Here is a 57,671-nt window from a genome sequence, read left to right on the forward strand (position 1 = left end):
AACAACACCAAACTCCCACTTTATATTCTGCATAAAATACAGTAATCGATTGAACCAAAATAGGAACTCAGCTATGGTTTGTTTATCAATAAAAATAAATAAAAAAACGAGTTAATCTACAGGCTTGTTATGTGCCTAGGAGTTACATTGTCAGTTATCGCAGATACACCAAAACCTCCATACTTTGCTGTAATTTTCACTTCCACACGCACGGAAGGTGATAATGGGTACGGGAAGATGGCAAATAGAATGGTTGAATTAGCAGAACAACAGCCAGGTTTTTTGGGAGTGGAATCAGCAAGAGAAGATGTTGGTATAACAGTTTCTTATTGGGCAGATCTCGATTCAATTAAAAATTGGAAAGCTAACTCAGAGCACTTAGAAGCTCAAAAAACTGGACGTAAATTTTGGTACGAATCTTTCAAAGTTCGTATTTCAAAAGTAGAACGAGATTACGGCATATAACAACACGCCCTGAGGTGGACAGCAAGCGCTAAAGCTCACTTTCCACCGCAAATTTTAACAGCGGTGATCCCTTACTTTTCAAGAATTAGAATGACACCCATCCTAATTGTTACAAAAAAAGTCAACAAAAACAGTATGAAGAGTGCGTTGTTATAAATAATGAATCACGTAAAAAGCTGAGTAATGTAGACAAGGTGAAAGTAAAAATAGACAGCACAATAGGGCGGCGACAGCTGTTTATTAAAGAATGGCAAACGACTCGACTGTTTTGAGCCTGCTTTCCTTTAAATAAAAAGCGGAATATTACAGTGAATAAAGGCATGAATAAATTGACCTTACGGGGTCAAATGAAAGTGAATGCCTTTAGTTTACGCTGCGGCAACTGTATTGCCTTGTTCATAATATAGAAAAGCTGCAAAACACGATGCATTAAGAAGGATAAGCCATTTTACCCTAAATAAAAGCCACTCAAACACCCGTAATCCCTTCCAAAACGCCAATCAAAACAACACCAAACTCTCACTTTATATTCTGGATAAAATACAGTAATAGATTGAACCAAAATAGGAACTCAGCTATGGTTAATTCATCAATAAAAATAAATAAAAAACGAGTTAATCTACAGGCTCGTTAGTGTTCTTAAAATGAAGAGTTTAGATTTCGCGTTTTTGTGCTCATTCATACGAGCTAAGCATTATACACCAGAAGAAAATCCATATCGCTTGGCGTTGAAGCAGTTGAATTTCCCTTTGGCATTTTTCTTTTGTTTCATTACATGGCTTACTTTGATGCATTTTGGTGTTATGGATAAAGTAAATAGTTACTGGCCACAAGAGTATGTTGAGCCAAGTAAATTTAACTTTTTCTCACCAGTTACTTTTATTCTTATTCCTTTATGGTACGGAGTTTATAGATTTACAAAGGCCTATTTTTTAAGAGAATCTAAACAGAAAGAGATCGGGCTTTATTTCAAAGTGAAAAGTATTGAACAGGTTCCCAAATTTATGAACGTATTTTGGTTCTTATATTTGTTTTCATCTCCTGCTGTAATATTTTCTAAAGATCCAGTGATTATTGGTAGTGTTTTTTTTGTCATCGCAATAGTAGAGTTGTTTGTTCGTTTTAAATTCGGAACATCAGAACACTAACAAGTCAATAATGGCAAGGACGCAAAGTGCATAGCTTGCGCTCCTTCGTCGCTAAGTTCTGCCATGCATTTGTGCGCCCCATATTGCGGCGTTAGGTGTTTCTCAGGTTTGGAGTTCAAATGGGATTTAAGTTTTGGTTCGTTAGAGCATTAAAAGTATTTCTTGGAGTAGCAGCCTTACTTTTTATAGTTGAGTTGCTTAAACAGCATTCAGTTCAAGAAGCATTAATTTTTGCTTGTACTTGGTCTTTGATTACAACAACAGTGTTTATATGTTCAAGATTATATCAATCACGTAAAGGTGTAGAGTGTGCTTTGTGCAATGATATTCCAGACAAAAGTGATAAAAACACCTAACAACACGCCCTGAGGTGGACAGCAAAATAATTAGAATGATACCCATCCTAATTGTTACGAAAAAAGTCAACAAAAACAGTATGAAGAGTGCGTTGTTATAAATAATGCATCACGTAAAGAGCTGAGTAATGTAGACAAGATGGAAATTAAAATAGACGTCCAAATAGGACGACAACAGCTGTTTATTAAAGAATGGCAAACAACTTGGCTGTATAGAGCTTGCTTTCCTTTAAATAAAAAGCGCAATATTACCGGCAACAAGGGCATGAATAAATTGACCTTACGAGGTCAAACGAAAGTGAATACGCAATGGCAACTGTATTGCGTAGTTCATAATATAGAAAAACTGTAAAACGCGATGCATTAAAGAGAAGCAATCCCTTTTAAGCCAAAATAAAGCCACTGAAACACCCGTAACTCCTTCCAAAACGCGACTAAAACCCACACTAAACACTTTTTAATATTCTGCGTAAAAACACAGTAATCAATTGAACCAAAATAGGAACTCAGCTATGGTTTGTTTATCAATAAAAACAAATAAAAAAACGAGTTAATCTACAGGCTCGTTAGTAGCACCGGGAGTTTATGCTGTTTTGAAATTTCTAATAATGTTTTCACCGTGCTTCGTATATTGGTTTTACTATGCTTATGAAGCAGAACTACCTTTCAAGATTCCTTTTAAATCTTTTTTTAGTAGTGATGAACGTTACGATGCAGAAAAAAATATTTATAAAGATGTACCTTTTAACGTCATAAAAGAAAATGAACTGAAAAGACTGAAAGCAACCTTAATTGCACTAATAACACCTATTGTTCTATGTGTAGTAGCATGGTTTTATGATGCGAAAAACTCAGAATCATTAGTTAGCTTTTTATTATTTACCTGTTCAGCTCCATTCATTATTTTTTTAAAGGGAGTTTCGGAGTTTTATTATACATGTACATATTTTAAGGAGCAGTGAGTGTGCTACTAACAAATAATATAAGCCTTACTAGATTTACCTCTTTAGGAGAAATACATTTCAGCAATCAAACTATTCTTTACTTTATTGCTTATACTGCTAGTTTTCGCTTTAAGTGTTATTGGTAATAACTCATCAAACTTATCTCATATCCCAGATGAATTTATTGATGATTTCAAACTATTAAATGCTGATTTATCTCAAAATAGATATAATGAGGCATTAATTAAATTAGAAGCTTTAATTAAGCAAAATGAAAAATTGAACCAGCAAACTTTAATATGGATATATGAAACACAAGCACAAATACATACTGATCAATATCACTTTCATTTCGCTATAGACTCATTAAAAAAAGCAAAAGTAATAAATCAACAAAATAACAAATATCAACAAAAGATAATTTATCTAACAAATTTAATTGAAAAGAATCAAGCAGAGCGAAAACTCCGTAAAACTTATCGAGATGCACGTAATACAGGTATTGCTAAATCCCTAAACAACAAAGTGACAATTGCTTATTTTTACCTTGATGATAATCGTTGGAGTAAGTGGTCAAATAAAGCCAGAATAACGAATTCTAATAATTTAAAACAAGTTATTACTTGGTATAAACAACAAGCTAAAAATTATGACATTGATGGATTAACCTTTAATACACGTTATTTTTTTTTACGGAGTCCTAAAGGTCTTGGCAGAGAATGGATCAGAAAAAGAGAGTTTTTTGATTATGCGTCGAAATTATTAGCTAACCAATTGGGTTATCGTTCTCTCCATGATTTTGTTGATAGTATGCGACGTGAAAACCCAGATGACGCAGTAGCAATGGTATTTCATAGTAATGCTCAAGCACGTTCATATGCTGCTTCTTGTCCTAAAACTACAAACAGTAATTGTAAATTTGAATATGTGATGCTAACTGAAAAAATGAATAATTCTGCAAGCAGTTGGGCAACAACACAAACACAGTCGCATGAAATACTTCACTTATTTGGAGCTGCTGATTTATATAACATTGAAGGTGCGAAGAACTATGCAGTAACAGATGTTATGAATTATTACAGTAAAGAATTGAAATATGCTTCTATTTCACCATTAACAGCTTGGTCAATAGGCTGGAATGAACTACCCGAAACACCATTTGTTGTAAATAAAATAAAGGATTAATAATGGAAATAACGTCAATAGAACAAAACACCATATTTATGCTAATTAACTTAGGTTACGCCGTGATCAGTTTATTTGTTAGTGTAATTGCATTGGTTATTATTGATAAAGTGATTTTTAAACAAATTGATTTTATTGAAGAAATCAGAAAAGGGAACATCGCAGTAGCAATTTTTCAATCAATGATTTTATTGTTTATCGGCATAGTTGTTTCTGCCGCGATGACATAAAATATCTGCCGAACTTAATATAAGCTAGCATAAATCTGAAATTACTAACACTTATGCTTACTATATTGTCTATCACTTTACAGGGATAGTTAATTCCGGCAATTACGAAAATAGTGAAATAGTTTGCATGATATGAATTACATCTAAGCTATTCAGCAGGACTTTGAATAGTTATCTAGGCTCCGCTTACTTCACATTTAGCCAATTATTAAAACCCCATTAATGGGACATTGAGGCTGTAGAATTACTCTTTTCAGGAACATATCTTACTGTTTCGAATTGATTGCTTTTCAACCTTGAATCCATCCGTTCGCTGTGATCTAATTGCAATTAAACTAGACACCCACTCTAACTCGTTTACGTGTAGCACTTGCTCATTTAGGTCTTTCTAAAAAACAGGATAAAAATATAGAGCGCGCATACCGCGAATACCCAAATGTATAATATTTAATAATAACGGCTCAATAGTCAGTTTTTAAAGGTATTAAAAGCCGAGCTTAGTAAAATAAGCTCGGCTTTTTTGTGTCAGGTTGTTTGTGATTAGGGTTTGTTTATCTATATTTTTTCTATTTTTATCAGTGTTTAGGTTTTTCATAAGATTTATTTTACTTATTTTTTCATGATGGCACTTTCATTAAGAAGGAAAGGTAAATGAAACTAAACAAACTAATAATCCCCCTATTTTTATCAGTAAATAGCGCTGTGCTTTATGCTAATCAAAATGCCAGTGAGCTAATTGAACCCATTATGGTAACTATTCCTGCTGGTAGTTTTCAAATGGGTAACACCGAAGAAGAAGATGCTCAACCTATTCATAAAGTGACACTAACTGAGTTTAGTTTAGGGAAATATGAAGTAACCGTAAGAGAGTTTCGACAGTTTGTTGAAGAAACTGATTATGAAATGCCAACCAAGTGCATTCATCAGTTAAATGGTTGGTTTAATTATGGAGAAACCAATGGTTCATGGGAGAACAACTCCCTCAATACCAGTGATTTTCAACCAGTAAATTGCATTGGTTGGCTCGCAGCCAACGCGTATACTCAGTGGTTAGCAAAAAAAACTGGCCGTCCTTATCGTTTGCCGAGTGAAGCAGAGTGGGAATATGCGGCGAAGGCTGGTACAACTAGTAAGTATTACTTTGGTGACGATCTTGAACAAGCCTTAGTTTGTGAATACGAAAACACCGCCGACTTAACCGGTGAGAATATTTTACAACGGGACTCGAGTACGAGTTATGTCAATTTTTTTAATGGCAAATCGAACTGTGTTGATCACGCGGCTTATGCAAGTATCGTTGGAATGTACAAACCTAATCCCTTTGGATTACACGATATCGTTAGTAATGTGGTTGAGTTCATTACTGATTGTTATAAAGATAATTATAAAAACGCGCACAATGGTGGTCAGGCTTGGATAGATAATGATTGTAAACACAGGGTAGCACGAGGAGGTAGTTGGCATTGGAATACTTTTCCCGTAAGCCAGAGGGGCGTCGTGGGTGAGGACTTTGTAGGGGCAGTAGAGGGGTTTCGAATTGCACTAGATGGAGCTGCTCCAGCTATATCTAGCAATACTGTAAAATTTATCAAAGCACTCAAAACAGCTCAACGCAGCGAACAATTAAGACGTGATGCTGTTTTACCTTACCCTGCCACTGTAACAAACTTAAAACTAGATAAAGAAGCGGGTATTATTACCTTAAAGTGGGATAAAAGTTCCCAAAGTGATATTGAAAGTTATCGAATCTATAGAAATGCAGCTACTGGCGGCGTGTTTAAACTATTAGCTGCAAATATAATTGAAACTACATTTAAAGATGCCAATATAGATAACCATCAATATGAATATACTGTTGTTGCGGTAAGGCATAATCAACAAGGTGATTACAGTAATGTCGTAAAAACGCCGACATCATGGGTGCATGCACCTGGCAGAGTGGAAGCAGAATCTGCCATTAAGTTTAGTAACGCTAGCATCGGAAGAACCTCTGATATTGATGGCAAATTTAATTTAACTGGAGGGGAGGGAATTAGTGATAATGCGATAATAAGCTATCAGCTTAAAGTCGCACACTCAGGAAATTATAACCTTAGCTACCGTGTAGCGGCTCCTAGAGATACAAAAGGTTTTGCAGTTGTAATCAATGGTAAGGAATTAGCAGTAGAAAAAATAACGAGTACAGGTGGTTATAAAAAATGGCAAACACAAAGAGGATCCACTTATTTTTATCTGAAACAAGGTGAAAATAAGCTGACCCTAAAATCACTTGATAAAAACTGGAAATTAAATTGGGTAAGCTTTAACCCAAATTAGTTTCTGTAAAGTACAAAATAAGAGGCAGTGATATTGCTGTCTCTTACTATTTTAAATCCAGTTTTGGATAACATTATAAATTTAATGCTAACAGTTTTTTTTCATTATTACGTCGCCAGTAGTCAGTCCCTTTTTTATCAATATATTGAGAATAAAAATCATAATTATCTTGCATACTTTGGGAGCTACAAACTAGTAACGCCATATCTAAGCTGAGATAAAGATCACCCGCCAACTCAGCTTGCTCAAAAGTACGCTGTGCATGAGTTGTAAATGCATCATCATTTTTCAGTGCTTGAGCTAACAATGTTTTTAAGTAGGAGTTCTTGGCATTATCCGTAGTAATATCATTAATAAGATTTTGTGCTTCTGCCAGATTATTTTGATTTATATAATATTCCATCAATTGCTGACGACTGCTTTGTGCAGCCCAAAAATCAGGTGTTAACGTTGCAAGCTCTAGTACTTGTTTTAAATGAGGCTCTTTATCTTGTAGGCTTTTAGCAAAAATGGCATAGTGATACGGCACTATAGCAAAGTGATAGTTAGGTATTTGATAGGCCTTCATTTTATTTTCTGCTTGTTGTAAATAAAGGTATTTATCATCCTCTTGCTGATGCTTATGGGCTAATACAGATAGGTAAGTTAAGGCGCTTAGCTCTCGTCGTTTATCTTGTGCATCAAAAGCTAATTGCACTGAATTAAGTAGGCTTTGTTTAATTGCTTGGTAATTGTCTTGGTTATGGTCTATCCAAGATTGCGTAAACCACGCGTCTGCTTGTCTGTGTAAATCATTAATACTTTGAAACTGCTTAATAGCATTACTGAGCTTATATTTACTTAAATCAAATAGCTCTTTACGGATTAATACCTCACTTTGAAAGAGCAAAGCATTGCCTACATGGTGTGTCTTATTTTGTGAAATAGCTATTTTTTCTAGTTTATTTGCCATCACCATCGCTTTATCAAGTTCCCCCATCATTATATAAGTATTAGCTAGATGACCAAGGATAATGAGATCATGTGGCGCTTGCTGATGAGCAATGGATAAATTTGCTTGCTTGAGTTCGAGTGTTTGGGCTTTATTAAGCAATTTTAAAATAACTGGCTGCTGTAAATGTTGTTGTAACTGATTTAAAGCGGCTTGTTGACTTACTCCAGATAATTGCCCTTGCCAATCTGCAAATGGGCCTTTTAATATAAAATCAATATATGTCAAATTATGATGTGTGCGAATAGTGCCAGATAAAATCAATGGGTGTTCTTTTGCTAAAAGTGGGTATTCAAACTCCGCTGAAACCTGAAAATGCGCCGTATTTAGCTGAGGTAATTCGGTAAAGCTAAAGAGTTCAGTATCATTGAGCTTAAAGGTTTCCGTCCCTCGTTGATTGCTTATTGCTATATAAGAAATATTAATAACTGAGCTCTCATCTGTTTGAGGTTGGTCAGTATTGTTATTAATGATAGTAAATACAAGAAGGGCAATACCGGTAAGTGCAATGGTTATCCAATGGTTTCGGCTTTTTGGTTTTGATAAAGTATTTGCATGCTGCAGTGGTTTATTTTGACTGATGTTGCAGTGTGCCTCAACATCAGAATGTTTAGAATCAATTTGGAGTTGCCACTGATAACCTCGTTTTGAAAAGGTTTTAATTGCGTGGTTACCCAACAGCCTCCTTAGATTGCTAATACTTTGAAAAACGGCTTGTTCCGATACAACTTTATTTTTCCAGACATGAGATAAAATATCTTCTTTACTAAAGACATGATTCGAATGCTCTAATAATAGTTTTAGTACTTTGGCTTCATTGTGTCGAATGGCTAAGTCATTACCATTTTTTTTTAGTACACAGCTTGTACTATCAAATTCAAAATTATTAAATTTATAACGCATTGTTTTTATAAAAATGGATCATTTGGTTATTTATTTCACTCATCTTAACTTATTAGCTGATAAAGAGTATAAGTTTGTTAATCATATATTAAAAATACTATGGCCCTGTATCCTGTGCAGCTAAAGGGGGCAATCTATGCTTGTCGCAAATAATTATGAGTCCAGTGGGCGAGGGCAACGCAATCCCCGATTGAGGATTGGTTGCTATGAAACTATAAACTCCCCCTCACTTTTGTGCTTTTTGAAGTAATATCTAAAACCAAAATGTCTGCCGATTTATGTTTGCTTTTGAGTAAGATTATATTGTCACTTACTGCGGTTATTTGATCACAAAATTTCGCACAAAACTCTTCGGTTTTACTACTTAAATTTTGTACACCTAACTCGTAATCGTAATAGTTTATTAATGGCTTGCCATTTTGTGTGTATTGATAATAAAAACCATTTTTTTCGGGATATATTTGAGTAAATAAATAGGGGCTTTTGAGTAAAGTGTTATCTGAATCATGGCGTATAACTTGACCTTTTACAAAGCTCAGTAGTTCGTCTTTATGGTTTAAAAAGAATGTATCATGCGCTCGTTTTATTTTTAATGTCGTTCTTTCATCAGTTGTAAGATTAAACTTTACTAGTTCATCATTGTGAGTTTTTTTATCAACATACAATATAGCGTCAGATTTGTTGTACCAAACTATAGGCTCACCAATAATCATGTTTAACCATTTTATCGAGAATCGGTTTGACTCCAACTCAATAATAAACGGTTTGTTATTTACACTGCTCGCCATACGCTTTCCTGACCAGTGCCAAACTGGTTTGGTTAAAGCAAATTCTTGCTTTGAATTTTCGAATAATATTCGTTCTTTGCCTGTCTCAATATGTTTGGCAAAAACCTGAGGATAGCCATTTTTTATTGATACATAGGCTATGTGTTTTTCATCCGGTGAAAGCGCTGCAGCTTTATCAATTGTATTTGAGTTTATTATTTTTTGGGGAGGTGAAAGCTGTTTTAATTTACTTAGTAAAATGTCTTGATCTGACTTGGCTTCAATAAAGTACATTTTATCTTTAATAATTTGCGGATAAACTAAAAAGTTATAGCTTTTGTAGTTAAGCGTTGTGAGGTCACCATTTAATGAGAGTTGCTTTAATTCACTGCCATTACTAAGTAATAAAGATTTATTGTTTTCAAACCAAGTTAAGAAGTACCAGTTATGATCTATTTGTCCGATTGAGACAACATCATTACTATCTAAGTTTAACAACTTTACTTCTGATAATGCTTGTTTATTAAAACCGACTAACGCTAATTGTGTTTGAGTCGGAGACAAAGCAAGTTTATAAGGTTTAAAGTAGTCATTTGGTTTAAGTAATTTTTCAGTTTGTCCTGACTCCAAATTATGCCGATATAAACTAACGTTTCGGCTATGCTCCGAACTATTTTGATTAGCCAAATAATAAAGTTGTTGGCGCTTATCTATAAAAAATAAACTATTCCAAGTTATATCGCTACGCGAAAAAAGTAGCTCTTCACTTACTACTTTTAATTGTGCGTCGAGTAGCAAGCGATTAAATGAAATACCTTTCTCATCTTGGCATGAATACACCAAGGCATTTTTGTGAGAATCCCATGCAAGGTAGGTATATGCGTTTAAAGTATCCTTTAAGGGCCAGCTTGAGCCAGTTACTAGATCTTTAATTAATATTTTTCTCTTGTTTGGTTGATTGGTATTTTGAATATACGCCATAAATCGTCCATCAGGACTGATTTGCATATAGCGCTCTTGTTCATTGCTTGCAGTTATTGGTTTTAGGTTTAACAAAGAAACCTGTTTACTTGTATCTGATAAACTAAAAAACACGCTAATTAGGATGAAAACAGGAATGAGGAGTAAAGATAATTTTAAATACTTTATAAGGGGGCTTTTTTTTGATAATGCATTTGCTTTTTTTTCTGGAAAGCGAACTTCGGAGTCTAGGCTGTAGCCTCGTTTAGGATGTGTTTTGATAATGCGTTTGTCATCATCAGATAACGCTTGCCTTAACAAGGCTATATTTCTACGAACTGAGTTTGGACTGTAAATTGCTTGAGGCCAAACAATTTCAAAAAGCGTTTCAGCTGCAATAACTCTTTTGGGGTTTTGTGCCAACGCCTTCAAAAGCGCCATTACTTTTGGTTCAATTACCTGAGATTTTTCTTCATATATAACCTCACCGGTTTTGATATTAATTAAAAAATCATCAATATAAAATTTATTTGGTAGTTCGTTTACGCTCAAACCTTTCCCATCCCACTGTTATTAATAGATATATATCCCTTAAGCTTTTCTTAACGTTTTCTTAATTACTAATTCATCGCTTTCTCTTGGTAACAACCGTTAAAAAGGAATCGAAAGGTCAGCGCCATATTAATAAATAAATTACAAAAGGAATACATAATGAAGCGATATTTAGTAACACTATTATTTTTAATAACAATTATCTGCAATCAAGCGCTTGCAGCAGATAAGCTAAACTACAATAAGCTAGCTAATGAGTTTATATCTGTTTTAAACAGCAAAGATTTAAAACAGGTCGAAGATTTTATTGTAAAAAACTTCTCGCCTGATGCACTTTCTCGTTGGGATAATACAGGAAAAGATCGTTATGTTGGTTATTCGATGAACGTAGCACTTTTTCATGGATCATTAAGCCTACTTTCAACAGAGCTTGATACTTCCAATAACCGTATACAGCACATTAGTAAAGTGCATTCAAAAAATACCGACATGCAGTACGAAATGGTTATCGATTTTAACGAAGAACAAGCCGTTACGGGCTGGTTTGTTGGAGAAACCCCCAAAAGCCTTGATATGATTTCTTTAACTGAGCCACAATTAGTTAATGAGGTAAAAAATTATAGCAATCTACTTGCTAAAAATGGCATTTTTTCAGGAACAATACTGCTTGCCAAAGGTAACAAAGTTTTATTTACTAAAGCGCATGGCTTAGCCTCTCGACGCTATGACGTTAAAAATAATTTAGATACTAAATTTCAAATAGGTTCGATGAATAAGATGTTTACTAGCGTCGCTATTTTGCAACTTGTTGAAGCAGGAAAAGTATTGCTTGATGATCCGATTACTAAGTTCATTGATAAAACGCTGTTAGGTAACGGAGACTTTGATAAAATCCATATTCACCACTTACTGAGTCATACATCAGGTATTAGTAATATAGCTGGGTTTGACGAAATACAGCATAAAGTACGTTCACTTGAAGATATTCAACACTTATACAGCTCCATTAAAACAACGTTTAAACCAGGCTCTCAATGGCGATATAGTAATACAGGTATGTTATTACTTGGTCAGGTGATTGAATCTGTTACTAAGGAAAGTTATTTTACATACATTGATAAAAACATCTATCAGAAAGCTAATATGCAACATAGTGGTAGTTTTGATTTGGATGTGCCTATTAGGAACACTGCGCGTAACTATTGGTTTTCAGTTGAAACTGGAGAAATTACTGAAAACTTAATGTTTCAATCAGTTAAAGGGGGTCCCGCTGGAGGTGGGTATTCTACTGTAGGCGATTTACATAAGTTCGCTTTAGCAATGCAAAATGGAACTTTAATTAGTCGTAAACTTTCCCAAGAAGCTCTTACTTCGAAGCCCGAACTTGGTGCAGAAAACTGGGGATATGGGTTTTCAGTGAGAGGCGCTGATAATAACAAAATAGTGGGTCATAATGGTGCTCATTTAGGTATGACAGCCAGACTAAATATGTATCAAGACAAAGGCTACATTTTAGTGGTATTAGGTAACTTTCAATCTTCAGCATGGCCTGTTGTGGCAAAAGTAGATCAATTGATAGAGCGTTTGTAATAAATACGTTCTAAGGAAATAAGTTGGCGGGATTGGTCTTTTCTCCAATCCCTTTTTAAATATTAGCAGGTGCCTATTTTTATATTTTTCGCACAATCGTTAGGCATTACTCGATTGACCCTGATTGATAGCAAGGCGATTATCAAATTAATTGAATAGTAATTGAGCCCGGTTGGTCTAGTTAATGTTTATTCAAATAGGCAACAAATCACTAAAAGTGATCTATTAAACGCAGTGTTTTAAAAGTTGAATATAGCTAGGGTTATTAACTAATACCAAACTGCATAAATTTTTGATCAATTTAACGAATTAAATTGCACTATAACGTCGTTAAACATTTTTTATTTAGAACAACTAGATACAAAAATTTTTGCCTAGTTCTAGCGTAATTTTCTTAACGTTAAATAGACCCCATATATAAGCAGATTGGTATAATTGAACAGATTCGACCTCTCAATATTTTTTTTCTGGTAGTATGGGCAGGTTATAAGCAGTTTAAGCAGTGAACACACTATGTTAAGTCCTTTTTTTCAGCAGCACGCTGATTACGTTTCTATCTCTCGTGAGCAGGGTTGTCGATTCGCTAAATGCGTAGCTGATGATTTTAATCCACTTCATGACAAAGATGCCAAAAAGTTTTGCGCGCCAGGAGACTTACTTTTTTCATTGGTACTAGATCGCTATGGTATTAGTGAACAAATGGAATTTACCTTTGCCGGTATGGTTGATGAAAACACCAAACTACATTTTCCTGAGGGAGCAGATGAGTTTGATGTAACCAATGGCGAAAAAGTTATTTTAAAGGTAAAGCGCAAAGGTAAAACCAGCCAATGCCCAACATTGACTAATAGCCTAATAAAAAACTATGTTGAGTTTTCGGGTACTACCTTTCCGCATGTGATTATTCCGTTAATGGGCAAGCAAGAGGTAATGATTAACCCTGCACGTCCGATGATCATTTACGAATCAATGCTTATTAATCTTGATAATCTTGATATTACAGCGCCAGTACTTGAGTTTGCAGAGCCAAGTTTTGAGTACGCAGGTAAGCGCGGAAAAATTACACTACGTTTTAACCTGTTAGAAAACGGCGTTAAAGTAGGGTGTGGTGAAAAGCATATGGTGGTTTCGGGTATACGCGAATACTGCCAAGCAACGGTTGACGATTTAATTGCATTTTACAACGAACGAAAAACAACGCTAAAACCAGCTTAAAATTAAAGCAAATTATAGTAGGCGTTAAATACAGCTGTATTTAACGCCTTTTTTATTGGTTAATTTACGCAGTGCGTTAATATGCGTACAATAGCGCTCTTTGTTATTTTAAAGCTAAGCCTATGTCTGTCACTACATTCTCATCACTTAATCTCGACCCGTTATTATTAACAGCGATTGAGCAAAATAATTACACTCAACCTACCGCAATTCAGATTAAAACTATTCCGCCTATTTTAGCGGGAAGTGATGTAATGGGCAGTGCGCAAACAGGCACAGGTAAAACCGCCGCGTTTGTTTTACCCTTGCTACATAAGCTTTTAAATTCCCCCAAAAAAGATGAGTTAGGACTTGCCCGCGTTGTAATTTTAACGCCAACGCGAGAGCTTGCTCAGCAAGTATTTGCCAGCTTTGAAAAGTACGCACAAGGCACTAACATTAATGGTGCTTTGGCGTATGGTGGCGTAAGTATTGGCCCACAAATAAAAGCGCTTAAAGCAGCGCAAGTTATTGTGGCCACACCAGGGCGTCTGCTCGATCATATAGTTAAAGGTAGCGTCGTACTTTCAAGTGTAGATTCGCTCGTATTTGATGAAGCAGACCGTATGCTTGATATGGGCTTTATTGATGAAATTAGACGTATATTGCGTCATATTCCGGGCGATCGCCAAACTTTACTTTTTTCAGCTACGTTTGATGACAGCGTGTTTGAACTGAGTAAAAAATTACTTAAAAATCCAGAACTAATTGAAGTTGATAAGCGCAACTCAGCCGCAGTTGAAGTAGAGCAAGTTATTTACGCTGTAGATGAAGACCGTAAGCGCGAACTTGTATCGCACATGATTGGCATGAAAAACTGGCGCCAAGTGCTTATTTTTACTCGCACAAAACAAATGGCCGACCAACTCGCTAAGGAAATGTGTAAAGACGGTTTAAAAACCGAATCAATACATGGTGACAAGTCGCAAGGCGCACGTGACCGCGCACTACAAAACTTTAAAGAAGGCGCTACTCGTGTACTTGTTGCTACTGATGTAGCGGCACGTGGTTTAGATATTTCTACACTTAGATACGTCATTAACTTTGAGCTACCATACATAGCAGAAGACTACGTGCATCGTATTGGTCGTACCGGTCGAGCGGGCGAACAAGGCCTTGCTATGTCACTGGTAAGTCTTGATGAGCAATGGTTGCTAGAAGAAATTGAAGTGCTACTCGATACGCGTTTAACTCCACAGTGGTTAGAAGGCTATGAGCCTGATCCAAATAAAAAGCCAAAAGATAATCGTAAAAATACCAATAAGTCGCGAAAAGATCGCGATAAAAAACGTATTACAGGAAAAAGAGAGCCAAGTAGACGCCGTAAATAATAGCTTTTCCTTTACTTTTTTGCCTATACTGGAGCTAATACATAGCCGAGGTAACGTAATGTTTGAAACTGATCAATGGGCATTTTCAGGTGTTGATGGCAAAATATCATTACACAAATGGCAAAAAATAATCGATCTTATCACGGGGCTTTTTTCAGCCCCGTCTGGTTATATAGTTCAGGCAACAAGTAAAGGCTATCGTGTTGTAATAAAAAGTAATGAAGGCGGCTCTCATTTTGAGACTAACCCTATACTTTCTCCTCATACCCCTCTTTTTTGTAAATACGTAGTCCAAAGTAATAATATTGTTTACGTCAACGCTGCAAGTCAAAACGAAGCGTGGAACACTCTACCAGAAGTTGCTGAAGACGGTGTTGAATCCTACTTAGGTCTACCTATTCATTGGCCACAAGGTGAAGTATTTGGCACGTTATGTTTAAAAGATACTAAAAAAACAAGCTATACCGATAAATATTTTGAACTGATAGAGCAGCTACGTGACTTAATTGAAGACGATTTAGCACTTATAAATAGCTTTGAACAAATGCGCGAAGTAGCCATGCTGGATGACTTAACTAATATCTATAACCGCCGTGCTCTTAATTTGTTAGCTCAACAAAAGCTAAGCTTAGCTTTTCGGCTAGGTTTTGATGTATGTTGTTTATTTATTGATATAAACGATTTTAAAAAATTAAACGACGCATGCGGACATGAAGTGGGTGACAAAGCATTAATTATATTGGCAGCTACATTAAAGGCACATTTACGAGATGCCGATATAGTTGGTCGTTTAGGTGGCGATGAATTTGTTGCTGTAATGCAGGTAAATGATAAAAATAAACTCAACGGTATTACTAATAAAATTTCGATTGAATATTCAAAAGCATTGGTTAAAAGCGGCATTTGTGATTTATCGCTAAGCATTGGTTATAGTTTTACCGAATCCAAAAAACAATCGTTTGAAACCTTACTTAATAGTGCTGATCAAGCAATGTATAAAAATAAACTTAGCAAAAAACGAGATAAGTAATGAAAAACGAAGGCAGTTGGAGTGTGTTTTTTATTAAAAGCAGACTCTTTGTTGATTGAGTAAATGTAAGTATATAGCATAAGTAGTTACTTAACTCTTTAGCTTGCATAGCTCGCCCCTCGACTAATACGCCTTAGTAGTAGGACTTATAAACGTGAACTTTTACAGTTTAAAACTATACTTAATTCATCGCTAATAAAAAGGTAGTTTGATGAAAGGTATTATTTTCACTGAATTTTTAGAAATGGTTGAAAGTCACTTTTCTGTAGAAGTGGCCGACCAAATAATAGAGCAAAATGATCTCGACTCTAAAGGTGCTTATACGAGTGTTGGTAATTACGATAAACAAGAGCTTATAAAGCTAATCACATCACTTAGTGAATGCGTGAACCTGCCAGTTGGCGTACTGCTTAAAGAATATGGAAAATACCTTTTAAGCCATTTTTTAATTTACTACCCCCAGTTTTTTCAAGACCTAACTACAACATTTGATTTTTTAGATACCATCGACAGGCATGTGCATGTTGAGGTTAAAAAGTTATATCGTGATGCCGATTTACCAAGCTTTCAAACTAAGCGTTTGAGCAGTACTAAAATGCAAATGTTTTATCACTCAAGTAATCCATTTGCGCTTTTAGCTGAGGGATTAATTGAAGGGGCTGCTAATCATTTTGGTGAAAATATACACGTAAACAGTGATATCAGTGAAAATCATCAAGTAGCTACTTTTAATTTAACGTTGGTAGATTAAGTATGGATGTAGCACTTTTACAAAGACGGTTTGAGAGAGAGCGGCTTGCACGCAAAGAAGCTGAAAAATTATTAGAGCAAAAATCGCTACAACTCTATGAAGCAAACGAAGTACTTAAAAATGCTGCTGAAAATTTAGAACGAGAGGTAGCCAGTAGAACACATGATCTCATACTAGCAAAGCAAGAAGCTGACTCTGCAAATCAAGCTAAATCTGGCTTTTTAGCGAACATGAGCCACGAAATTCGTACTCCTATGAATGCAATTATTGGTATGGCTTACCTTGCCCTTGATACGCAATTATCTGAAAAACAGCGAGACTACGTTGAGAAAATCCATTATTCGGCTCAGTCTTTACTGGGGATCATTAACGATATTTTGGATTTTTCAAAGGTAGAAGCGGGCAAGTTAGAACTTGAAAATAAACAATTTAACTTTAATCATTTTCTAGAAAACCTTGTTAATTTAATTAGCGGCTTAGCCTGTGAAAGAAACATTGAAGTGATATTTGATGTTGATCCTAAGTTGCCAGATTATTTTACTGGTGACGCCTTAAGATTAAATCAGGTCATTTTAAATTTACTCAACAATGCGCTTAAATTCTCAATGCGCGGGACTGTTACATTAGCTATTAATTTAATTAGTAAAAGTAGCAAATGCACTCACGTTGTTTTTTCGGTAACCGACAACGGCATAGGGATGACCCCGCCACAAGTTGAATCATTATTTACACCTTTTACCCAAGCTGATGTATCAACAACGCGTAAATTTGGAGGTACAGGTTTAGGTTTAGTTATTAGTAAAACGCTCGTTGAACTAATGCAAGGTGAAATTACTGTAAAAAGTGAAATTAAAAAAGGGAGCTGTTTTACTTTTCAAATACCATTAGGTAACGCAACTAAACAGGCAAGTTTTGATTTAGCGTTATTACAAAATAAATGTGCACTCATTATTGAGAGTACGGATAGTAAATTATGTTCATTGCAGAGGTTACTGAACAGTTTTAAAGTTAATATAAGTGTAGTTAACAATGCAGGTGAAGCTTTAGATACGCTGACTAACTCATCAACTTATGACTTTATTTTTATAGATTGGCGAATTTTAAAGCTTAAACACGTAGATACCGCTGAGTCACTACGAAATAAGCTAAAAATAAATGCAAAAAAACTCATTATTATTGCGCCATACGAAAACCAGGATCTTAATGAAAGCTTGCATGGGTTTACTGAAAATACCTATAGAATTCTTATAAAGCCGATTATAAAAAGTAATGTTTATAACTTACTTTTACAGGTTTTGCATAAACAACCGCTAAAAAAATCGACAGTACAAACCAAACCTGCAACGAATGCGTCACTAAAAAAATTACAAGGCGCACATATTTTATTAGTCGAAGATAATCCACTTAACCAGCAAGTTGCGTCACAAATTCTTCGTTCAAATGGCTTGTTAGTTGATATAGCCGCTGATGGTATTGAAGCACTCGAAGCGCTAAAGCATAAAGCTTACCATGGTGTGTTAATGGATTGCCAAATGCCTAGAATGGATGGATATACGGCAGCTATAGAAATAAAAAAACAGTCGAAATTTAAAGATTTACCTATTATTGCGATGACTGCAAATACTATGGAAGCAGATCTTTTAAAAGCACAAACTAGTGGCATGAATGGTTATATTTCAAAACCTATTGCAGTCGAAAGTATGTTTGAAGTGATTGCAAAATGGGTACGTGTATAAGCTGAGCTCAGGATCATAAATCTATCTCAAGCAGTTATATGTTTGTTTTAGAAAAAACATAGCCTGTGTCGAATGGTTGTTCCCCATAAGCAGGCGATAACGATGCATAACTGCCAAGCGCGCTACCTTTTTAGCCCCTTCTAGATTGAACTGATTCTAATCCTGAAAAATCAACAGCCCTAAGCTATTTGCTTTTCGGCTAGGTTTAATTCCATTATTGCCTTTAATAAACGATATAAGTTAATTGACGCGTCAATTTCTTCTTTACGGTTTGTTAAGCTTTCAATATTTAAGCCCAGCGGTACATCTAAATGCGCACAGCTTTTAAGTATTAAGTCGAGATTTTCGCGGCAAATACGGACTGATTCGCTTAATGTATTGTCTGCATCAAGCATGCGCCATTTAGTTGCCTCTGGCACTGAGATACCCAACCATTGCATAAACTCTAAGGTTTTTTCGCCGCCGCACGGGGTAAACGTTAATATAATACGTTGAGGTATAATACCCTGTGCTTTACACGTACGTGCGTAGCTAGTAATTAGCTCTATAGTGGCTTGTGCGTCGTAAACAGCTTGCGATATAAAAAACTGACAACCTTGTGCTGTTTTTTCTATTAATCGTTCGTGCTCATTTCGTTTACTTGAATGGCGTTCAGCAATAGTAACGCCACCTAAAAAGAAATCATCTGATTGCTCAGCCATCGCTTTATACGCATCTGGCAAGCTTAGCTTTATATCGCCTATCGATGATGGGCTACCTACTAAAACAACATTTTGTAAATCGTAGTCGTTTTTAGTTTCACTTAGCCAATCCTTAAATTCGCCTACGCCACGCTGTGCCACACTTTTATAAGTAATCACATCTTGTGCAGATAAATTACGTAGTAAATGGCTGTATTCACGCGGATCAACAGTTTGTTTAAACGCAAATGGACGGGCTTGATTAGTTCGGCTGCTTTCGTCTTGAATGTCGTAAATTATTACGCCGTCGTATTCAATTTCGTGTAAGCGACCTAATAGCTTTTCTGCAATGATTTTCAATTGCGCTTTATCGGTGTCAATTTTAGGCGGGGTAGTACCAATAAGATAAACACCTTGGTTGGTGTCTTCTATTTTCTCTTTTAGTGATAAAGCCATAATCCTCATTCCAGCTAAGTTTATTCTGATGGATTCAATATAGCAGCCATTTAGACGTCTAGATAGATTTATTTAGTGAAAGTTTTTCAACTAACATGATGTTTATTCATAGTGCTTGTTCCCATAATTTATAATTGACACAGTTGTTTACATAATAAATCCCCTTGGGACTCTTATATTTATTGGCTTTGGGGCATAATTAAAGAGTTAAATCTGACAACAAATTTGCTCAATTTAAAAAGGGACAACAATGAAATTTAAATTATTAGCAACCAGCTTAGCGGTATCGCTGGCGTTAACGGGTTGCGCCATGCAACAAAACCAAAGCACGCAAACAACAGCACAACAAGAACAAGTAAATAAAGCTGATGACCGTGTTTTTTCGCAAGACTATTTAATTGAAGAGCTAGAGAACGGCTTACGTGTCATGGTTGTTAAAACCGATTACCCTGATGTCGTGTCGCTGCAAATTCCGGTATCGGTTGGATCGCGTAACGAAGTTGAAGAAGGCAAAACAGGCTTTGCTCACTTTTTTGAACACATGATGTTTAAAGGCTCACAAAAATACCCAGAAGATGTGTACTCAGACATATTAAAAAATTCAGGTGTTGATAACCGCGCATATACAACGAACGATTTTACAAACTACCATTTAAATTTTTCAAAGCAGCACCTTGATAAAGTACTTGAGCTTGAAGCTGATATTTTTCAAAACTTAACCTACACCGAAGAGCAATTTAGAACCGAAGCACAAACGGTAAAAGGTGAGTACTTAAAAAACAATGCGAGCCCAATTCGTAAATTATTAAGCGCTGTACGCGAAGAAGCGTTTGATAAGCACACGTATAAACACACCACTATGGGCTTTTTTAAAGACATAGAAGCCATGCCAGATCAAATGGCGTACGGGAAAGAATTTTTTGCTAAGTTTTATAAGCCTGAGTATGTGTCACTTGTTATTGTGGGCGATGTAGACCCACAAGCTACAATGGCAATGGTTAAAAAGCATTGGGGAAGCTGGAAAAAAGGTAACTATGTTGCTGACATTAAAGCAGAGCCTGTTCAACAAGCACCAAAATATTTGCACCAGCAAGATAAAGCGCTACCAGGGCATTGGTTGCTTGTATCGTACAAAGGCGCTGCGTGGGAGCCTGCTAAAAAAGACAGAGCGGCGCTTGATTTAATCTCACAGCTTTATTTTTCTAGTAATTCAGATTTATATCAAGAGTTAGTAGTCGACAAACAAATTGCCAGCCAAATGTTTACCTATAACCCAGAAACTAAAGATCCGGGTTTATTACACGTATTTGTTAAAGTAGAAAACGCAGATGATTTAGCCACTGCACGCGATGCAATTAACCGAACTTATGCAAAAGCACGCACTGAGCTTGTAGATAGCCAAAAGCTGAGCGATTTAAAATCAAACCTTAAATACAGCTTTATTAATGGTTTAGACTCATCGCAAGCAATTGCATCAACCCTTGCCAGTTACATGCATTTTGAGCGCGATCCAGAGGTTATAAACCAGCTGTATAAATCATCAGATAACATTACCAGCGCAGATATTAAAGCCGTTGCTAATAAATACTTTACCGATAACGCCCGTACCACATTAACGATGTCGGCACTTGATAAAGCCCCAGGGTTTGAGCAAGAAGTTGATTTAAATGCGCTTACTGCAAAGCTTGAACAAACACCTGCGGCGCCTGTATTTAAAGTGCTTGATAAAACCAATAGCTCGCCATTAATTGATGTTAACTTTTTATTCAATACCGGTGCTGCTGCCGACCCACAAGGCAAAAAAGGTGTTGCTGCGCTCACTGCGGCTATGCTTGCACAAGGTGGCTCGCAGGCGACAAGCTATAAAGATATCCAAAAAGCACTTTATCCGCTTGCGGGTAGCTTTGGTTATCAAATAGATAAAGAAATGTTGTCGTTCCAAGGGCGTATCCATAAAGATAATGCACCGCAGTGGTATTCACTTGTGAGCGATCAATTACTAAACCCAGGCTTTAGAGATGATGACTTTAAGCGCCTTAAAAAAGAAATGATCGACGGTATTAAGTCAGGTTTAAAAGCCTCTAACGATGAAGAGCTAGGTAAAGAAGTGCTATACAGTGCGATTTACAAAAATCACCCTTACGAAAGCTACAACTATGGTGATATTTCGGATTTAGAAGCGTTGACGCTGAATGATGTTAAAGCGTTTTATAACAGCGAGCTTACGCAATCTAAACTCACGGTTGGTTTAATTGGGGCTGTGCCTGCAAACCTTAAAGCTAAAATGATGAGCGACTTTGCAACGCTACCAAAGGGTGAGCAAAGCCGTTTAAGTATTCCTGATGCACCAGCGCTCAAAGGTCATCATGCAACAATAGTAGAAAAGTCGGCGCAATCGACTGCGGTATCGTTTGGTTTCCCTATTGATACGATTAGAAGCAGTGAAGACTGGACTGCATTATGGCTTGTGCGTTCGTACTTTGGTGAGCACCGTAGTTCTAACAGCTTTTTATATGAGCGCATTCGTGAAACTCGCGGCATGAACTACGGCGATTACGCATACATTGAATACTTTCCACGTGGTATGTTTCAAACCAAGCCTGATGCAAACCTAGGGCGCTCTGAGCAAATATTTCAAGTGTGGTTACGCCCACTTCGCTCTAATAACGATGCGCACTTTGCAACACGTACCGCCTTGTTTGAGCTAGATAAGCTAATTAAAAATGGTATGAGCGAAGAGGACTTTGAAGCAACGCGTAACTTTTTAATTAACTTTGTGCCGCAAATGGTGGCAAGTCAAAACCGCCAATTAGGTTACGCACTTGATAGCGAATTTTACAATACAGATAGCTTTGTAAGTTACGTAACTAACAAACTTAAAACGCTAAGCGTTGCTGATGTAAACCGCGTTATTAAAGACAACTTACAAACAGACAATGTTCAATATGTGTTTATTACTGGTGACGGCGCTGATATGCAAAAACGTTTAGCGTCTGAGCAAACCTCACCAATGGTCTACAATACCAATAAACCGGCTGAGCTAGTTGCTGAGGATGAAGTAATTGCTGATTACAAATTAGCAATTCCTGCAAAAAATATTGAAGTGATGAAAGTCGATAAAGTATTTCAATAATCTAAGCGGTTTTTAAATGTTAGAAAAAAGCCTCAATGCTTAAAGTATTGGGGCTTTTTATTATTTAACCTGAACTCTGGTTGAGAGATTTTCAGTGAAAACAAGGCGAATTTACGCGTCAATAGCGGGCTATCACAAGTAAATTCAACGCAGTTAGCGCTGAAAATAGCTGCTTGAAATAGATTTATTATCCACAGTTCAGGTTATCTAATAATGAAACTTAATAAACGGTTATACCTAATAACTAGAACAAATAACTAAGGGATTAACACCTTAGGCTTTAAATCCGTTAGACTTGGGAAAAGGCTATTTTATATCAACTTAAGGCAGTGCAGTATTATGCGTCATGCAATTTGGCAACAGCTTCGCGGTGAAGCGAACGATGTAGTAAAACGAGAACCACTATTAGCGAGTCATGTGTATTCATGCATTTTGAATCATGATTGCTTAGGTTCGGCATTAAGCTTTATTGTTGCTAATAAATTGGCCGATGCGGTGGTATCTGCATTTACTATTCGCGAGTTGTTTGATCAATCGTTTGTAAAGTGTGACCGAATGCTCTCGTTTGTTGCAGAGGATATTAAGGCGGTGAAAGACAGGGATCCCGCTGCCGAAACCTACCTTACGGTTATATTAAATCTTAAGGGTTTTCATGCTATTCAAGCGCACCGCTTAGCTAACTGCTTATGGCAACAAAACCGTAAAGAGTTAGCGCGTTTTATTCAAAGCCGTACATCTGAAGTATTTGGGGTCGACATTCACCCAGCATGTAAAGTAGGTAAAGGCATTATGTTTGACCATGCAACTGGGATTGTTATTGGTGAAACAGCGGTAATTGAAGATAACGTATCAATACTTCAATCAGTAACGCTTGGCGGTACGGGTAATGAGCAGGGCGATCGTCACCCTAAAATTAGAGCGGGTGTATTAATTGGCGCCGGCGCTAAAGTGCTTGGTAATATTGAAGTAGGTGAGGGCGCACGAATTGGTGCAGGCTCTGTTGTGCTAAGCAATGTTCCACCACATACCACGGCTGTTGGCGTACCCGCTAAAATTATTGGTCGACCGGATTGTGAGTGCCCAGCGCAAAGTATGAATCAAAACTTTTTAGCAAATCCAGAACCTGAAAATGAATCACACACTAGCTCAATGTTATAAGCAAAAGTAAAAATAAAAGGAATTAAAATGAACAACAATAGCTTGTTGGTGCTAGGAATTGGCTTTATTGCGGGTGTAGGTTTAACTTGGGGCTACTTTAATTTAGCTTCAAGTGATTCAGAGCCAACTAAGTTATAGCAAAGTAATGCAAAGCAGCAAAAACCTTATGCTCTGCATCCAAAAAGTAAAGAAGTAACACCAGCAATTAAGTGAACGTTTTACGACGCTGTTGATTTTATTACGCCATCCGCCAGCTCTGTAATTAAAACATCGCCTGTTTTAATTTGACCCACAGATTTAACCACTTTGCCTTGTTGTGTTTTAGTGATGCTATAACCGCGAGCTAAAACATTAAGCGGACTTACCGAATCTAACCTGCTTGCTTGCAGTGCTAAGCTATTATTCGCCTGCTGTAACTGATGCTGTATAGCTTGGTTTAGCCTAGCTTGTAATTGCGAAAGTTGATGACCTGCTGAAGCGAGTTTTTTATCAGGTGATTGGCGCATTAAACGTGGCGTTAAGTTATTGAGTGTGCGTTCTTGCTGGTATAAACGATGTTGCATAGCTTGTTGCAGTGCAATGCTTAGCTCATCCAAACGTTGTGATTTTTGATTAAGCTGATTACGTGGGTGGCATAGGTTGAGGCGATGCTGTAGATGTGTAGCAAGCGCGCGCTTATCAGCAATATCGTGTTTAAAGGCATTGTTTAAACGGTTAATGAGTTGCGTAACTTTGTTGTGTAGCTCTTGCGTGTTAGGACTTACCAACTCAGCAGCAGCCGATGGAGTAGCCGCACGCATATCGGCCACGTAGTCACTAATAGTAGTGTCAATTTCATGACCCACGGCGCTTATAATTGGTAAATCGCTTTGATAAATAGCACGGGCAAGTTGTTCGTGGTTAAAACACCATAAATCTTCAAGTGATCCGCCGCCGCGTCCTAAAATAAGTACGTCTACTTCATCACGGGCATTGGCTAATTCTATTTGCTTAATTAAATGCAGGTGTGCTTCCTTGCCTTGCACCATCGCAGGGTAAATAATGACTTCTAATTGCGGCGCGCGGCGTTTAAGTACCGTTAAAATATCTTTTATCGCAGCGCCGGTTGCTGAGGTAATAACACCAATACGATTAATATTTTGCGGTAATGGCTGCTTGTGAGCAGAGCTAAATAACCCTTCGGCGGCTAAGCGCATTTTAAGCGCATCAAATTCTTGTTTTAGCTGACCTTCGCCTGCGGGTTCCATGTGCTCAACAATAAGCTGGTAGTCACCGCGAGGTTCATAAAGCGATACACGCGCTTTTACTGTAACTTGTGCGCCATTTGCAGGGCGGTAGCTTTGGTTGCGGTTGTTCCCGCGCCACATTGCGGCTTTAATTTGCGCTTTGTCGTCTTTTAACGAAAAATACCAATGGCCGGATGCTGGGGTAATGAAATTAGAAATTTCACCTGTTAATACTAATGAGGCAAAGCCTTGCTCAAGTAATGTGCGAATTTCTCTATTAAGGCGTGAAACGGTGTAAACCGTCTGCGAAGGCTTCGAAAACATAAAAAACAACCTAAAATTATTTATGAGGCAAGTTATAAGATAAGTTTATCATAAATATTTGCGAAATATTATTTACTCATGCCAACAACGCTGTTAAAATTTGGCCGCAATTCCTTATCTTAGATCCACATGTGAGAAGTTGCCAAAATGCTTAGAATCGCTAAAGAAGCTCTTACCTTTGATGACGTACTTTTAGTACCTGGTCATTCTACTGTTTTGCCACACACGGCAAATATTTCAACTCGCTTAACGCGTGGTATCAAACTTAACTTGCCGCTTATTTCAGCATCTATGGATACTGTTACAGAAGCTCGTTTAGCTATTGCCCTTGCGCAAGAAGGTGGTCTTGGTTTTATTCATAAAAACATGACTATTGAAGAACAAGCGAAAAACGTACGTAAAGTTAAAACCTACGAAGCAGGTATTGTTTCTTACCCTGTAACGGTGACTGCCGATTTAACAATTGCTGATGCAGTTGAGCTTTCGCACGAAAAAGGTTTTTCAGGCTTTCCGGTTACCGATAGCAATAATGTGCTTGTAGGCATTGTTACTAGCCGTGATATGCGTTTTGAAACTAAGCTTGAGCAGCCTGTTTCTACCGTTATGACTAAAAAAGAAAAGCTTGTTACCGTTAAAGAAGGTGCTGCCCGCGAAGAAATTTTAGGCTTAATGCACGAACACCGTATTGAAAAAATCTTAGTTGTTGATGATGAATTTAAACTCAAAGGCATGATCACAGTAAAAGATTACCAAAAAGCCCAAGATAAGCCAGATGCATGTAAAGATGACCAAGGTCGTTTACGTGTAGGTGCAGCTGTAAGTGTTGGTGCAGGTACTGATGAGCGTATTGCTGCACTAGTAGAAGCGGGTATTGATGTTTTACTTATCGATACATCACACGGCCATTCTCAAGGTGTTATTGACCGTGTTGCTAAAACACGCAAAGAGTACCCAGACTTACAAATTATTGCGGGTAATGTAGCTACAGCTGAAGGTGCGGTTGCACTTGCTGATGCGGGAGCGGATGCAGTTAAAGTAGGTATAGGCCCAGGTTCTATTTGTACTACACGTATTGTTACCGGTTGTGGCGTTCCACAAATTACGGCTATTTCAGATGCTGTTGAAGGCTTAAAAGGTCGCGACATTCCTGTTATTGCTGACGGCGGTATTCGTTTTTCTGGCGATATTGTTAAAGCACTTGTTGCTGGTGCGTCGTGTGTAATGGTGGGTTCTCTTCTTGCTGGTACCGAAGAAGCACCAGGTGAAGTTGAGCTATACCAAGGCCGTTACTACAAATCTTACCGTGGTATGGGCTCATTGGGCGCGATGGATCAAAAAGAAGGTTCATCAGATCGTTACTTTCAAAAATCAAACGAAGCAGACAAGCTAGTACCAGAAGGTATTGAAGGTCGCGTAGCGTACAAAGGTCCAATTGCAACGATTATTCATCAGCAAGTGGGTGGCCTACGAAGTGCTATGGGTTTAACTGGTTGTGCAACAATTGAAGAGCTAAATACAAAACCACAGTTTGTACGTGTTACATCTGCAGGTATGGGTGAGTCGCATGTTCATGATGTGCAAATCACTAAAGAAGCACCAAATTACCGCTTAGGTTAAGCAGCGTAATTAATTTAATATACTGGGCTTGCTTTGCAAGCCCTCTTTTTAGTCGTTTATATAAATACCAATTGCATTAATAAAGTGGTCAATTATTGCGACAGATAAATGGCTCAATAACGAGGCAAAAATTTCGATTTTTAGTTTCTTCTAAATAAGAAATTTTTAACGTGGTTAGAGAGTTATTTAGCCTGCAAGAATTAGTAATGTTTAATAAAATTGGTATTCAAAGCGGCATTTAGCATTAGCATCTACTTTACGAGATACTCCATGAGCAAAGATATTCACGATTCACGAATTCTCATTTTAGACTTTGGTTCACAATACACGCAACTAATCGCGCGCCGTATACGCGAAATTGGTGTTTACTGTGAACTGTGGGCATGGGATGTGACTGAAGAGCAAATCCGCGAGTTTAACCCACAAGGTATCATTCTTTCTGGTGGCCCAGAATCAACAACACTTGAAAACAGCCCGCGCGCTCCTGAGTATGTATTTAATGCAGGCGTGCCTGTACTAGGTATTTGCTACGGTATGCAAACAATGGCAGCTCAGCTTGGCGGAAGTGTACACAGCTCTGATAAAAAAGAGTTTGGTTACGCACAAGTTGAAAAAGCAGGCAGTTGTGCATTGTTTGATGCAATTGAAGACCACATTACTGATGGCGGCAACGGCATACTTGACGTTTGGATGAGCCATGGCGACAAAGTAATAGATATTCCCGCTGATTTTACAACAACAGCTAAAACATCTACTTGCCCACATGCAGCAATGTCTAACGAAGCTAAACGTTTCTACGGCGTACAGTTTCACCCAGAAGTAACGCACACACATCAAGGTCAGCGTTTATTAGAGCGTTTTGCTATTGATATTTGTGGCTGTGAAAAATTGTGGACTGCGGCAAAAATTATCGATGATGCTATCGAACGAATTAAAGAAACAGTTGGCGATGACGAAGTTATTTTAGGCTTATCTGGCGGTGTTGATTCATCGGTTGTGGCTATGCTTATTCACCGTGCAATTGGCGAAAGGCTAACATGTGTATTTGTTGATAATGGGTTACTTCGTTTAAACGAAGGCCAACAAGTAATGGACATGTTTGGTAATAAATTTGGCTTAAATATTGTTAAAGTTGAAGCTGAAGAGCAGTTTTTAAATGACCTTGCTGGTAAGTCTGACCCAGAAGATAAACGTAAAGCCATTGGCCATACATTTATTAATGTGTTTGATGAGCAAGCCAAAAAGCTTAAAAATGCGAAATGGTTAGCGCAAGGTACAATCTACCCAGACGTTATTGAATCAGCGGCATCTGCAACCGGTAAAGCGCATGTTATTAAATCTCACCATAATGTGGGCGGATTACCAGATGACATGAAAATGGGGCTTGTTGAGCCATTACGTGAATTATTTAAAGATGAAGTACGTAAAATTGGCCTAGAGCTTGGTTTACCGTACGACATGTTATACCGCCACCCATTTCCAGGGCCTGGTTTAGGTGTGCGTGTACTTGGCGAGATCAAAAAAGAATACTGTGATTTATTACGCCGCGCTGATGCGATTTTCATCGAAGAGCTACACAAAGCTGAGCTTTATCATAAAGTAAGCCAAGCGTTTACGGTATTCTTACCTGTTAAATCGGTAGGGGTTATGGGCGATGCACGTAAGTACGATTGGGTTGTATCACTTCGTTGTGTAGAAACAATCGACTTTATGACAGCGCGTTGGTCACATTTACCGTATGAGTTTTTAGGTGTGGTATCAAACCGTATCATTAACGAAATTGATGGTATTTCTCGTGTTGTTTACGATATTTCAGGTAAACCACCTGCAACTATCGAATGGGAATAATTAATTTTAGTTTTAATTAACTAATGTTAAGTGATTAAAAAACGGCGAATTAGCATGCTAATCCGCCGTTTTGTTTATTTAAAAAGCAGTTGAACTAAAAGTGTGATTTTTCTCTTTACCTTTGGCGAAACTTCTCTATAATTCGTCGTCATTGCAGGGGCGTAGTTCCAATTGGTAGAACAGCGGTCTCCAAAACCGATGGTTGGGAGTTCGAGTCTCTCCGCCCCTGCCATTTCTTCTTTACATCGTATTTATTAATTCTTATATTACCTTACTTACTAATTTCATCGAGTCGTTATGCATTCACGGTACGCAGCTGTTTTTGGTATTGAAAACCTCGAGTTAAATAAACACTTTAAACCAGCCGATACATTTCCAGCAGATAGCCTTCCTGCAGATAATCTTTTAATCGATAGTGTTGCGGCAAGTAGTCATGCACCTGACACAGCACCACAAAATAATGTGCTTGAGTCGATAGAGCTTTCTAGTCAGTTACTTGCAGATATTAAACGTGCAGCAGTCCCTATTGCTATTAATAGCGTTGTGCAAAGCGCTGAGATGCAATTAAAAGGCGATCAGCTAGTACTTACAACACCACAGCTCAGCACGGCCGATAAGCGCGCTTTATGGGCTTTAATGAGTGAATACCTTGATAAACTTTAAATCAGTAGACAAAACCGCAATATCTCAGTTAATGACTATCGAAACTGCGTGTCATAGCCACCCGTGGACATTAAATACAATGAGTTCATGCATAGGCGGGCGCTATTTTAATGTTGCCGCATTTGATGATGCGAGCATGATTGGTTTTTATATTGGCGAAAAAGCAGGACCCGATTTTACGCTTATGGATATTTGTGTAATGCCAAGCCAACAAGGTAAGGGTATTGCTAAGCAGTTGTTAGCTCAGTTTATTGAATACGGTGAGCAACAAAACGCTGAAAACTTATTTTTAGAGGTACGCGAATCTAACACGCGCGCAATTGCCCTGTATGAACGCGCAGGCTTTATTGAAATGTCAGTGCGTAAAAACTATTACCCAAGCGACAACCCTGCAAAAAATGGCTTTGAAGACGCTATTTTAATGGGTATGGCATTAAGTTTAGGTTTTCAATAATACTATTTTTTGGCTTACAGCAGTTTGTTATTTGTATCTATTGAATGCTCTATTGCGGCGATTAAATTATTAACTAACTCATTTCTAGGGACCTTGTTATTGCTTTTTAGGTTATCCTCGAGCGCCCCTGCAGTTTGATAGATGTCGTCAAAATTAAAACACCCCGCACTGCCTTTTATACTATGCGCAACGCTGCGTAGTGCTTCCCAATCATCAGAGTGTTGCAGTGCTTTTACTTCATTTAAATAGGTTGGCAAGTTAGCTAAATAGTTATCTGCAATTTGTTGAAATTTTTCACTTTTTAATAAACTATCCCATTTGTTTTGGTTATCTTTTTCAAGATGCAGGTAGCTCACCAATACGCTCTCTAGTGCGTCTTTGTCTATGGGTTTACCAAGGGCTTTATCGCAGCCTGCATTTAAATAAGTGTCTATATCATGGTTCATTACATTTGCAGTTAACGCGATGATAGGGCCATCATAAGCGGCATGGCGCAGCATTTTAGTGGCTTCTAATCCGCCCATAACTGGCATCTGCATGTCCATAATAATGAGCTGATAGTCGTTAACTAATGCCATTTCAACTGCTTGGGCACCATTGCTGGCAATATCAGGTTCAAGACCCCACGTTTGTAAGAGTAGTTTTATTAATAGTTGGTTATCTGGGTTGTCTTCGGCAACTAAAATATTGGCATCAAAATGATTGGTGGCAAATGATAGCAGCGGGTCTTTTTCAGGAGTAAGTTGGCTATGCTCTGTTAGTAATTCAAGTTCAGGCTTTTTCCCGCTTAAATGGCATGCCACGCTAATTGCAAATCGACTCCCTACACCAACTTCACTTTTTAAAACGACATCGCCACCAAGTAATTGCGCTAAGTTTTTAGAAATACACAATCCAAGTCCTGTGCCACCAAAGCGACGTGTTGTGGTTGCATCAGCTTGTTCAAAAGGCTTAAAAACGCGCTCTATTTGATGCTCCGACATGCCTATACCCGTATCTGTTACTACAAATTCGAGTGCTTTCTTTCGTGGATGATAGTGCACACAAATGGAGACGTTACCTTGTTCGGTAAATTTCACTGCGTTATTAGCTATATTTATGAGTATTTGTTTTAAACGAGTAATATCGCTGTATATAGTGCAAGGTAAGGGGAGGTTATAATTTATGGTTAGGGTGAGTTGTTTTTCTTGTGCTAATGGTTCAATAATCGATTTAATATCGTGCACTAGTTGCACGACGTTTATAGGCGCTTGATCTACAGCGAGCTTTTCTGCTTCTATTTTTGATAAATCTAAAATGTTATTAATTAGCTCTAATAAGTGCTTAGAGTTACGTAAAATAGTGCTTAAGTATTGCTTGTCGTTGGTTATTTTATCGTTATGCAATAGTTGCTCTGTAAAGCCCATAATAGCAGTCAATGGTGTGCGTATTTCATGGCTCATATTTGCCAAAAAGCGGCTTTTAAGTTGATTTGCTTGCTCTGCTTGTGTAATTGCAACTTCAAGTTGACTATTCATTGCCTCAAGTGCTTTAGTTCGGCTTTCTACTTTATCTTCTAGGTGATGTTTGTATTCTTCTACTTGTTCTTGATAGTGCCTTATTTGACTAACCATGTGATTAAAATCGTTAAATAACACACCCACTTCATCGTTCGTATGCGCGGGTAAAACGACTGCTAAATCACCGTCACCGACGCGATGACTGGCCGCACCTAAAAGCTCAATAGGATTTAACAGTAAATTTCGAACAACCACAAAAATTAATATAGGTAAGGTGATCACCGAAATAATAACAATTAAACCGGTAATTAAACTAATGGCTTTACCCGATTGATAAAGTAGGGCTTTTGGAATGGTTGAAACATAATAATATCCTCCACTCATTTGCACCGCAAAAATCATACGTTCTATTTTATCAATGCTGGATAGCTCGATAGTCGAAAGTGTGCCTATATCAGCTAAATCATGAATTTTATTTAACTCATATTCACTAATGTATTGGCCACGCATACTGTAATCAGAACTAAATAATATTTTACCGTCTTTGGTGAGCAGTAAATTAAGCGTATTGTTATAAGGTGCTTCTAAAATACTGGTGTTAAGGATTGAAGGCTCAACATGTAAAACAATAAAACCTAGCTGTTGTGGGCGTTTTAAGTAGTAATCAACGCTGTAAATGCGCTGAATAAAGTACAGGTTGGTGGTACCGTCGGATTCTTGTTCCATAAATTGTTGCTGGCTTAAATTACTCTGCAACACTTTATCCATAAAGGGATAGCTTTTAGGCGCTGTGGTTAAATTATTAGAATAGTAGGCGTCACTTTTTCCGCTGGCCGAAACCAAATTAATACTTATTATATCGGGATAGGCTTCACTGTAACTGGCAAATACATCCATTAATGCGCCTAGCCTACGCGTATAATTTCCATTGACATGCACATCATTTGCTAAAAAATCACTCAGTACAGGGGAGGTTGAAAGTAATTTGGTAGTGGAGTGAAAAGAATCAATGTAATTAAATACTTTTTGCTGTTGCTGCTCAACAAAGCGGCTCATAATAAGATCAGCTTGCTTTTGTGTTGAGTTAGTCACATTAGTAAGTGTAAAGCCACCTAAAAATAATAAAGGCAATATAACAAGTGGCGTTATATACCATAATAATCGAATGCTTAACTTACTGGTTTTCATGACCAAACTACTTATCCTCCATGCAATTTATCAATAATATGCGTAACCGCTATATTACACAAGTCTGTAGGTGTCTTGATGGCTAATTTCTATAACAAATTAAAGAAGCTTGTGTATAAATAATAGGGAGCTGTGAGGTGAACTTTGGCATTTTATTTTAGAACTCAGAGGCCTTGAATAAAAAGATCAGCTAATAACTAACCATTGATTGTTTATAAGGCCAAGATCAGCGAAAATAGTCTTCAATTACGATTAACATAACGGATCGCATGTGAAGAGCCAATTTGGGGCTTTTCTGATGGTATGTTGAGCTTTCGTGGTTGCAATTTAGCAATTTTATTAAAAACATGATTATTTTAGGGTATTAAATAACTCACTAACTACGTTAAAAATTATTCATAGAGAACAACTCTATGTGTAATTTCGCCGTGTTATTGTGCTATTTTTTATCGCTATAATAGAACACTGATTTAATGCAATTGGTATTAGTTAAGCCTTGAAAGCTCAGCATACTTAAAGTGGATAATATCCGTATACAAACTAAAAGAACTTTTTAATGGCAGATCAAAATCTCCTTAGTGAAATTAATAAACGACGCACCTTTGCTATCATCTCTCACCCAGATGCGGGTAAAACAACCATTACCGAAAAAGTATTGTTATTTGGGCAAGCTATTCAACGAGCCGGTACTGTAAAAGGCCGTGGTTCTAACCAGCATGCAAAATCTGACTGGATGGAAATGGAAAAAGAGCGTGGTATATCGGTTACTACTTCTGTAATGCAGTTTCCATATAACAACGCTTTGGTTAATTTACTTGATACGCCAGGGCATGAAGACTTTTCTGAAGATACATACCGCACACTCACTGCGGTTGATTCATGTTTAATGGTTATTGATGCGGCAAAGGGTGTAGAAGACCGTACTCGTAAGTTAATGGAAGTAACACGCCTACGTACAACACCAATTGTTACGTTTATGAATAAATGTGACCGTGAAATTCGCGACCCGATGGAAGTGCTAGACGAAGTTGAAACGGAGCTAAATATTGCCTGTGCTCCAATTACTTGGCCAATAGGCTGTGGTAAGGACTTTAAAGGTGTTTATCACATCCATAACGATGAAGCGATTTTATACAAATCAGGCCAAGGTCATAAAATACAAGAAGTACGTACCATTAAGGGCCTTGATAACCCTGAGCTAGATATTGCTATTGGCGAAGATTTGGCTGTGCAATTGCGTGATGAGCTAGAACTTGTGATTGGCGCATCAAACGAATTTGATTTAGAGCTGTTTTTAGCGGGTGAACTTTCACCTGTTTATTACGGTACTGCACTAGGTAACTTTGGCGTTGACCACGTGTTAGATGGTTTAACTAAATGGGCACCAACGCCACTGCCTCGCGAAACAGAAGACAGACTTATTGTTGCAACCGAAGAAAACTTTACTGGTTTTGTATTTAAAATTCAGGCCAACATGGACCCTAAACACCGTGACCGTATTGCATTTATGCGTATTGTATCGGGTAAGTACAGCCAAGGCATGAAAATGAATCATGTGCGAATTGGCAAGCAAGTGAGTATTTCTGATGCGGTAACCTTTATGGCGGGCGACCGTGAACGCGCAGCAGATGCTTACGCGGGCGACATTATTGGTTTGCATAACCACGGTACCATTCAAATTGGTGATACGTTCACGCAAGGCGAAAAACTTAAGTTTAGTGGTATTCCTAACTTCGCGCCTGAATTGTTTCGTCGTATTCGTCTTCGCGATCCACTTAAGCAAAAGCAATTATTAAAAGGCTTAGTACAGCTTTCTGAAGAAGGGGCTGTGCAGGTATTTAGACCGCTTATAAACAACGATTTAATTGTAGGCGCGGTAGGTGTACTTCAGTTTGATGTAGTTGTAGCGCGCTTAAAAGCCGAATATAACGTAGATGCTATTTACGAAGGTGTAAACGTAAATACAGCGCGTTGGGTAAGCTGTGACGATGTTAAAAAGTTTGAAGACTTTAAGCGTAAGTGCGAAAGTAATTTAGCGCTCGATGGTGGCGATAACTTAACTTACATTGCGCCGAGCCGTGTAAATCTTAACTTATCAGTGGAGCGTTACCCTGAGGTAACATTTAACCACACTCGCGAAAACTAGAATTAACTTATCAGAATTAAAGAAAGCCTGCTTTGGCGGGCTTAAAAAGGTAAAAATATGAATATTCGTACTATTTTAATCGAAAAAGCCATTGCTGCTATGGCGGGTGCAGGCTTACCCGAAGATACAAACCCAGCAGTAACGCAAAGCACACGTCCACAATTTGGTGATTACCAAATTAATGCAGCTATGGGCGCGGCTAAAAAAATGAAAAGCAACCCACGTGAACTTGCACAAAAAATTATAGATAACCTTGATGTAAGCGATATTGCTCAAAAGACTGAAATAGCGGGCCCTGGTTTTATTAATATTCATTTAAAGCCTGAGTTTTTAGCACAAAGCGTTAAAGCAGCTAACAGTGATGCAAAGCTTGCTGTAAATGAGCACGCTAACCCACAAAAAGTGGTTGTTGATTACTCATCTCCAAACCTTGCTAAAGAAATGCACGTAGGTCATTTACGTTCAACCATTATTGGTGACTCAATTGTACGTGCGCTTGAATTTAGAGGCGACACGGTTGTACGTCAAAATCACATGGGTGATTGGGGCACACAATTTGGTATGTTAATCGCGCATTTAGAAGATCAAATTAGCCAAGGCGTTGATTTAGATTCTGTAGCACTTGCTGATTTAGAAACGTTTTACCGCGACGCTAAAAAACGCTTTGACGACGAAGAAGGCTTTGCAGATAAAGCACGTGACTACGTTGTTAAATTACAAGGTGGCGATGCGCATTGTGAAAAACTGTGGAAACTATTTATAGCAACCTCAGTTAAGCACTCTGAAGAAGTATACAAACGTTTAAATGTAACGCTTACTCAAGCCGATATTATGGCTGAAAGCGCATACAACGCAGAACTTAACGATATTATTAGCCTACTTAAAGATAAAAACATTGCTGTAGAGTCACAAGGCGCGCAAGTTGTATTTTTAGAAGAGCTAGCTAACAAAGATGGCGAGCCATCAGCGTTTATCGTACAAAAATCTGGCGGAGGTTTTTTATATGCAACTACCGATTTAGCAGCATGTGATTATCGTTCAAATAAATTAGGTGCTGATCGCATCTTAATTTTTGTAGATGCACGTCAAAATCTACACTTTAATCAAGTAGAGCTAACAGCGCGTAAAGCGGGTTTATTACGAGACGAAACAAGTTACGAGTTTTGCCCGTTTGGCACCATGATGGGCGCCGATAATAAACCATTTAAAACACGTACTGGCGGCACAGTAAAACTTGCTGACTTATTAGAAGAATCAATTAACCGTGCCGCAACAAAACTAGCTGAACGTGAGTCTGATTTAAGTGATTCTGAGCGCAGCGAAATTGCCCGTAAAGTAGGTATTGGCGCAGTTAAATACGCTGACCTTTCTAAGCACCGTACCAGCGATTACATTTTTAACTGGGACAGCATGCTAAGCTTTGAAGGCGCAACCGCTCCTTACTTACAATATGCTTATACACGTATACGCAGTATTTTCCGTAAGTCAGGCGTTGATGCAGCTACATTAAATTCAGACGTTACAATTGTTGAGCCTCAAGAAAAAGCGCTAGCACTTAAGCTACTACAGCTTGAAGAAGTACTTGATTTAATGATCAGTGAAGCAACACCGCACGTACTATGTGGTTACTTATATGAGCTAGCAAGCTTATACATGACATTTTATGAAGCCTGCCCAGTACTAAAAGAGGGTGTAGAGCCAAATGTACGTGATAGCCGCTTAGTGCTGTGTAATTTGGTTTCTAAAACACTAGAAACGGGATTAGACTTACTAGGCATCGAAGTCATGGATCAAATGTAATCACCTTCTGCAGCGTGTAGTTCGCTTTGACTGCGTTGTCGTGCTTTTTTAGCCTAAGTCACATACTAAATGTATGCTCCTTGGCATAAAAAAGCACTCCGTCTTGTCAGCACTTCTACACTTGCAGATATCTGAGTTGTGTAGTTCGCTTTGACTGCGTTGGTAAAACTATTTAGCCTAAGTCACATACTAAATGTATACTCCTTGGCATAAAAAAGCACTCCGTCTTGTCAGCACTTCTACACTTGCAGATATCTGAGTTGTGTAGTTCGCTTTAGCTGCGTTGGTAAAACTATTTAGCCTAAGTCACATACTAAATGTATACTCCTTGGCATAAAAAAGCACTCTGTCTTGTCAGCACTTCTACACTTGCAGATATCTGAGCTGTGTAGTTTACGTTGTAGGTTGGGTTGAGTGAAACGAAACCCAACGATACATCTGAGACTCGATATTTGTTATTACTCAACATCTAATGTTTTAAGCTCGCTACTCTAAGCTCTTCTCTAAGGCTTTATTTAAAGGACTTGTTATGAAACTCGAAGATATCCGTCGTGAATACCTGCAAGACGCGTTAAGCGAAGATAACTTGCAAGATGATCCGTTTAAGCAGTTTGAAACGTGGCTTGAGCATGCGGTAGCAAGCAAACTACCCGATCCTACTGCAATGGTTGTAGCAACCGTTGATGAAACTGGTCAACCTTCACAGCGTATTGTGCTTTTAAAACATTTAGATGATAACGGGTTTGTGTTTTTTACTAATACCGGCTCGCGTAAAGCGCAAGAGCTTAAAGGTAATAATAAAATTTCCTTGCACTTTCCGTGGCATCACATGGAACGCCAAGTTATTGTCTATGGCGAGGCTAAACCATTACCAACTTCTGCTGTGGCTAAGTACTTCTTATCACGCCCTAAAGAAAGCCAATTAGCCGCGTGGGCTTCAGCGCAAAGTCGTCCGGTGTCATCACGTAAAGTACTCATGGAAACGTTTGCTAACATGAAAAACAAATTTGCTAAGGGTGAAATTCCATTACCTGATTTTTGGGGGGGATATTGTGTAGTACCTACTAAAATCGAGTTTTGGCAAGGCGGAGCGCATCGTTTGCACGACCGCTTTATATATCAGCGCCAAGCAGATAACAGCTGGCAAATTACACGCTTAAATCCTTAATAAATCGATGAGTAAATAACCGTGCAATTTATTGACTCTCATTGCCATCTCGATTTTAGTGAATTTGACTCAAACCGTGAGTCACTTATAAACGAGTGTGTAGCAAAGGGAGTTAATCAGTTTATTGTGCCAGGTATTACGCTTGCTCAATCGCGTACTCTCATAAAGCTCAAAGCAACCTATCCAAGTATAAAAATAGCCGCAGGGTTACATCCTTATTTTTTAGAACAACATCAAGAATCGCACATTGAAGCGCTATATGAGTTTGCGACTGCAAATAAGCATCAGCTTGTGGCTATTGGAGAATGTGGGCTTGATAGAAGTATTGAAAACCTGTCTAAACAAACTTTTTTGTTTGAGCAGCAAATAGCGTTGTCAAACGAGCTAAGCTTGCCAATCATTGTGCACCATAGACAAAGCCATGATTTAATTGCGCAATCGTTTAAACGTTGTAAGCCAAAAAATGGGGGAGTGATCCATGCATTTTCGGGGTCAATTCAACATGCGCAGTATTATATTAAGCAGGGCTTTAAGCTAGGAGTAGGCGGTGTTATTACCTATGGGCGCGCAGTTAAAACACGGGCTGTTATTGCTGCTATCGAGCCAGAGAATTTAGTGCTAGAAACAGATTCTCCCTCAATGCCCTTAAGCGGCTATCAAGGTGAAGTTAACACGCCATTGCATATACCCGATGTGTTTAATGCATTGTGTGATTTAAAGCCACACAGTAAGAGAGATACGCTTGCAAAATGCCTTTATGATTCTTGCTCAGATGTTTTTCGGATATAACGACTTACCTGCCAACTTTTTAATCCACGCCCTAATTGCCACGTAAAAATACAGGCAATCACTAGCATTAATAGTACTTGGCGACCTAAGTCATGAAAATGGCTATGACTTTGCGCTATGGCTGAGCGGGTTAAATAAGTGACTGACACAAATCCTAGTGGACGGTCGTCATCGCTAACTACGGGCTCTACAAAAGGGGTTTTTAATTTACTAATGCCAGGGGTTGAATCAGGAAGTTGGCCAAAAATATGGTGCGATTGCCAATTATCGCTACTGGCTATTAAAATGCCTTGCTGATCGTAAATAGTGGCTGAAAGTACAAACTCGTCTTTGCTTATATCGTTACAAATAGCATTAAGCTGTGGTTTGTTTTTTTCGATAAGGGGTGTTTTAACATTTAAGGCCATAAATTGAGTCAGGCTTTTTGCTGTGCTATCGGCGCTATCGTAAAGTAACTGATGGCTTTGAAAACTACTGTTTACACCCACCCAGCTTAGTAATACAAAACAGGCAGCCGCAAGAAATAAACGCACAAGTCGCTTTTTTTGAGATGCCGAGATTGGATTTTTAAGATGGTTATTTTTCATAGTCACCGTATATGCTACTGACAGGATTTTAATTTGATGTTACAACTACTACTATAACCTTAAATCCTACCTGATGGCGAATTTAGCGCTAATAATACCTAACATCAATTAGTTTTATATCAGGATAATAAAAATAAACACGGAGATCCCATGTCGAAAACAAGCATGGCACAGCCCAATGCTGAGCAATCACTATCAACGCTCACATTAAATCAATGGTTTAGTTATCAAGGCACCACTTTTTTGCCACTCAATGGTACTCCAAATAGGCAGCGTGGGCTATTTAGTATTGCATTCGCAGGGGATTTTAATAGTGAAAAAATCCAATTAATTGCAGCGTTTTTAGCTAAGCATAATCAAGGCGTTACGGCATTATGCCAATATCAGCCTGATTTAGAGTTAGCACCCGCAATGTGTTTTTATAGCCAAGATGCAAATCAAGCTATAAACCCATTAGTGCTACAAGCGCTCTCAAAAACCTTAGAGTGTCAGCTTGTACAAGTTAATACACCGCCTAACTTATATGAGCCTGGCTTATTGGTTATGGATATGGATTCAACAGCGATTACGATTGAGTGCATTGATGAAATAGCACGCTTAGCAAATGTATACGATGACGTTGCGTCAGTTACTGCGCTTGCAATGGCGGGTAAGCTTGATTTTAGCGAAAGCTTAAATCAACGAGTGGCTAAGCTTGAGGGTATTGAAAAAAGCTTAATTGAAGAATTAAAATATTCACTCCCTTTAATGCCCGGTATTAAAGCATTATGCCAAATTTTAAAGCAGCACAACTGGTATTTAGCAATTGCATCGGGTGGTTTTGTACCGTTTGCAGAGCGAGTGCAAGAGTTGATTAGCTTAGATGAAGTACATGCAAATATACTTGAGTTTAAGAATAATAAATTAACGGGTAAAGTGCTTGGCACAATTGTGGATGCGCAGCAAAAAGCGGTGGTTTTAGAGTCATTGCAGCAAAAGCTAGGGCTTATAAAAACGCAAACAGTGGCTATTGGTGACGGCGCGAACGATTTAGTGATGATGGCTAAAGCAGGTTTGGGTGTTGCAGTGCATGGCAAGGCTAAAGTAGTTGAACAAGCTCAAGCGGCTATTTGCCAAGGATCGTTACTACAACTGTTGTATATGTTGGCTATTCCCTTAGATAAAGAGCCCGCTCTTTAGAGTTGTTTAAATTAAACCGCTTAGCGTAAGCGGTTTAACCACATGAGTTTACGACGTCCCATTTGTTCAACTTCTTGCTGATTAAGGTCTAAATGGCCAAGCGCTTCCTCCGTAATATCTACTATGTCACCTACACCAGTCACAGACCATAATGCATCCTCTAATTCCTTTGCTTTGTGAATAGCGTAATGAGTTACATACTTCAGCTCATTAGATAAATAATCAGTATCGGGGCGGCCGGTGCGAGATATAAATAAACGCATAACGAAAATGAGTTCAGATTTAATGCCACTTTTTATCTGCTTTAAGCTTTTTTGATAATCATCGCCGAGTATACATTGGCTTGTAATTGCATCTTCAATGTTGCTTACGCGAGGATTAAAATTAATAACAAGGGTAAATGGTAAAGGCGGATCTTTTCGGCTGCGATCTTTTATATTGGGGGTAATAACATTAAAAAGATCTTCTTTACTTAATATGCTCGAAAAGTCTGTTTTATTATTTAATAGACCAAAATTTTGCAAAATTGTATGTAGTGGGCTTGCGTATAAGCCAAAACCTACAGCGCCAATTTTAAAGTGGGCTGCTTCTTTATTTAGATATAACGGGAATTGGCAAATACTTTTTGTCACCATATTTCTTAAGGCGGTAGAAATACCTTCAACTTCAGGCTCTTCTTCGGATATTTTTAACTTATCTTTATTTTTTTCAATTAGCTGGGTGAAAAAGCCAACCCCAGTATGCTCTGCATCAGCCTCCTCATTTGCTTTTAAATTTAATGTGACGAGTGTTTTTCCAACGGCCATAACTTCATATTTTAATTCTTTTAGATTATAGTTTTTCGTTATTTTTTGTAGATCAGGGAATGAGAGTAGCGCAATATCACCTTTACTAAATGTGGTCGATTGTTTGCATTCTAGCTGCAAACCCATCACTGAAAAATCCCGAGTATGGCCATCAATAGTCACACCATTAATATTTACTTCTACAGACGTTTTGTATAAATAGCGTTTTTGTGAGCGCAAATTTATATATTCCAGGGCGACGGTATCTAAATGTGGAGGAACTTTGTGCTTAGTATGCCCAAATAACTTTAGTTGATTAACAAGAGACTTATCGTAATCCGTTCTTTGGTAATTATGTTTTTCAATAGAATTACCAACACTTGTTAACACAACTAAATATTTAACGTTTTTTATAAGGCCTTCAACACGTGGGATCGGTGGGCGATTTAGTTTTGCAATGTTTGCGCTTACGCTATTTGGCAGTGATAAAGGGATATATGAGTCGCTTGGATGACTTGGCATTATTTGAATTTTAAAGCATTGCCAATTTTCTTTTTGGCTACCTAGGCCTAAAAATAATTTTTTTAGTTCAGAATTAGTATTAAGTTCGCTGCGGGTGGCTGAGTAATAATAAATCTTCCCAGATACGATATGCGTAAAAGTGTAAAGATAATCTTCTTTTATAGCCGTAGGTTGAGTAAGCAGTTTTTTAATGCGCTTGTGGTTAAGCACGCTATACAAACATGACGCTTTTCTTTCGTCAGTAAAGTATCGTTGAATAAAAATGTTGTTTTCAGTGGTTAAACTCAGGCTTGGGTAATACTGTTCATCTTTTTTACTTAAAAATACATATAACGACGTTACACGTGGAATATAAAACTGCTCATAGCCTTTAGAAACTACCGCATCAAGTGTGTTATCTAGATTAACTTTATAGCGACGTTTATTCCCGTTGATAAAGCTGTTTAAAAAGTTATCGAAGGTATCGTTTTTTTCTATATAGGTACGCTTTAGTCGAACATGATTAAATTCAGGAGAGGTATTTTCAATAGCAACAACTTCATATTGGATGCCATTTTTTAAACCTAGCTCAAAATCTTGTTCAAGGCCAACCAGACGCATTGCTATTAGCTGACCTTTTCTTATAATATTTTCAGTGGCAAGCTTTACCTTACAGCCACTTAAGGAAATATCAGAGGTACTAGCAGAAATGTTTTTCTTATCATTATATTCAATCGTTACTTTAATTGAATAATTCATCCGCTCTTCGCAACGGCTTTCGTAAGAGGCAAATTTAACTACATCGGTGCTTAATAGGCTATCTAGTACTTGCTGTTGCTCCTGATCTTTATCTTGTATATCCCGATTGTGGTTTCTTGTGCTCAGTACCGCCTCGTAAACAGCCAAGGTATATTCACCGTATTGTTTTAAGGCTTTTTCAAACGCTTCAATAGCAGCATCATCCATGAAGTGCTGTTTACCATTATGCTCGTAAGGTTTTACTAACCCGCTAACTGAACCTCGTAAGTCAATAAAGCGGGCAACAGGCTGAGATAAACGCGACATTTCCATTTTAATTAAAAACTGTTCAGGTTTGGTTAGCCCTGTTGTTTTCGATTTGAAAATTAGGTCGAACTTAGTATTACCTAAATATTGTTTCAGCTCATTCACAAGGTCTTCGTGCTTGAGTAATATGTCATCAGCCATTTATAAAACCATCACCGTCTAATTTAAAAGTAGGTATACTGAGAAGCTAATTTATTAGAAAATTAATTAACGTAAATCGCACCGTTATTAATACAGGTATGATTATTTGAGTAATTGTAATTTAGCTCTTGTTATTATGTGTTATGCGCCATTTTATTGGCAAGTTACTTTAAACCATTTCTAAAGCAATAAGTATGCCCTAAATTAGAGAAAAAAAGAAAACAGCATTTGCATGCAATAATTGTTGTGTTAAGTCTTGTAACAACAAGAGTATGTTACTAAGCAAGAGTTTGAAATGCTAAAGTAGGTATTTAATAGTAAATATTTAAAAAATAGTAGGTAAGGTTATTAATGGCAAAAGCGGCAAAAGTAGAGTTTGTTTGTACTGAATGTGGTATGAATTACCAGCGGTGGCAAGGGCAATGCCGTTGTGGTGCATGGAATACATTAGCAGAATTTAAACCCTCAGCAGGGCAAAGTAAAAAATCATCAGTAAGAGCCAGTGTTGCAGGTTACGCTGGTGGAATTGGTGGCGGCTCTAAAAAAATTAATGATATTACGACATCTGAAGCTGAAAAACAGCTAACTGAAATAGGTGAACTCGATCGTGTTTTAAGCGGAGGCGTAACAACGGGATCGGTTAATATTATATCGGGCGATCCTGGTGCAGGTAAAACAACCTTACTATCAGATTTAGTTGCCAGAATGTCACAACGTATGCCCTCACTTTACTGTACGGCTGAGGAGTCTTTATCGCAGTTTAAAAACAGAGTAAATCGTTTAAAACTAAATTATAACGCTGATGAACTTTATTTACTTTCAGAAACTAGCGTTGAAACGATAATTGAAGAGCTTGATAAAAATAAAATTAAATTTGCAGTTATTGACTCTATTCAAGCAGTTGTAACGGATACTGCAAATGGTAGCCCAGGCTCGCCTTCACAAGTAAAAAGCGCCGCTCAGGCATTAACTCAATACTGTAAGCAAAATGATGTCACTATGTTCATCATTGCTCATGTAAATAAAAATAATGAAATAGCCGGCCCGCAAACGCTGGTGCACATAGTAGATGCGCTTTTACATATTGACACCAATGATGGGCAAATTCGAACGCTTCGTGCAAATAAAAACCGCTTTGGTGATATTGATACGGTGGGCATTTTTAAAATGTGTGAGCGCGGTATGTTAAGCGTTGATAACCCAAGTGAAATTTTCTTATCAGGATCAACGACCGACTCACCAGGCTCCACAATTACCTGCATTCGTAAAGGTAATCGTAATTTATTGCTCGAAATTCAATGTTTAACCACCGAAATCGAGGCGGAATTTCCACAGCGTGTGTGCGTTGGTTTAAATATGAACCGCATAAAAATGCTGACTGGTATATTACGCAAGCACACTAAAACTAAAATATTTCATGATACATTTTTTAATATTGTGGGTGGTTTAAGAATTGATGAAACAGAAACTTGTATTGATTTAGCGCTAGTTACCGCACTGCTTAGTAGCTTGAATGAATTTGTTGTGCCTCGTACTACGTGTATTATGGGCGAGCTTAGCTTAAATGGCGATGTACGCCCAATTGACAGCGGTGTACCGCGAGTTAAGGAAGCGGCGCAGCATGGGTTTACTGAAATATTTATTCCATTTCGTAATTATCATAAATCGATGGAAGGACTGGGCGCTAAAATCACCCCAGTAAAAACAGTGCATGAGCTACTTAGCCTAATTAATTAACACTTAACCGATAATGTTCTCAATGTTATTCTTGAGCTGAGTTGGTTTATATAAAGAATAGAATAAGGAAATAAAATGAAAAAATTAGTTATAGCTGTCGCTATTATTGCAGCCGGTATTGGTGGCGTAAGTTACGCAAATTACGTGGCAACGCAAGAAGTTCGCACAGAAGTAGATAAACAACTAGCTTTAGTTACTGAGCAAACAGGTGCTACGTTTAAGTATACAGAGCTGTCGGCCAGTGTCATTTCTAAAAGTGTGGAAATTATTAATATGGAAGTTACGAGCCCAGAGGGTGATAACGTGGCGCATATTCAAAGCATTGAATTGACTGGTTATGAAACAGATAAAATTTCACCGTATACATCACTGGATGTAAAAAGCTTTCAATTTAATAAAGACTTCGTAGCGAAGCTACCAGCAGATACAAATACAATGTTAGCATCGGCAAGTTACGATTTACACTCGTCATTAGATTATGATGAAAACTCAGGCGACAGTGATATCGTTATTAAGCTTGATGCAAAAGATATTGTTAGTTTTAATATGGATGTTGGATTGGCGAATTCTAAAGCGCTAATGGATGCATCTCTTGCGATCAATAAAACACAGCAAGAAGCAGATAATGAATCGTTTTCTTATGAGCAGCAGTTACAAGAACAAACGCTAATTATGCAAGCTATCAGTAAGCTAGAGCCTCGCAGTATGAATTTCGTCTTAAATGATCAAGGTGATCTTAAAGCTCTATTAGAAAGCGAACTTAAAAAGCAGGGCATGACGTTAGAGCAAATGCAGATGATGGTTGAACAGCAGCTACAACAGGCCCCTGTAACCCCAGAAATAGCACAAGCAATCAGTGGTTTTGTGAAAGGATTAAACTCATTTTCTATGTCAGCAAAATTACCTGAAGGTAAAACGATGATAGAAGTGAATCAACAAATAATGATGTTAATGGGCCAACCTGAAGAGCTGGTTAAGTTTATTAACTTAGAAGTTAAAGGTAGTTAACCAAGCTAATTAAAGATAAATATTTAATTATGTACCTATAACAAAGGCGTCAATTGGCGCCTTTGTTATTTTAAGTTATTAACCAGAGTTCAGGCTAATTAGTAATTTTGATCGCCAAAACAACTTACTTTAATAATATCGGTGATTATTTGTTGTGATGGTTTTATTTTTTCCATTGCTAAAAATTCGTCAGGTTGATGTGCTTGGTTAATTGAGCCTGGCCCCATTACAATAGTTTCACACCCTAGTTGCTGAATAAAAGGTGCTTCGGTACAGTAATTTACTGCAATGGCTTTTTGCCCTGCTATTTTTTCAGCTAATATCACCAAAGCACTGTCGGTGCTGCCAGTAAAAGCGGGGATCGGCTCGTGTAGATCAATGACGCTGACCGCATTAGGGTATTGCTGATTAATCTCTTTAGTTGCGTCAAGTACTAATGCTTGCAACTCTTTCACACTTAGCCCTGGAAGCGGTCGCATATCTATATGCATTTCGCAGCAACCACAAATTCTATTCGCGTTGTCACCACCATGAATATTACCAAAATTCAATGTAGGGTAAGGTATTTTAAAGTGGCTTAATGAATATTTATGCTTTAACTGCTCTTTTAAGATCAATAATTTTGAAGTCACTTTATGCATGATTTCTATGGCGTTGAGACCACGTTCGGGATCGGAGCTATGCCCTGAACGTCCAATTACTCTAATTGCTGTACTCATATGTCCTTTATGTGTAAATACTGGAGTCATATCAGTCGGTTCGCCAATGATACAGCGCGCAGGTTTTAAATTTGGGTGCCTACAAATTTGTTGTGCACCGGCCATTGTAGTTTCTTCGTCGGCAGTGGCGAGTATTAAAATAGGTTGAGTTTGCTGTTTTTCATCAAGTTCACTAACAGCTTGTAGCACAAAAGCAAAAAAACCTTTCATATCAATGCTTCCCAGCCCGTATAATTTATTATCGAGTTCGGTAAGTTTAAATGGGTTGTGATTCCAGCGGCTATCATCAAACGGTACTGTATCGGTGTGACCCGCAAGCATTAACCCACCATCACCTTCTCCGCGTCTGGCTAATAAATTATAGCGCCCTTTGCCTCCTTCTAATTCAATGATTTCACATGTAAAGCCAAGTGTTTCACACCACCTCGCAAGAAGTTCGATTACGTTTTTATTGCTCATACACAGGTTGTCTTCAATAGCACTGATAGACGGGGCTGCAATCAATTGTTGATACATAGAAATAAACGATGGCAAAGGCATAAAAAATCCAAAATAAGTATTCAATTTAATTGCATAACAATATAAAAGTATTTATGATGAATATCAATTCACTTTTTAAGCATAAATATATTGAAAGTAACGTTATGAAAACAGTGCGACGATAATCAAAATTCATTAATAAAAGGCTGAATTAGCGCCAAGGCTAGTTTAAGCGAACATTATAGGTAAGTAATAACTAATTTTAAGATAACGAGTAACAAATGAATGTAGTGATTATTGGCGCAAGTGGATACAGCGGCGCAGAGTTAGCAAGTTTAGTTGCTAAACACCCAAACTTAACGTTAACAGGCTGTTATGTATCTGAGGGTAGCTTAGATAAAAAAAAATTGCTGAGTGATTTATACCCAGAGCATCTCGGCTTGCTTGACCTACCATTACTTCCTCTTAGTGAATCAGCTTTTGATGACATCCAAATTGGTGCTGATTATGTGTGTTTATGTACTGATCATAAAGTGAGTGTTGATTTAGCACCGCGTTTTTTAGCAATGAGTAAAAAGGTCTTTGATTTATCTGGCGGTTATCGCCTTGCGAGCAATGATGATTACGTTACCTACTATGGTTTTGAGCACAAACATCCTGAGTTATTAAATAAAGCTGCTTATGGTTTAGCTGAATGGAATGGCGATGCAATTGCTGAAGCTCAATTAGTTGCTGTGGCAGGGTGTTACCCTACAGCTGCACTTAATGCATTGAAACCCCTACAACAAGCAGGTTTGTTAAGCGAGCAACGTATTATCATTAATGCGGTGTCGGGTGTAACTGGTGCTGGGCGTAAAGCCAGTGTAGGTACTCATTTTTGTGAGGTATCACTTGCTCCTTATGGTTTATTTAACCACCGTCACGGTCCTGAAATTGAGCAACACCTTGGTCACCAAGTCTTATTTACGCCGCACTTAGGCAATTTTCCTCGTGGTATTTTAGAAACTATTTATGTGCAGTTAAAGCCTGAGGTAACAAGTGAGCAAGTAACACAAGCGTATCAGGTACTTGCCGATGAGCCACTTATTCGTTTATTAGGCGATAAAATCCCATCAATAAAAGGTGTAGCTAAGCAACCTTATGTTGATATTGGTTGGCAGCAGCAAGGATCGCAATTAATTGTTATTGCAGCAATAGATAATTTATTAAAAGGTGCTGCAGGTCAAGCTTTACAGTGTATTAATCTATCAATGAATTTAGAGCATACCACGGGCTTAAAAGGAGCGTTTTAAATGAGTAAAGAAACGTGGGTTATTAAACTAGGTGGTGCTGTACTTAATACAGAAAACGCGGCTAAAGCATTGTTTGATGTACTTAATGAGCAACAAAATGCTCAGTTTGTAATTGTTCATGGCGGTGGTTCTTTAGTAGACACGTGGCTAAAAGGGGCTGGTTTTGCTAGTGCTAAACACCAAGGTTTACGTATTAGTCCAGCAGAGCAAATGCCTTATATAGTGGGTGCACTCGCAGGTTGTGCAAATAAACAATTAATGGCTCAAGCTATTCGTACTGGTCATAAGCCTGTTGGTTTGAGTCTTTTCGAGGCGGGTGTTAGCGCTACACAAAAGTTAAAAGCACTTTGTTTAGTAGGTAAATGCACAAGTAACGATGATTCTATTATTAACGATTTACTTAAACTTGGCCGCTTACCGATCGTTAGCTCTATCGGTTTTGATGAGCAAGGCCTTTGGTATAACGTAAATGCTGATGAAGCTGCAGCGGCTATTGCTAGTAATTTAAACGCAGAACTCATTTTTATGACGGATGTAGAAGCGGTACTTGACGTAAATAAACAACCGCTACATCAACTTGACACAAAACACATTGATACTTTAATAGATGAAGGAGTAATTGTGGGCGGGATGGAGGTCAAAGTTAAGACCAGCCTTCACGCTGCCCAACATTTACGACGCGGTGTGTATATTTCCAGCTGGCAAAAGCCAGAAAATTTAACTGACTTGCTTGAAGGCAAGCATGTCGGAACGAAGATTACACCATAGGTTTATTATGTTTAAGAATTTTTTAACCGGTTTAGAGTTAGACCAACAAAGCGCACTTAATTTATTAAAGTTAGCGCGCGATATAAAAGCAAAGCCAGAAAAATACAGCCAAGTATTATCGGGTAAATCAATCGTAACATTGTTTGAAAAACAAAGTTTACGTACTCGTTTATCATTTGATATTGGTATAAATCGTTTAGGTGGTCATGCAGTTTATTTAGATCAGCAAAATGGTGCTATGGGCGCACGTGAATCAATTAAAGATTTCGCACTTAATATTTCTACTTGGGCCGACGGTCTTGTGGCGCGTGTAAATCAGCACAGTACATTAGCTACGTTAGGTGAGTTCTCATCGGTACCTGTAGTAAATAGTTTGTGTGATTTGTATCACCCATGCCAAGCACTGGCTGATTTTTTAACGCTTCAAGAAGTACATGGCGATGTGAGTCAGCTTAAAGTTGCTTACTTAGGTGAAGGTAATAACGTGACTCATTCATTGATGTTACTTGCTGCTACTTTAGGTACTGACTTTGTTGCTGTAACACCAAAAGGGTGTTCGCCTGATTCACAAATACTTAAAAAAGCAGAGCAAATTGCAGCAATGAATGGTGCATCAGTTATGGTAAGTGACCGTGTTGAAGCTGCTGTTGGTGCAAACGTTGTATACGCAGATACATGGGTATCAATGGGTGATACAACACCGCTTGAGCAAGTTAAAGAAAAATATATGCCTTATCAATTAAATCAGGCATTACTAAATCAAACCGGTGCAACTACGGTTTTACATTGCCAACCGGCACACCGTGAATTTGAAATTACCTCTGAGGTAATGGATGGTCCAGCATCAAAAATTATTCAACAAGCAGAGAACCGCATGCATGCGCAAAATGCTCTGCTAGTGACGTTACTAAATCCAAATTTTGTTAAGGAACACCTATGAGTTCAATTAAAAAAGTCGTTTTAGCCTATTCAGGTGGTCTTGATACATCGGCTATTGTGCCATGGTTAAAAGAAAACTACGGCTGCGAAGTAATCGCGTTTGTAGCTGATGTAGGCCAAGGCGCAGAAGAACTTGAAGGCGTAGAAGCTAAAGCAATCGCCTCTGGTGCTTCAGAATGTTATGTAGTTGACTTAAAAGATGAAATGGTAAGTGATTACATTTACCCAACACTTAAAACCGGTTCAATTTACGAAGGTACTTATTTATTAGGTACTTCTATGGCGCGCCCTATTATTGCTAAAGCACAGGTTGAAATTGCACGTAAAGTAGGTGCTGATGCACTTTCTCATGGTTGTACAGGTAAAGGTAATGATCAAGTTCGTTTTGAATCATGTTTTGCGGCCCTTGCCCCTGATTTAAAAGTAATTGCGCCATGGCGTGAGTGGGATTTATCCAGTCGTGAATCATTACTTGATTACTTAGCAGAGCGTGATATTCCCTGTTCAGCGTCAGCTACAAAAATTTATAGTCGTGATGCCAATGCATGGCATATTTCGCACGAAGGTGGCGAGCTTGAAGACCCTTGGTGTCAACCCACAGAGCAAGTATGGACTTGGACTAACTCTCCAGAGCAAGCACCAGACAAATCAGAATTAGTAACATTAAAAGTTGTTGAAGGCGAAGTGGTTGCTGTAAATGGCGTCGAGCTTAAACCATACGATTGTTTGGTTAAATTAAACGATATTGCATCGCCTCATGGTGTTGGACGTGTTGATATTGTAGAAAACCGTTTAGTCGGTATGAAATCACGCGGTTGTTATGAAACCCCTGGCGGCACTGTAATTATGGCTGCACTTCAAGCAATTGACGAGCTAGTACTTGATAAAGCAAGCCGTAAATGGAAAGAAGTATTGGGTGGTGAATTTTCGCATTTAGTATATGACGGCCGTTGGTTTACGCCACTTAAAGACTCTATTTTAGCCGGTGCTGAAGCACTTTCTAAAGTGGCAACAGGTGAAGTGGTACTTAAGCTATATAAAGGCCAAGTAACGGCGGTTCAAAAGCAGTCACCAAATAGCTTATACAGTGAAGCATTTGCTACATTTGGCGAAGACGATGTATACGACCAATCGCACGCTGAAGGCTTTATCCGTTTATTCTCGCTTTCAAGCAGAATTTCAGCGCTAGCTAAAAAATAATTATTACGCCCCAGTAAAAGGGGCAATACAGGGTTTGGAGATATTTCATGGCATTATGGGGCGGACGTTTTTCTACGGGTCCAGATGAGGCGTTTAAGCAATTTAACGACTCTCTTCCCTTCGATTATCAGTTAGCAGAGCAAGATATTATCGGCTCTGTGGCATGGGCTGGCGCACTTGAGCAAGTCAATGTGTTATCAAACGATGAACACAAAAAACTCGTTGCGGCATTGTATGAGTTACTTGAAGAAGTAAAAGGTGATCCACTTGCTGTAGTAACATCAGGCGCAGAGGATATTCATTCACATGTTGAGGCTGCATTAATCGAAAAAGTAGGTGATTTAGCTAAAAAATTACATACAGGCAGAAGCCGTAATGACCAAGTAGCCACCGACTTTAGATTATGGTGTAGGGATACAGCCGAGCATATTTTAAAAGCAATCGCACAATTAAAAGGTGAATTTGTAGCGCTTGCTGAGCGAGAACTCGGTACTATTTTGCCAGGTTACACTCATTTACAGCGCGCTCAACCAGTACTATTTAGTCACTGGTGTATGGCATACGTTGAAATGCTGGAACGCGACGAAAGCCGTTTACAAGACGCTAAAGCCCGTATGAACTATTGCCCGCTAGGCAGTGGCGCGTTGGCTGGCACTGCTTATCCAATTGATCGTCAAGCACTTGCGCAAGGTTTGGGTTTTACCGGAGCAACAAAAAATAGTCTTGATGGCGTATCCGATCGCGATTTTGTTGTAGAGTTATTAAGCTGTGCGTCAATTTCGATGATTCATTTATCGCGTATGTCAGAAGATTTAATATTTTATAACTCGGGTGAAGCTGGTTTTATAGAGCTTGCAGATAACGTGACATCTGGTTCGTCTTTAATGCCACAAAAAAAGAATCCAGACGCACTCGAACTTATTCGCGGTAAAACGGGTCGTGTATTTGGTGCATTCAGTGCAATGATGATGACGTTAAAAGCACTTCCATTGGCTTATAACAAAGACATGCAAGAAGATAAAGAAGGCATTTTCGACGCGATGCCAACATGGCTTGCGTGTATTCATATGGCTCAAGCATGTATTAAAGGTATAAAAGTAAAAGGCGAGCGTACGCTTGCGGCTGCTAAAGGGGGTCATGCTAATGCCACCGAACTTGCTGATTACTTAGTTGCTAAAGGAGTGCCATTTAGAGAAGGGCATCACATTGTAGGTGTTTTAGTGCAGCTTGCGATTAGCGAAGGTAAAACGCTTGAAGCACTTTCGCTTGAACAGTACAAATCAGTAAATGATGTTTTTGAAGACGATGTATATCCGGTTTTAGAAATAGACGCATGTATAAAAGCCCGTCAAGCTTTTGGCGGCACATCGATGGCGCAAGTAACGGGGGCAATTAAAGCCGCCAAAAAAAAACAGCAAATAACGGTTCGTGATGCAAATCTAGATGATGTTGAGTCAATAGCTAAGCTCATTCAGCACTGGGCTACAGTAGGTGAAAACTTACCGCGTGCAAAAAGTGACATGGTGCATTCTATAAATGAATTTGCGGTTACTGAAATTAACGGTAGGGTAACAGGTTGCGCTTCTTTATATATTTACGATACGGGACTTGCTGAAATACGCTCATTAGGAATAGATCCACACAGTACAGTAACGGGACAAGGAAGGCAGTTAGTTGACCATCTATTAATAAAAGCCAAAAAATTGGCACTAAATAGAGTCATAGTGCTAACGCGTGTACCAGAATTTTTCGAAAAACAGTGCTTTATATTTTGTACAAAAGAGAGTTTGCCTGAAAAAGTAATGAAAGACTGTGAGCTTTGTCTTCGTAAAGATAATTGTGACGAAGTCGCAATGGAATATATTTTAAGGTTAAGTAAAAGCGCGGAGATCCCGTGTAAATACGTAGCTTAAATTCCCTAGATACAAAAGCGTACGGTTATCTCTGTGCGCTTTTATTACAATTCGCTTAATTAAGTGATCTATTTTGAAGTAAGAAAATCTTGTTAATAGCAAGGCAAAGTTTCATTATTTGGTTGTTCTCGGTCATTGCTCTGCATTCATTTACCAGCAATTTTTAAAGCAATTAACGCCAAGCTTAATCCTTTAAATTGATTCAGTATTAATGCAAATAGATATTATATGCGTGTGACAGCAATTTTTATTCTTAATTTTCTGGTGTCAAAAAAAATTGGCACACTGGTTGCTTTGATATAAGCCAAGTAGCAGAAATGGCTACTTGGACTAAAATATATAACGTGTTTAACGGTACAATGGTGTGATCAAAAGTTACGCCAAATATAACTTTATAAGGAACAATCACATGCAAATTTCAAACAATAGCCAAGTACAGATGCAAGCATACAATAAAACGCAACAATTAAAGCCTGCAATGGAACAAACTGCTAGCCCTAAAACCTTACAGTCTGATACAGTGACAATCTCTAAAGAAGCGATGGCTGTTAGCGGAGCAGATCTTGAACGTGGTAATACAATTTTGAAGCCTCGCCCTAAGTGATTTTAAGGAACTAAATGTTTTTAGCTGATTTTTTTGGTATGTTTTCTTTATCAGCCCTCGTCATGTGGGCTTTTTTAATGGCCTTTTTCTTTAATTTATTTGTTTATAGTCTAGGCGTTAAAAGAAAGACTACATTACTACTCAGCTCATTCATAATGATGGTTTCATACACAGCTACTGACTACTTTTTTACTTGGCTGTCATATTATAATACTACTTACCTTGATTGGGCGTTGCATGATTTTGCCACGATTCTAACTCTTCTCATAGCCTATAAGTTTTTTAAAAAAGTAACTCCTTCATTTATATATTTAATTTTAGGCCTTTCAATAAATATGCTTCTAGCGACTCTCATGTACTTAGATGTATTTATTTATAGAAACCAAGAACCTTGGTTTTTTTGGGATATATATACATTTACAGTGACGGCTAATGATTTGTTAATGGTTGCAGCTCTCATTATAGATAGAGATTTTTTAGGCCTTCACATACTTAAAAGTAAACTCGTTAGCCTTTTAAAACCTAAAAAAAACTACAAAAGGCTATAACTATCAGTATAGGTTGTGTTTGTGTTTTTCAGCTAAGTTATAATAATTTACGATGAAAACTTATTACCTTGGGTAATCTCATAAGGTGTTTTGTAGCCGTATCTGACTATATTATCTAGAGTAGAAAAGCACTTAATTAGCGCATGCTTATGATGCGCTAATGCAGTCAATGGCTATTAAGAGTCACAGCCTAATTTGGTTTTCAAAGCCTTTACTATAACAGGGTCTACAAATTCGCTGACATCACCGTTGTGACGTGCCACTTCTTTAACAAGTGTTGAGGAAATAAAAGAGTTTCTCTCTGCTGGAGTTAAAAATACACTTTCTAAATCGGGGTTGAGGCGGCGATTCATATTAGCGAGTTGAAACTCGTAATCAAAGTCAGACACCGCTCTAATTCCACGAATCAATACATTGGCGTTATTATCTCTTGCTAAATCTGCCAGCAGCCCTGAAAAACCAATTACTTTCACGTTATCTAAATGACTTAAAATGGTGTTGGCCAGCTCCACACGTTCCTCAAGACTAAAACAAGGTTTTTTACTCGGGTTATGCGCAATAGCGACTAATACGGTATCAAACATTTTTGCAGCACGTTGAATAAGGTCAGTATGACCGTTTGTAAGTGGATCAAAAGTGCCAGGGTAAATTGCAGTTATGTTCATAATATTCACTATTTATTATTTTAACGTTAGTTTAACAGTGTTTTTTGCACAAATCAGCAATTGCAAATAGCAATACTTCAAAGGGAATATGTGGGGTGGGAGTGTTATATGGTAGATATTTGTTTATACTGCATAGCCTCTTTTTTAGTGTAACGTAGCCCTTAGATAATTTGAGTATTAGCATATGAATACCAAGGACAAAATAATACACACCAGTATTTCGTTATTTAACGAACAAGGTGAACGTGCAATATCGACCAATCATATTGCGTCGCATTTAGGGATGAGCCCTGGTAATCTTTACTATCATTTTAAAAATAAAGAAGACATTATTCGTCATATATTTGCACTTTATCGAGATCATTTAAGCACTCACTTTAAACCAATTAATAAAGACGATGATGCTTTTAGCCATTTAACAGCCTACTTAGACTCGTTATTTGAATTGATGTGGCGATATCATTTTTTTTACGACAATCTAGGTGATATTTTATCGCGAGATGCCTATTTAAAGCAGGCCTATATTGACTTTCAATTAGAGTTATTAGAGCAGGTGCGTAAGATTATTCTTGGTTTACGTGATAGTGAAATGATTGCTATAGATGAAGAAGATGCTATTGAGCTGGCCCACACACTAAAGCTTACAGTAAGTTTTTGGACGCCTTATATTAAAGCGCGTAGATTAAGTGGGACACTGTTAGAGCAAGATATTTATCATGGCATTTTAAAAGTACTGACATTATTTAGAGCTTACAGTACGGATAAAAGTATTAATAAGCTTAATCAGTTAAGAGATAAATACACTGAGTTAGCACAACATGCCCAAAGTGATATCTAACGATTAAGTTTTGGTTATTTCCTAGACGCTGAATTTTTTGTTATAATCGCGCGCCAAATGTCTGGGAGCGCGAATTCCCGCAGTCTAAGAGTGAACTATGCTTAAATTTATCGTCAAACTACACCCTGAAATAGCCATTAAAAGCCGTTCAGTCCGTAAACGCTTTACTAAAGTGTTAGAAAATAACATTAAGATTGTATTGCGTCGTGTTGACGAAAAAGTACAAGTAAGAAATAACTGGGATAATATTTCAGTTGTTACTAAGCTTGAAGATGCACAAGTTCGCCTTGAGTTTATCGACAGCCTTAAGCGCATACCTGGCATTGTTCAGTTTATTGAAGTAACCGAAACGCAATTTGAAACACTCGATGATATCTATCAAAAAACCATCGCTTTAGTTGGTCATACTATTATAGGTAAAACCTTTTGCGTACGTGCTAAGCGCATAGGGCAACACGACTTTACCTCAACTGATTTAGAACGCTATGTTGGCGGCGGATTAAATCAGCACATTGAAGGCGCAAGCGTTAAACTTAGCCGCCCAGAAGTAACAATACGCCTAGAAGTAAAAGACGATAAAGCTTACATTGTTTCGCAAACGCATTTTGGTATGGCGGGCTTCCCGTTGCCAACTCAAGAAGATGTACTTTCGCTGATGTCTGGTGGCTTTGATTCTGGCGTAGCAAGCTATCAAATGATTCGAAAAGGTGCGCGTACACACTTTTTATTCTTTAATTTAGGTGGCGCAGCGCACGAAATTGGTGTTAAACAAGCAAGCTATTTTTTATGGAAAAAATACAGTTCAACACACAAAGTTAAATTTATAACTATTGATTTTGAACCCGTTGTCGCTGAAATTTTAGAAAACGTTGAAAACAGCCAAATGGGTGTCGTGCTTAAGCGTATGATGATGCGCGCGGGGAGTGTTGTAGCGCAAAAGCTAAACATTCAAGCACTTGTTACCGGAGAAAGTATTGGGCAAGTATCTAGTCAAACATTAGCTAATTTAAGCGTGATTGACCGTGTTACTGAAACGCTTATTTTACGCCCGCTTATTCAAAACGACAAACAAGAAATTATCAACCTAGCTCGCCAAATTGGTACCGCCGAAATGGCCGAAACGATGCCAGAATACTGTGGTGTTATTTCTAAAAAGCCGACTGTTAAAGCCAAAATTGAAGTAATAGAAGCCGAAGAAGAAAAGTTCGACTTTGATGTGCTTGATACGGTTGTAGATAATGCACGTATAATGGATGTGCGCGATATCGATGTTGAGGCTAAGCAAGAGCTAAAAGAAGCAGAGTCAGTTGCTGATTTACCAGCGGGCGCGGTTGTTGTTGATATTCGCTCGCCAGAGGAAGAAGACGCATCGCCACTTGAGATAGACGGAGTTGAAGTAATACACTTACCATTTTTTCGCTTAGCAACTAAGTTTGGTGATTTACCAAAAAATACGGACTATTATTTATATTGTGATAGAGGCGTAATGAGCCAGCTACAGGCACTTATGTTGCACGAGCAAGGCTTTGATACCGTAAAGGTTTATCGTCCATAAAAGTTAAAAATTGATATAAGCGTGGTTTATACCACGCTTTTTTTTGCCTGAATTTTAGCTAATAACTGGTTATTATAGGGAGTTTTAATATTATAAACTTTACCCTGTTCATTAATATAACCACACATTGCTGTTATTTCAGTTGGCCTCTCGTTAATCACATCTTGTTGCATGGAAGAGTAATTTTGCGCTGTTAGTTCCATTACGTTATAGGCTGTAGTTAGTGCATTAATTAAAGGAATATTAAGGCCTTGTGCTTTTGCAATGTTACACGCTTCAGTGAGTAAATTGATGATCATTGAATTGTATTGGGGATCGCGAAGTTGGCCATTTTTAACGTTATGTAATGCACTTAATGGATTTATGGCAATATTAACGAATAGTTTCTCGAATCGTAGTTGTTGTATGTTGCTTGTAGCGTGCAGCTTTGGAATACTTTTTAAAGTGTTAGCCATAGTTGATATGTTTTTAAGCGCTAAACTATTGCAG

General features: G+C 38.0%; 45 protein-coding genes and 1 tRNA gene (1 of these 46 running past the window's edge). 36 read left to right on the top strand and 10 right to left on the bottom strand.

Annotated features, from left to right (window positions below; translation table 11 throughout):
• Positions 1-147: 147 nt before the first annotated feature.
• The 7 genes from H5119_RS05805 to H5119_RS05835 all read left to right on the top strand — a co-directional run bounded on the left by H5119_RS05805 (position 148) and on the right by H5119_RS05835 (position 6,644).
• Entirely contained in the window at positions 148-465 is a 318-nt protein-coding gene (locus H5119_RS05805) for an antibiotic biosynthesis monooxygenase (RefSeq protein ID WP_182701555.1), read from the top strand.
• Positions 466-1,109: 644 nt separating this feature from the next.
• A complete protein-coding gene (locus tag H5119_RS05810; RefSeq protein ID WP_182197576.1) occupies positions 1,110-1,613 on the top strand; it encodes a hypothetical protein in 504 nt (167 codons plus the stop codon).
• A gap of 119 nt (positions 1,614-1,732) precedes the next feature.
• Complete coding sequence (locus H5119_RS05815; RefSeq protein ID WP_182197577.1) at positions 1,733-1,969, top strand: hypothetical protein; 237 nt, start codon at positions 1,733-1,735, stop codon at positions 1,967-1,969.
• A 265-nt stretch (positions 1,970-2,234) separates the two neighbouring features.
• On the top strand, positions 2,235-2,321 hold the full coding sequence (locus H5119_RS20430; protein WP_259400089.1) for a transposase: 87 nt from the start codon (positions 2,235-2,237) through the stop codon (positions 2,319-2,321).
• A 697-nt stretch (positions 2,322-3,018) separates the two neighbouring features.
• Positions 3,019-4,098: a hypothetical protein gene (locus H5119_RS05825; RefSeq protein WP_182701556.1), complete on the top strand. Its 1,080-nt coding sequence runs from the start codon at positions 3,019-3,021 to the stop codon at positions 4,096-4,098.
• Positions 4,099-4,100: 2 nt separating this feature from the next.
• A complete protein-coding gene (locus H5119_RS05830; RefSeq protein ID WP_182701557.1) occupies positions 4,101-4,328 on the top strand; it encodes a DUF350 domain-containing protein in 228 nt (75 codons plus the stop codon).
• A gap of 651 nt (positions 4,329-4,979) precedes the next feature.
• Positions 4,980-6,644, top strand: coding sequence for an SUMF1/EgtB/PvdO family nonheme iron enzyme (locus H5119_RS05835; RefSeq protein ID WP_182701558.1), 1,665 nt, complete (start codon positions 4,980-4,982; stop codon positions 6,642-6,644).
• Between the two features lie 73 nt (positions 6,645-6,717).
• On the opposite strand, the gene H5119_RS05840 is transcribed toward H5119_RS05835, so the two are convergent.
• Positions 6,718-8,538 carry a winged helix-turn-helix domain-containing protein gene (locus H5119_RS05840; protein WP_182701559.1) on the bottom strand — a complete coding sequence of 607 codons (1,821 nt, stop codon included), beginning with the start codon at positions 8,536-8,538 and terminating at the stop codon, positions 6,718-6,720.
• Between the two features lie 212 nt (positions 8,539-8,750).
• On the bottom strand, positions 8,751-10,817 hold the full coding sequence (locus tag H5119_RS05845) for a winged helix-turn-helix domain-containing protein (RefSeq protein ID WP_182701560.1): 2,067 nt from the start codon (positions 10,815-10,817) through the stop codon (positions 8,751-8,753).
• A gap of 159 nt (positions 10,818-10,976) precedes the next feature.
• Between H5119_RS05845 and H5119_RS05850 the strand changes: the two genes are divergently transcribed.
• The 6 genes from H5119_RS05850 (at position 10,977) to H5119_RS05875 (ending at position 18,509) form a co-directional block, all read left to right on the top strand.
• Positions 10,977-12,407 (top strand): serine hydrolase, encoded by a 1,431-nt coding sequence (locus H5119_RS05850; RefSeq protein WP_182701561.1) that lies wholly within the window; start codon positions 10,977-10,979, stop codon positions 12,405-12,407.
• 513 nt (positions 12,408-12,920) lie between these two features.
• Positions 12,921-13,622 carry a DUF3581 domain-containing protein gene (locus H5119_RS05855; protein ID WP_077535786.1) on the top strand — a complete coding sequence of 234 codons (702 nt, stop codon included), beginning with the start codon at positions 12,921-12,923 and terminating at the stop codon, positions 13,620-13,622.
• Positions 13,623-13,744: 122 nt separating this feature from the next.
• Positions 13,745-14,992 carry a DEAD/DEAH box helicase gene (locus tag H5119_RS05860; RefSeq protein WP_182701562.1) on the top strand — a complete coding sequence of 416 codons (1,248 nt, stop codon included), beginning with the start codon at positions 13,745-13,747 and terminating at the stop codon, positions 14,990-14,992.
• Between the two features lie 58 nt (positions 14,993-15,050).
• Positions 15,051-16,022: a sensor domain-containing diguanylate cyclase gene (locus H5119_RS05865; RefSeq protein WP_182701563.1), complete on the top strand. Its 972-nt coding sequence runs from the start codon at positions 15,051-15,053 to the stop codon at positions 16,020-16,022.
• 211 nt (positions 16,023-16,233) lie between these two features.
• Entirely contained in the window at positions 16,234-16,773 is a 540-nt protein-coding gene (locus H5119_RS05870) for a heme NO-binding domain-containing protein (protein ID WP_182197592.1), read from the top strand.
• A 2-nt stretch (positions 16,774-16,775) separates the two neighbouring features.
• Positions 16,776-18,509, top strand: coding sequence for a response regulator (locus H5119_RS05875; RefSeq protein WP_182701564.1), 1,734 nt, complete (start codon positions 16,776-16,778; stop codon positions 18,507-18,509).
• A 179-nt stretch (positions 18,510-18,688) separates the two neighbouring features.
• On the opposite strand, the gene H5119_RS05880 is transcribed toward H5119_RS05875, so the two are convergent.
• On the bottom strand, positions 18,689-19,645 hold the full coding sequence (locus tag H5119_RS05880; RefSeq protein WP_182701565.1) for a methylenetetrahydrofolate reductase: 957 nt from the start codon (positions 19,643-19,645) through the stop codon (positions 18,689-18,691).
• 250 nt (positions 19,646-19,895) lie between these two features.
• On the opposite strand from H5119_RS05880, the gene H5119_RS05885 reads away from it, so the two are divergent.
• Complete coding sequence (locus H5119_RS05885; protein WP_182701566.1) at positions 19,896-22,778, top strand: pitrilysin family protein; 2,883 nt, start codon at positions 19,896-19,898, stop codon at positions 22,776-22,778.
• Positions 22,779-23,117: 339 nt separating this feature from the next.
• Positions 23,118-23,936 carry a serine O-acetyltransferase gene (gene cysE / locus H5119_RS05890; RefSeq protein ID WP_138585698.1) on the top strand — a complete coding sequence of 273 codons (819 nt, stop codon included), beginning with the start codon at positions 23,118-23,120 and terminating at the stop codon, positions 23,934-23,936.
• Between the two features lie 218 nt (positions 23,937-24,154).
• Here the strand turns inward: cysE and xseA are convergent, their stop codons facing one another.
• On the bottom strand, positions 24,155-25,486 hold the full coding sequence (gene xseA, locus H5119_RS05895; protein ID WP_182701567.1) for an exodeoxyribonuclease VII large subunit: 1,332 nt from the start codon (positions 25,484-25,486) through the stop codon (positions 24,155-24,157).
• A 147-nt stretch (positions 25,487-25,633) separates the two neighbouring features.
• Between xseA and guaB the strand changes: the two genes are divergently transcribed.
• The 5 genes from guaB to rimI all read left to right on the top strand — a co-directional run bounded on the left by guaB (position 25,634) and on the right by rimI (position 30,068).
• Complete coding sequence (guaB, locus tag H5119_RS05900) at positions 25,634-27,103, top strand: IMP dehydrogenase (RefSeq protein ID WP_182701568.1); 1,470 nt, start codon at positions 25,634-25,636, stop codon at positions 27,101-27,103.
• A 270-nt stretch (positions 27,104-27,373) separates the two neighbouring features.
• Positions 27,374-28,951 (top strand): glutamine-hydrolyzing GMP synthase, encoded by a 1,578-nt coding sequence (gene guaA / locus H5119_RS05905; protein ID WP_182701569.1) that lies wholly within the window; start codon positions 27,374-27,376, stop codon positions 28,949-28,951.
• A 155-nt stretch (positions 28,952-29,106) separates the two neighbouring features.
• Positions 29,107-29,183 (top strand) — tRNA-Trp (locus H5119_RS05910).
• A gap of 65 nt (positions 29,184-29,248) precedes the next feature.
• Positions 29,249-29,614, top strand: a complete 366-nt coding sequence (locus tag H5119_RS05915) for a hypothetical protein (RefSeq protein WP_182701570.1) — start codon at positions 29,249-29,251, stop codon at positions 29,612-29,614.
• Complete coding sequence (gene rimI, locus H5119_RS05920) at positions 29,601-30,068, top strand: ribosomal protein S18-alanine N-acetyltransferase (RefSeq protein WP_182701571.1); 468 nt, start codon at positions 29,601-29,603, stop codon at positions 30,066-30,068. Before H5119_RS05915 ends, rimI begins: the two co-directional genes overlap by 14 nt.
• A gap of 14 nt (positions 30,069-30,082) precedes the next feature.
• Here rimI and H5119_RS05925 read toward each other — a convergent pair whose 3' ends face one another.
• Complete coding sequence (locus tag H5119_RS05925; RefSeq protein WP_182701572.1) at positions 30,083-32,755, bottom strand: ATP-binding protein; 2,673 nt, start codon at positions 32,753-32,755, stop codon at positions 30,083-30,085.
• Between the two features lie 556 nt (positions 32,756-33,311).
• On the opposite strand from H5119_RS05925, the gene prfC reads away from it, so the two are divergent.
• The 4 genes from prfC (at position 33,312) to H5119_RS05945 (ending at position 38,658) form a co-directional block, all read left to right on the top strand.
• Positions 33,312-34,901, top strand: a complete 1,590-nt coding sequence (gene prfC, locus H5119_RS05930) for a peptide chain release factor 3 (protein ID WP_138585098.1) — start codon at positions 33,312-33,314, stop codon at positions 34,899-34,901.
• Between the two features lie 57 nt (positions 34,902-34,958).
• Positions 34,959-36,701: an arginine--tRNA ligase gene (gene argS / locus H5119_RS05935; protein WP_138585097.1), complete on the top strand. Its 1,743-nt coding sequence runs from the start codon at positions 34,959-34,961 to the stop codon at positions 36,699-36,701.
• A gap of 529 nt (positions 36,702-37,230) precedes the next feature.
• Entirely contained in the window at positions 37,231-37,869 is a 639-nt protein-coding gene (gene pdxH / locus H5119_RS05940) for a pyridoxamine 5'-phosphate oxidase (protein WP_033028926.1), read from the top strand.
• A gap of 21 nt (positions 37,870-37,890) precedes the next feature.
• Positions 37,891-38,658: a TatD family hydrolase gene (locus tag H5119_RS05945; RefSeq protein ID WP_182701573.1), complete on the top strand. Its 768-nt coding sequence runs from the start codon at positions 37,891-37,893 to the stop codon at positions 38,656-38,658.
• Here H5119_RS05945 and H5119_RS05950 read toward each other — a convergent pair.
• A complete protein-coding gene (locus H5119_RS05950) occupies positions 38,625-39,245 on the bottom strand; it encodes an AhpA/YtjB family protein (RefSeq protein WP_096793605.1) in 621 nt (206 codons plus the stop codon). The genes H5119_RS05945 and H5119_RS05950 overlap by 34 nt on opposite strands.
• A 150-nt stretch (positions 39,246-39,395) precedes the next feature.
• Here H5119_RS05950 and serB point away from each other — a divergent pair, with 150 nt between their 5' ends.
• A complete protein-coding gene (gene serB / locus H5119_RS05955) occupies positions 39,396-40,424 on the top strand; it encodes a phosphoserine phosphatase SerB (RefSeq protein WP_182701574.1) in 1,029 nt (342 codons plus the stop codon).
• Between the two features lie 20 nt (positions 40,425-40,444).
• Here the strand turns inward: serB and H5119_RS05960 are convergent, their stop codons facing one another.
• Complete coding sequence (locus tag H5119_RS05960) at positions 40,445-42,916, bottom strand: PilZ domain-containing protein (RefSeq protein WP_182701575.1); 2,472 nt, start codon at positions 42,914-42,916, stop codon at positions 40,445-40,447.
• A 351-nt stretch (positions 42,917-43,267) separates the two neighbouring features.
• Here H5119_RS05960 and radA point away from each other — a divergent pair, with 351 nt between their 5' ends.
• Positions 43,268-44,653, top strand: a complete 1,386-nt coding sequence (gene radA, locus H5119_RS05965) for a DNA repair protein RadA (protein ID WP_182701576.1) — start codon at positions 43,268-43,270, stop codon at positions 44,651-44,653.
• A gap of 75 nt (positions 44,654-44,728) precedes the next feature.
• Positions 44,729-45,661: a hypothetical protein gene (locus tag H5119_RS05970; protein ID WP_182701577.1), complete on the top strand. Its 933-nt coding sequence runs from the start codon at positions 44,729-44,731 to the stop codon at positions 45,659-45,661.
• 98 nt (positions 45,662-45,759) lie between these two features.
• On the opposite strand, the gene argE is transcribed toward H5119_RS05970, so the two are convergent.
• Positions 45,760-46,920 carry an acetylornithine deacetylase gene (gene argE, locus H5119_RS05975; protein WP_182701578.1) on the bottom strand — a complete coding sequence of 387 codons (1,161 nt, stop codon included), beginning with the start codon at positions 46,918-46,920 and terminating at the stop codon, positions 45,760-45,762.
• Positions 46,921-47,141: 221 nt separating this feature from the next.
• On the opposite strand from argE, the gene argC reads away from it, so the two are divergent.
• The 7 genes from argC (at position 47,142) to H5119_RS06010 (ending at position 54,124) form a co-directional block, all read left to right on the top strand.
• Positions 47,142-48,152, top strand: coding sequence for an N-acetyl-gamma-glutamyl-phosphate reductase (argC, locus tag H5119_RS05980; protein WP_182701579.1), 1,011 nt, complete (start codon positions 47,142-47,144; stop codon positions 48,150-48,152).
• A complete protein-coding gene (gene argB, locus H5119_RS05985) occupies positions 48,153-48,920 on the top strand; it encodes an acetylglutamate kinase (protein WP_182701580.1) in 768 nt (255 codons plus the stop codon).
• A gap of 7 nt (positions 48,921-48,927) precedes the next feature.
• Complete coding sequence (locus H5119_RS05990; RefSeq protein ID WP_182701581.1) at positions 48,928-49,860, top strand: ornithine carbamoyltransferase; 933 nt, start codon at positions 48,928-48,930, stop codon at positions 49,858-49,860.
• A complete protein-coding gene (locus H5119_RS05995; protein WP_007581653.1) occupies positions 49,857-51,059 on the top strand; it encodes an argininosuccinate synthase in 1,203 nt (400 codons plus the stop codon). Before H5119_RS05990 ends, H5119_RS05995 begins: the two co-directional genes overlap by 4 nt.
• A 47-nt stretch (positions 51,060-51,106) precedes the next feature.
• A complete protein-coding gene (gene argH, locus H5119_RS06000) occupies positions 51,107-52,972 on the top strand; it encodes an argininosuccinate lyase (RefSeq protein ID WP_182701582.1) in 1,866 nt (621 codons plus the stop codon).
• Between the two features lie 409 nt (positions 52,973-53,381).
• Complete coding sequence (locus H5119_RS06005) at positions 53,382-53,576, top strand: hypothetical protein (protein WP_077535758.1); 195 nt, start codon at positions 53,382-53,384, stop codon at positions 53,574-53,576.
• A 14-nt stretch (positions 53,577-53,590) separates the two neighbouring features.
• Positions 53,591-54,124: a hypothetical protein gene (locus tag H5119_RS06010; RefSeq protein ID WP_077535757.1), complete on the top strand. Its 534-nt coding sequence runs from the start codon at positions 53,591-53,593 to the stop codon at positions 54,122-54,124.
• A gap of 176 nt (positions 54,125-54,300) precedes the next feature.
• On the opposite strand, the gene coaD is transcribed toward H5119_RS06010, so the two are convergent.
• Positions 54,301-54,789: a pantetheine-phosphate adenylyltransferase gene (gene coaD / locus H5119_RS06015; RefSeq protein WP_138586620.1), complete on the bottom strand. Its 489-nt coding sequence runs from the start codon at positions 54,787-54,789 to the stop codon at positions 54,301-54,303.
• A 184-nt stretch (positions 54,790-54,973) separates the two neighbouring features.
• Here coaD and H5119_RS06020 point away from each other — a divergent pair, with 184 nt between their 5' ends.
• Positions 54,974-55,627 carry a TetR/AcrR family transcriptional regulator gene (locus H5119_RS06020; RefSeq protein ID WP_077535755.1) on the top strand — a complete coding sequence of 218 codons (654 nt, stop codon included), beginning with the start codon at positions 54,974-54,976 and terminating at the stop codon, positions 55,625-55,627.
• Between the two features lie 97 nt (positions 55,628-55,724).
• The gene (thiI, locus tag H5119_RS06025) at positions 55,725-57,182 is read left to right on the top strand and encodes a tRNA uracil 4-sulfurtransferase ThiI (RefSeq protein WP_182701583.1); all 1,458 of its coding nucleotides are present in this window, start codon (positions 55,725-55,727) and stop codon (positions 57,180-57,182) included.
• Between the two features lie 26 nt (positions 57,183-57,208).
• On the opposite strand, the gene H5119_RS06030 is transcribed toward thiI, so the two are convergent.
• Positions 57,209-57,671: the 3' portion of a ketopantoate reductase family protein gene (locus H5119_RS06030; RefSeq protein ID WP_182701584.1), read on the bottom strand. Its footprint extends 440 nt past the window's final position; 463 of the gene's 903 nt are visible here — the last part of the coding sequence; the start codon falls outside the window, past its right edge; the stop codon is at positions 57,209-57,211.

This window comes from Pseudoalteromonas sp. SG45-5, assembly GCF_014164085.1.
Lineage (GTDB): Bacteria > Pseudomonadota > Gammaproteobacteria > Enterobacterales > Alteromonadaceae > Pseudoalteromonas > Pseudoalteromonas aliena.

What these genes read in the sequence shown, in the direction of transcription:
- H5119_RS05970 (WP_182701577.1), top strand. Translation starts at nt 44,729, where the DNA reads ATGAAAAAATTAGTTATAGCTGTCGCTATTATTGCAGCCGGTATTGGT.
- guaB (WP_182701568.1), top strand. Translation starts at nt 25,634, where the DNA reads ATGCTTAGAATCGCTAAAGAAGCTCTTACCTTTGATGACGTACTTTTA.
- H5119_RS05925 (WP_182701572.1), bottom strand. Translation starts at nt 32,755, where the DNA reads ATGAAAACCAGTAAGTTAAGCATTCGATTATTATGGTATATAACGCCA.
- H5119_RS06005 (WP_077535758.1), top strand. Translation starts at nt 53,382, where the DNA reads ATGCAAATTTCAAACAATAGCCAAGTACAGATGCAAGCATACAATAAA.
- H5119_RS05865 (WP_182701563.1), top strand. Translation starts at nt 15,051, where the DNA reads ATGTTTGAAACTGATCAATGGGCATTTTCAGGTGTTGATGGCAAAATA.
- xseA (WP_182701567.1), bottom strand. Translation starts at nt 25,486, where the DNA reads ATGTTTTCGAAGCCTTCGCAGACGGTTTACACCGTTTCACGCCTTAAT.
- H5119_RS05810 (WP_182197576.1), top strand. Translation starts at nt 1,110, where the DNA reads ATGAAGAGTTTAGATTTCGCGTTTTTGTGCTCATTCATACGAGCTAAG.
- H5119_RS05995 (WP_007581653.1), top strand. Translation starts at nt 49,857, where the DNA reads ATGAGTTCAATTAAAAAAGTCGTTTTAGCCTATTCAGGTGGTCTTGAT.
- prfC (WP_138585098.1), top strand. Translation starts at nt 33,312, where the DNA reads ATGGCAGATCAAAATCTCCTTAGTGAAATTAATAAACGACGCACCTTT.
- H5119_RS05885 (WP_182701566.1), top strand. Translation starts at nt 19,896, where the DNA reads ATGAAATTTAAATTATTAGCAACCAGCTTAGCGGTATCGCTGGCGTTA.
- H5119_RS05835 (WP_182701558.1), top strand. Translation starts at nt 4,980, where the DNA reads ATGAAACTAAACAAACTAATAATCCCCCTATTTTTATCAGTAAATAGC.
- serB (WP_182701574.1), top strand. Translation starts at nt 39,396, where the DNA reads ATGTCGAAAACAAGCATGGCACAGCCCAATGCTGAGCAATCACTATCA.
- H5119_RS05915 (WP_182701570.1), top strand. Translation starts at nt 29,249, where the DNA reads ATGCATTCACGGTACGCAGCTGTTTTTGGTATTGAAAACCTCGAGTTA.
- H5119_RS05950 (WP_096793605.1), bottom strand. Translation starts at nt 39,245, where the DNA reads ATGAAAAATAACCATCTTAAAAATCCAATCTCGGCATCTCAAAAAAAG.
- H5119_RS05860 (WP_182701562.1), top strand. Translation starts at nt 13,745, where the DNA reads ATGTCTGTCACTACATTCTCATCACTTAATCTCGACCCGTTATTATTA.
- H5119_RS05990 (WP_182701581.1), top strand. Translation starts at nt 48,928, where the DNA reads ATGTTTAAGAATTTTTTAACCGGTTTAGAGTTAGACCAACAAAGCGCA.
- H5119_RS05830 (WP_182701557.1), top strand. Translation starts at nt 4,101, where the DNA reads ATGGAAATAACGTCAATAGAACAAAACACCATATTTATGCTAATTAAC.
- H5119_RS20430 (WP_259400089.1), top strand. Translation starts at nt 2,235, where the DNA reads ATGAATAAATTGACCTTACGAGGTCAAACGAAAGTGAATACGCAATGG.
- argH (WP_182701582.1), top strand. Translation starts at nt 51,107, where the DNA reads ATGGCATTATGGGGCGGACGTTTTTCTACGGGTCCAGATGAGGCGTTT.
- H5119_RS05880 (WP_182701565.1), bottom strand. Translation starts at nt 19,645, where the DNA reads ATGGCTTTATCACTAAAAGAGAAAATAGAAGACACCAACCAAGGTGTT.
- argS (WP_138585097.1), top strand. Translation starts at nt 34,959, where the DNA reads ATGAATATTCGTACTATTTTAATCGAAAAAGCCATTGCTGCTATGGCG.
- guaA (WP_182701569.1), top strand. Translation starts at nt 27,374, where the DNA reads ATGAGCAAAGATATTCACGATTCACGAATTCTCATTTTAGACTTTGGT.
- pdxH (WP_033028926.1), top strand. Translation starts at nt 37,231, where the DNA reads ATGAAACTCGAAGATATCCGTCGTGAATACCTGCAAGACGCGTTAAGC.
- argE (WP_182701578.1), bottom strand. Translation starts at nt 46,920, where the DNA reads ATGCCTTTGCCATCGTTTATTTCTATGTATCAACAATTGATTGCAGCC.
- cysE (WP_138585698.1), top strand. Translation starts at nt 23,118, where the DNA reads ATGCGTCATGCAATTTGGCAACAGCTTCGCGGTGAAGCGAACGATGTA.
- H5119_RS06010 (WP_077535757.1), top strand. Translation starts at nt 53,591, where the DNA reads ATGTTTTTAGCTGATTTTTTTGGTATGTTTTCTTTATCAGCCCTCGTC.
- H5119_RS05875 (WP_182701564.1), top strand. Translation starts at nt 16,776, where the DNA reads ATGGATGTAGCACTTTTACAAAGACGGTTTGAGAGAGAGCGGCTTGCA.
- H5119_RS05855 (WP_077535786.1), top strand. Translation starts at nt 12,921, where the DNA reads ATGTTAAGTCCTTTTTTTCAGCAGCACGCTGATTACGTTTCTATCTCT.
- radA (WP_182701576.1), top strand. Translation starts at nt 43,268, where the DNA reads ATGGCAAAAGCGGCAAAAGTAGAGTTTGTTTGTACTGAATGTGGTATG.
- coaD (WP_138586620.1), bottom strand. Translation starts at nt 54,789, where the DNA reads ATGAACATAACTGCAATTTACCCTGGCACTTTTGATCCACTTACAAAC.
- thiI (WP_182701583.1), top strand. Translation starts at nt 55,725, where the DNA reads ATGCTTAAATTTATCGTCAAACTACACCCTGAAATAGCCATTAAAAGC.
- H5119_RS05815 (WP_182197577.1), top strand. Translation starts at nt 1,733, where the DNA reads ATGGGATTTAAGTTTTGGTTCGTTAGAGCATTAAAAGTATTTCTTGGA.
- H5119_RS05850 (WP_182701561.1), top strand. Translation starts at nt 10,977, where the DNA reads ATGAAGCGATATTTAGTAACACTATTATTTTTAATAACAATTATCTGC.
- H5119_RS05960 (WP_182701575.1), bottom strand. Translation starts at nt 42,916, where the DNA reads ATGGCTGATGACATATTACTCAAGCACGAAGACCTTGTGAATGAGCTG.
- H5119_RS05870 (WP_182197592.1), top strand. Translation starts at nt 16,234, where the DNA reads ATGAAAGGTATTATTTTCACTGAATTTTTAGAAATGGTTGAAAGTCAC.
- argC (WP_182701579.1), top strand. Translation starts at nt 47,142, where the DNA reads ATGAATGTAGTGATTATTGGCGCAAGTGGATACAGCGGCGCAGAGTTA.
- argB (WP_182701580.1), top strand. Translation starts at nt 48,153, where the DNA reads ATGAGTAAAGAAACGTGGGTTATTAAACTAGGTGGTGCTGTACTTAAT.
- H5119_RS05840 (WP_182701559.1), bottom strand. Translation starts at nt 8,538, where the DNA reads ATGCGTTATAAATTTAATAATTTTGAATTTGATAGTACAAGCTGTGTA.
- H5119_RS06020 (WP_077535755.1), top strand. Translation starts at nt 54,974, where the DNA reads ATGAATACCAAGGACAAAATAATACACACCAGTATTTCGTTATTTAAC.